This window comes from Hylemonella gracilis str. Niagara R, from assembly GCF_000600295.1.
GTDB lineage: Bacteria > Pseudomonadota > Gammaproteobacteria > Burkholderiales > Burkholderiaceae_C > Hylemonella > Hylemonella gracilis_A.
This window is the reverse complement of sequence record NZ_JEMG01000001.1, coordinates 3,244,597-3,300,007: the sequence shown is the minus strand read 5'-3', so window position 1 is coordinate 3,300,007 and position 55,411 is coordinate 3,244,597. Positions and strand designations below refer to the sequence as shown.

General features: G+C 65.6%; 57 protein-coding genes (1 of these 57 cut by a window edge). 44 read left to right on the top strand and 13 right to left on the bottom strand.

The genetic code is table 11. From position 1 onward, the window contains the following. Positions 1-44: 44 nt before the first annotated feature. Complete coding sequence (locus AZ34_RS15020; RefSeq protein ID WP_231495547.1) at positions 45-2,507, bottom strand: penicillin-binding protein 1A; 2,463 nt, start codon at positions 2,505-2,507, stop codon at positions 45-47. A 459-nt stretch (positions 2,508-2,966) separates the two neighbouring features. Between AZ34_RS15020 and pilM the strand changes: the two genes are divergently transcribed. From pilM to AZ34_RS14960, 12 genes are all read left to right on the top strand, one after another. Continuing rightward, on the top strand, positions 2,967-4,121 hold the full coding sequence (gene pilM / locus AZ34_RS17725) for a type IV pilus biogenesis protein PilM (RefSeq protein ID WP_197026567.1): 1,155 nt from the start codon (positions 2,967-2,969) through the stop codon (positions 4,119-4,121). Continuing rightward, positions 4,118-4,771, top strand: a complete 654-nt coding sequence (locus tag AZ34_RS15010; protein ID WP_035609513.1) for a PilN domain-containing protein — start codon at positions 4,118-4,120, stop codon at positions 4,769-4,771. Before pilM ends, AZ34_RS15010 begins: the two co-directional genes overlap by 4 nt. Next, positions 4,768-5,427, top strand: a complete 660-nt coding sequence (locus tag AZ34_RS17720; RefSeq protein ID WP_051509905.1) for a type 4a pilus biogenesis protein PilO — start codon at positions 4,768-4,770, stop codon at positions 5,425-5,427. The genes AZ34_RS15010 and AZ34_RS17720 overlap by 4 nt, the downstream gene beginning before the upstream one ends. A gap of 86 nt (positions 5,428-5,513) precedes the next feature. Beyond that, positions 5,514-6,008: a pilus assembly protein PilP gene (locus tag AZ34_RS17715; RefSeq protein ID WP_197026566.1), complete on the top strand. Its 495-nt coding sequence runs from the start codon at positions 5,514-5,516 to the stop codon at positions 6,006-6,008. 3 nt (positions 6,009-6,011) lie between these two features. Continuing rightward, positions 6,012-8,339, top strand: coding sequence for a type IV pilus secretin PilQ (locus AZ34_RS18800; protein ID WP_231495546.1), 2,328 nt, complete (start codon positions 6,012-6,014; stop codon positions 8,337-8,339). A 37-nt stretch (positions 8,340-8,376) separates the two neighbouring features. Further along, positions 8,377-8,952 carry a shikimate kinase gene (locus AZ34_RS14990; RefSeq protein WP_035609510.1) on the top strand — a complete coding sequence of 192 codons (576 nt, stop codon included), beginning with the start codon at positions 8,377-8,379 and terminating at the stop codon, positions 8,950-8,952. An 88-nt stretch (positions 8,953-9,040) separates the two neighbouring features. Beyond that, the gene (gene aroB / locus AZ34_RS14985) at positions 9,041-10,282 is read left to right on the top strand and encodes a 3-dehydroquinate synthase (protein WP_231495545.1); all 1,242 of its coding nucleotides are present in this window, start codon (positions 9,041-9,043) and stop codon (positions 10,280-10,282) included. A gap of 66 nt (positions 10,283-10,348) precedes the next feature. Then, positions 10,349-11,509, top strand: a complete 1,161-nt coding sequence (locus AZ34_RS14980) for a deoxyguanosinetriphosphate triphosphohydrolase (RefSeq protein WP_035609507.1) — start codon at positions 10,349-10,351, stop codon at positions 11,507-11,509. A 5-nt stretch (positions 11,510-11,514) separates the two neighbouring features. Next, on the top strand, positions 11,515-12,870 hold the full coding sequence (locus AZ34_RS14975; protein ID WP_051509901.1) for a CynX/NimT family MFS transporter: 1,356 nt from the start codon (positions 11,515-11,517) through the stop codon (positions 12,868-12,870). Then, the gene (locus AZ34_RS14970) at positions 12,867-13,442 is read left to right on the top strand and encodes a DUF1415 domain-containing protein (protein WP_035609504.1); all 576 of its coding nucleotides are present in this window, start codon (positions 12,867-12,869) and stop codon (positions 13,440-13,442) included. The genes AZ34_RS14975 and AZ34_RS14970 overlap by 4 nt, the downstream gene beginning before the upstream one ends. Before the next feature lie 2 nt (positions 13,443-13,444). Next, entirely contained in the window at positions 13,445-14,452 is a 1,008-nt protein-coding gene (locus AZ34_RS14965) for a class I SAM-dependent methyltransferase (protein ID WP_419670220.1), read from the top strand. Positions 14,453-14,491: 39 nt separating this feature from the next. Continuing rightward, entirely contained in the window at positions 14,492-15,190 is a 699-nt protein-coding gene (locus AZ34_RS14960; protein WP_035609501.1) for an REP-associated tyrosine transposase, read from the top strand. A gap of 492 nt (positions 15,191-15,682) precedes the next feature. Here AZ34_RS14960 and AZ34_RS18435 read toward each other — a convergent pair whose 3' ends face one another. The 5 genes from AZ34_RS18435 to AZ34_RS14940 all read right to left on the bottom strand — a co-directional run bounded on the left by AZ34_RS18435 (position 15,683) and on the right by AZ34_RS14940 (position 19,377). Further along, the gene (locus AZ34_RS18435; RefSeq protein WP_155831834.1) at positions 15,683-16,345 is read right to left on the bottom strand and encodes a hypothetical protein; all 663 of its coding nucleotides are present in this window, start codon (positions 16,343-16,345) and stop codon (positions 15,683-15,685) included. 236 nt (positions 16,346-16,581) lie between these two features. Further along, positions 16,582-17,142, bottom strand: a complete 561-nt coding sequence (locus AZ34_RS14955; RefSeq protein ID WP_035609499.1) for an NYN domain-containing protein — start codon at positions 17,140-17,142, stop codon at positions 16,582-16,584. Positions 17,143-17,452: 310 nt separating this feature from the next. Next, positions 17,453-18,184 (bottom strand): hypothetical protein, encoded by a 732-nt coding sequence (locus AZ34_RS14950; protein ID WP_231495544.1) that lies wholly within the window; start codon positions 18,182-18,184, stop codon positions 17,453-17,455. 186 nt (positions 18,185-18,370) lie between these two features. Next, the gene (locus AZ34_RS14945; RefSeq protein WP_035609497.1) at positions 18,371-18,856 is read right to left on the bottom strand and encodes a pyridoxamine 5'-phosphate oxidase family protein; all 486 of its coding nucleotides are present in this window, start codon (positions 18,854-18,856) and stop codon (positions 18,371-18,373) included. A gap of 74 nt (positions 18,857-18,930) precedes the next feature. Beyond that, a complete protein-coding gene (locus AZ34_RS14940) occupies positions 18,931-19,377 on the bottom strand; it encodes a GNAT family acetyltransferase (RefSeq protein WP_035609495.1) in 447 nt (148 codons plus the stop codon). A 124-nt stretch (positions 19,378-19,501) separates the two neighbouring features. On the opposite strand from AZ34_RS14940, the gene AZ34_RS14935 reads away from it, so the two are divergent. After that, positions 19,502-19,777, top strand: a complete 276-nt coding sequence (locus tag AZ34_RS14935; RefSeq protein ID WP_035609492.1) for a DUF2277 domain-containing protein — start codon at positions 19,502-19,504, stop codon at positions 19,775-19,777. Positions 19,778-19,858: 81 nt separating this feature from the next. Here AZ34_RS14935 and AZ34_RS14930 read toward each other — a convergent pair whose 3' ends face one another. The 5 genes from AZ34_RS14930 to AZ34_RS14910 all read right to left on the bottom strand — a co-directional run bounded on the left by AZ34_RS14930 (position 19,859) and on the right by AZ34_RS14910 (position 22,479). After that, positions 19,859-20,392 carry a DinB family protein gene (locus tag AZ34_RS14930; RefSeq protein ID WP_035609491.1) on the bottom strand — a complete coding sequence of 178 codons (534 nt, stop codon included), beginning with the start codon at positions 20,390-20,392 and terminating at the stop codon, positions 19,859-19,861. A 27-nt stretch (positions 20,393-20,419) separates the two neighbouring features. Then, on the bottom strand, positions 20,420-21,157 hold the full coding sequence (locus AZ34_RS14925; RefSeq protein WP_051509899.1) for an ArsR/SmtB family transcription factor: 738 nt from the start codon (positions 21,155-21,157) through the stop codon (positions 20,420-20,422). Between the two features lie 5 nt (positions 21,158-21,162). Further along, positions 21,163-21,507 carry an antibiotic biosynthesis monooxygenase family protein gene (locus AZ34_RS14920; RefSeq protein WP_035609490.1) on the bottom strand — a complete coding sequence of 115 codons (345 nt, stop codon included), beginning with the start codon at positions 21,505-21,507 and terminating at the stop codon, positions 21,163-21,165. Beyond that, positions 21,504-21,842: an NIPSNAP family protein gene (locus tag AZ34_RS14915; protein WP_035609489.1), complete on the bottom strand. Its 339-nt coding sequence runs from the start codon at positions 21,840-21,842 to the stop codon at positions 21,504-21,506. Before AZ34_RS14915 ends, AZ34_RS14920 begins: the two co-directional genes overlap by 4 nt. A 106-nt stretch (positions 21,843-21,948) precedes the next feature. After that, positions 21,949-22,479, bottom strand: a complete 531-nt coding sequence (locus AZ34_RS14910; protein ID WP_035609486.1) for an NUDIX domain-containing protein — start codon at positions 22,477-22,479, stop codon at positions 21,949-21,951. Positions 22,480-22,803: 324 nt separating this feature from the next. On the opposite strand from AZ34_RS14910, the gene AZ34_RS14905 reads away from it, so the two are divergent. From AZ34_RS14905 to AZ34_RS14810, 20 genes are all read left to right on the top strand, one after another. After that, positions 22,804-27,531: a glutamate synthase-related protein gene (locus tag AZ34_RS14905; protein ID WP_035611877.1), complete on the top strand. Its 4,728-nt coding sequence runs from the start codon at positions 22,804-22,806 to the stop codon at positions 27,529-27,531. Between the two features lie 9 nt (positions 27,532-27,540). After that, positions 27,541-29,019 carry a glutamate synthase subunit beta gene (locus AZ34_RS14900; protein WP_035609483.1) on the top strand — a complete coding sequence of 493 codons (1,479 nt, stop codon included), beginning with the start codon at positions 27,541-27,543 and terminating at the stop codon, positions 29,017-29,019. Positions 29,020-29,270: 251 nt separating this feature from the next. Continuing rightward, a complete protein-coding gene (locus AZ34_RS14895) occupies positions 29,271-30,101 on the top strand; it encodes an ABC transporter ATP-binding protein (protein ID WP_035609480.1) in 831 nt (276 codons plus the stop codon). Positions 30,102-30,162: 61 nt separating this feature from the next. Further along, positions 30,163-30,945: a lipid asymmetry maintenance ABC transporter permease subunit MlaE gene (gene mlaE / locus AZ34_RS14890; protein WP_035609477.1), complete on the top strand. Its 783-nt coding sequence runs from the start codon at positions 30,163-30,165 to the stop codon at positions 30,943-30,945. A gap of 11 nt (positions 30,946-30,956) precedes the next feature. Next, a complete protein-coding gene (mlaD, locus tag AZ34_RS14885; RefSeq protein WP_035609474.1) occupies positions 30,957-31,427 on the top strand; it encodes an outer membrane lipid asymmetry maintenance protein MlaD in 471 nt (156 codons plus the stop codon). A gap of 98 nt (positions 31,428-31,525) precedes the next feature. Beyond that, positions 31,526-32,458 carry a VacJ family lipoprotein gene (locus AZ34_RS14880; protein ID WP_081767349.1) on the top strand — a complete coding sequence of 311 codons (933 nt, stop codon included), beginning with the start codon at positions 31,526-31,528 and terminating at the stop codon, positions 32,456-32,458. A 96-nt stretch (positions 32,459-32,554) separates the two neighbouring features. Continuing rightward, positions 32,555-33,223: an MlaC/ttg2D family ABC transporter substrate-binding protein gene (locus AZ34_RS14875; RefSeq protein WP_035609471.1), complete on the top strand. Its 669-nt coding sequence runs from the start codon at positions 32,555-32,557 to the stop codon at positions 33,221-33,223. Positions 33,224-33,248: 25 nt separating this feature from the next. Beyond that, positions 33,249-33,533: an STAS domain-containing protein gene (locus AZ34_RS14870; RefSeq protein ID WP_419670219.1), complete on the top strand. Its 285-nt coding sequence runs from the start codon at positions 33,249-33,251 to the stop codon at positions 33,531-33,533. 116 nt (positions 33,534-33,649) lie between these two features. Then, the gene (locus AZ34_RS14865) at positions 33,650-34,618 is read left to right on the top strand and encodes an ABC transporter ATP-binding protein (protein ID WP_035609468.1); all 969 of its coding nucleotides are present in this window, start codon (positions 33,650-33,652) and stop codon (positions 34,616-34,618) included. Positions 34,619-34,704: 86 nt separating this feature from the next. Beyond that, positions 34,705-35,460 carry an ABC transporter permease gene (locus AZ34_RS14860; protein WP_035611870.1) on the top strand — a complete coding sequence of 252 codons (756 nt, stop codon included), beginning with the start codon at positions 34,705-34,707 and terminating at the stop codon, positions 35,458-35,460. A 28-nt stretch (positions 35,461-35,488) separates the two neighbouring features. Further along, entirely contained in the window at positions 35,489-35,731 is a 243-nt protein-coding gene (locus AZ34_RS14855; protein ID WP_035609465.1) for a BolA family protein, read from the top strand. 36 nt (positions 35,732-35,767) lie between these two features. Next, positions 35,768-37,033 (top strand): UDP-N-acetylglucosamine 1-carboxyvinyltransferase, encoded by a 1,266-nt coding sequence (gene murA, locus AZ34_RS14850; protein WP_035609463.1) that lies wholly within the window; start codon positions 35,768-35,770, stop codon positions 37,031-37,033. Between the two features lie 28 nt (positions 37,034-37,061). Then, positions 37,062-37,706 carry an ATP phosphoribosyltransferase gene (gene hisG / locus AZ34_RS14845; protein WP_035609461.1) on the top strand — a complete coding sequence of 215 codons (645 nt, stop codon included), beginning with the start codon at positions 37,062-37,064 and terminating at the stop codon, positions 37,704-37,706. After that, a complete protein-coding gene (hisD, locus tag AZ34_RS14840; RefSeq protein WP_035609459.1) occupies positions 37,703-39,067 on the top strand; it encodes a histidinol dehydrogenase in 1,365 nt (454 codons plus the stop codon). Before hisG ends, hisD begins: the two co-directional genes overlap by 4 nt. Before the next feature lie 173 nt (positions 39,068-39,240). Continuing rightward, positions 39,241-40,380: an HPP family protein gene (locus AZ34_RS14835; RefSeq protein WP_035609458.1), complete on the top strand. Its 1,140-nt coding sequence runs from the start codon at positions 39,241-39,243 to the stop codon at positions 40,378-40,380. Next, positions 40,377-41,522, top strand: a complete 1,146-nt coding sequence (hisC, locus tag AZ34_RS14830) for a histidinol-phosphate transaminase (RefSeq protein WP_035609456.1) — start codon at positions 40,377-40,379, stop codon at positions 41,520-41,522. Before AZ34_RS14835 ends, hisC begins: the two co-directional genes overlap by 4 nt. Positions 41,523-41,567: 45 nt before the next feature. Then, positions 41,568-42,188: an imidazoleglycerol-phosphate dehydratase HisB gene (gene hisB / locus AZ34_RS14825; RefSeq protein WP_035611868.1), complete on the top strand. Its 621-nt coding sequence runs from the start codon at positions 41,568-41,570 to the stop codon at positions 42,186-42,188. Beyond that, a complete protein-coding gene (hisH, locus tag AZ34_RS14820) occupies positions 42,185-42,865 on the top strand; it encodes an imidazole glycerol phosphate synthase subunit HisH (protein ID WP_035609453.1) in 681 nt (226 codons plus the stop codon). Before hisB ends, hisH begins: the two co-directional genes overlap by 4 nt. Positions 42,866-42,960: 95 nt before the next feature. Beyond that, positions 42,961-43,701: a 1-(5-phosphoribosyl)-5-[(5-phosphoribosylamino)methylideneamino]imidazole-4-carboxamide isomerase gene (hisA, locus tag AZ34_RS14815; RefSeq protein WP_035609451.1), complete on the top strand. Its 741-nt coding sequence runs from the start codon at positions 42,961-42,963 to the stop codon at positions 43,699-43,701. 5 nt (positions 43,702-43,706) lie between these two features. Continuing rightward, on the top strand, positions 43,707-44,585 hold the full coding sequence (locus AZ34_RS14810; protein WP_051510196.1) for a D-hexose-6-phosphate mutarotase: 879 nt from the start codon (positions 43,707-43,709) through the stop codon (positions 44,583-44,585). Positions 44,586-44,623: 38 nt separating this feature from the next. On the opposite strand, the gene AZ34_RS14805 is transcribed toward AZ34_RS14810, so the two are convergent. Beyond that, a complete protein-coding gene (locus tag AZ34_RS14805; RefSeq protein WP_035609449.1) occupies positions 44,624-46,465 on the bottom strand; it encodes an ABC transporter ATP-binding protein in 1,842 nt (613 codons plus the stop codon). Positions 46,466-46,497: 32 nt separating this feature from the next. Between AZ34_RS14805 and hisF the strand changes: the two genes are divergently transcribed. The 7 genes from hisF (at position 46,498) to tatC (ending at position 50,304) form a co-directional block, all read left to right on the top strand. Next, the gene (hisF, locus tag AZ34_RS14800) at positions 46,498-47,319 is read left to right on the top strand and encodes an imidazole glycerol phosphate synthase subunit HisF (RefSeq protein ID WP_035609446.1); all 822 of its coding nucleotides are present in this window, start codon (positions 46,498-46,500) and stop codon (positions 47,317-47,319) included. An 8-nt stretch (positions 47,320-47,327) separates the two neighbouring features. Further along, positions 47,328-47,741, top strand: a complete 414-nt coding sequence (hisI, locus tag AZ34_RS14795) for a phosphoribosyl-AMP cyclohydrolase (protein ID WP_035611864.1) — start codon at positions 47,328-47,330, stop codon at positions 47,739-47,741. After that, complete coding sequence (locus tag AZ34_RS14790; RefSeq protein ID WP_035609444.1) at positions 47,738-48,151, top strand: phosphoribosyl-ATP diphosphatase; 414 nt, start codon at positions 47,738-47,740, stop codon at positions 48,149-48,151. Before hisI ends, AZ34_RS14790 begins: the two co-directional genes overlap by 4 nt. A 27-nt stretch (positions 48,152-48,178) precedes the next feature. Further along, a complete protein-coding gene (locus tag AZ34_RS14785) occupies positions 48,179-48,538 on the top strand; it encodes a histidine triad nucleotide-binding protein (RefSeq protein ID WP_035609442.1) in 360 nt (119 codons plus the stop codon). 97 nt (positions 48,539-48,635) lie between these two features. After that, positions 48,636-48,872: a Sec-independent protein translocase subunit TatA gene (tatA, locus tag AZ34_RS14780; RefSeq protein ID WP_035609439.1), complete on the top strand. Its 237-nt coding sequence runs from the start codon at positions 48,636-48,638 to the stop codon at positions 48,870-48,872. A 46-nt stretch (positions 48,873-48,918) separates the two neighbouring features. Continuing rightward, positions 48,919-49,428: a Sec-independent protein translocase protein TatB gene (gene tatB / locus AZ34_RS14775; RefSeq protein ID WP_035609436.1), complete on the top strand. Its 510-nt coding sequence runs from the start codon at positions 48,919-48,921 to the stop codon at positions 49,426-49,428. An 81-nt stretch (positions 49,429-49,509) separates the two neighbouring features. Further along, complete coding sequence (gene tatC, locus AZ34_RS14770; RefSeq protein WP_035609433.1) at positions 49,510-50,304, top strand: twin-arginine translocase subunit TatC; 795 nt, start codon at positions 49,510-49,512, stop codon at positions 50,302-50,304. Positions 50,305-50,310: 6 nt separating this feature from the next. Here the strand turns inward: tatC and AZ34_RS14765 are convergent, their stop codons facing one another. Then, on the bottom strand, positions 50,311-51,465 hold the full coding sequence (locus AZ34_RS14765; RefSeq protein WP_035609430.1) for a S1C family serine protease: 1,155 nt from the start codon (positions 51,463-51,465) through the stop codon (positions 50,311-50,313). 95 nt (positions 51,466-51,560) lie between these two features. Here AZ34_RS14765 and AZ34_RS14760 point away from each other — a divergent pair, with 95 nt between their 5' ends. From AZ34_RS14760 to AZ34_RS14745, 4 genes are all read left to right on the top strand, one after another. Then, on the top strand, positions 51,561-52,331 hold the full coding sequence (locus tag AZ34_RS14760; protein WP_035611862.1) for a Nif3-like dinuclear metal center hexameric protein: 771 nt from the start codon (positions 51,561-51,563) through the stop codon (positions 52,329-52,331). Positions 52,332-52,448: 117 nt separating this feature from the next. Then, a complete protein-coding gene (pdxA, locus tag AZ34_RS14755; protein WP_035609428.1) occupies positions 52,449-53,510 on the top strand; it encodes a 4-hydroxythreonine-4-phosphate dehydrogenase PdxA in 1,062 nt (353 codons plus the stop codon). Between the two features lie 83 nt (positions 53,511-53,593). Next, on the top strand, positions 53,594-54,202 hold the full coding sequence (petA, locus tag AZ34_RS14750; protein WP_035609425.1) for a ubiquinol-cytochrome c reductase iron-sulfur subunit: 609 nt from the start codon (positions 53,594-53,596) through the stop codon (positions 54,200-54,202). Positions 54,203-54,222: 20 nt separating this feature from the next. Then, positions 54,223-55,411, top strand: the 5' portion of a protein-coding gene (locus AZ34_RS14745; RefSeq protein ID WP_419670230.1) for a cytochrome b. The gene runs 230 nt beyond the window's last position; 1,189 of the gene's 1,419 nt are visible here — the first part of the coding sequence; the start codon lies at positions 54,223-54,225; the stop codon falls past the right edge of the window.

The window sequence follows — 55,411 nt, the reverse complement described above, 5'->3', positions numbered from 1 at the left end:
TCTGGGCACCGTCACGGCACCCAGACGCTTCTGTTTTGCTCGTCTCAGTTGCGGCGGAACAGGTCGAGGATGCGCGAACGCTCCTCACCCTGCGACGCGCCTTGTGGCTCGTCTGGCGGGGGCGGGCTGTAGGGCAGGTTGGGCATGATGCCGCCGGGCAGGGTCATCATCATGCCGCCGTTGTCCTCGTCCATGCCCAGGGACTGCACGCCGCCGCCATCGGCATGCTCGGCGTACATCCAGTCGATGCCGGTCTGCACCACGCCTTCGGGCGGGATCACTTCCTGCACCGGCACGCCGCGCAGGGCGTATTCCATGTAGCTGATCCAGACCGGCAGGGACAGACCGCCACCAGTTTCCTTGTCACCCAGCTTGCGCGGGGTGTCGTAGCCGATCCAGGTGACCGCCGTCAACGTCGGGTGGTAGCCCGCGAACCACGCATCCATGGAATCGTTGGTGGTGCCGGTCTTGCCGTAGATGTCGGGGCGCTTGAGCTGGGCCTGGGCCCGCGCGGCCGTGCCGACGCGGGTCACCTCCTGCAGCAGCGTGGACATGATGAAGGCATTGCGCGGCTCCAGCGTGCGCATGCTTTCGTCCAGCACCACGGGCGGGGGTTCGACCAGCACTTTGCCGTTGGGGTCGGTGATCTTGGTGATCAGTTGGGGGTCGACCAGGTAGCCGCCATTGGCGAACGCCGAGTAGCCCACGGCCATCTGCATGGGGGTGACGGTGCCCGCGCCCAGGGCCATGGTCAGGTAGGCGGGGTGCCGGCGCGGCTCGAAACCGAAGCGCGCCATCCACTCCTGGGCGTAACGCGGTCCGATGGCGTCCAGCACGCGGATCGACACCATGTTCTTCGAGCGCGCCAGCGCGCGGCGCAGCGGCATCGGGCCTTCGAACACGCCATCGTAGTTTTTCGGTTCCCAGGGTTGGCCGCCGGTGGTTTCAGGCTCGAAGAACAGCGGTCCGTCGTTGACCACGGTGGCGGGCGTGAAGCCTTTCTCCAGCGCCGCCGAGTAGATGAAGGGCTTGAAGCTGGAGCCGGGTTGCCGCCAGGCCTGGGTGACGTGGTTGAACTTGTTCTTGTCGTAGTCGTAACCGCCGATCAGGGCATGGATGGCACCGTTGCGGGGGTCGAGCGAGACAAAAGCGCCTTCCACTTCCGGCTGCTGCAGGATTTCCCAGGTTGCGGCCTGGTTCTTGGCCGGGTCCTCGGGGTTCATCTGGCGGATGCGCACGATGGCACCGCGCCGGATCTTGATGGTCGGCGAAGCGCGGGAAGACAAACCTTCCGCGGCGTAGCGCAGGCCAGCGCCGGTGATTTCCAGGGTTTCGCCGTCCTGCTGCATCAGCGTGACTTTGCGCGGCTCGGCGTCGAGCACCACGGCGCTCAACAGGTCGCCGTTGTTCGGATGCTCCATCAACGCCTCGGCCACGGTTTCGGCGATGGCGTCAGCGTTGTCGGTGGTCTGCGCCGGCAGGGCGATGACTTTCTCAGGTCCCCGGTAAGGCTGGCGCCGTTCGTAGTCCATGATGCTGCGCCGCAGCGCGGCGTAGGCCACCTCCTGCTCGCCAGCGCGGATGGTGGTGTAGACGCGCAAGCCACGGGTGTAGGTTTCCTCGCCATACTGGGCGAAGATGATCTGACGCACCATTTCCGAGGCGTATTCGGCATGCCCCTGGCCGGGGCGCTCGCCCTGCGGGTTGAGGGTGCGCACCACGATTTCCTCGGCCCGGGCGACCGCGGCCTCCTCCTCCGTGATGAAGCCGTTGTCCAGCATGCGCGAGATGATGTAGAGCTGACGTGCCCGCGCGCGCTTGGGGTTGCTGATCGGGTTGTAGGCCGAGGGGGCCTTGGGCAGGCCGGCCAGCATGGCGGCCTCGGCGACCGAGATGTCCTTGAGCGGCTTGCCGAAGTAGGTTTCCGACGCGGCGGCGAAGCCGTAGGCGCGCTGACCCAGGTAAATCTGGTTCATGTAGATCTCGAGGATCTGGTCCTTGCTTAGCAGGTGCTCGAGCTTGTAGGTCAGCAGGATTTCGTAGATCTTGCGCGTGTAGGTCTTCTCGGACGAGAGGTAGACGTTGCGCGCCACCTGCATGGTGATGGTCGACGCACCCTGGCTGTTGACCCGTCGCAGGTTGGCCAGCACGGCGCGCGCCATGCCCACGTAGTCCACGCCCCCATGCTGGTAGAAGCGGGCGTCCTCGATGGCCAGCACGGCGTTCGTGAGCGCACGCGGGATTTTTTCAATCGGGACAAAACGGCGGCGCTCCTCGCCGAATTCGCCGAGCAGTTCGCCCTCGACCGAATAGATGCGCAGTGGCAGCTTGGGGCGGTACTCGGACAGATCGGACACGTCCGGCAGGTTGGGGAAGGCGAAGGCCATGGCCAGCGCCAGCAGCATCAGGCCGCTGAGCAAGCCGGCCGCGCCGATGCCAGCAGCCCACACCGCAATGCGCGCGAAGGGATGCAGGGTGGCCCAGCGTCGGGAGAGCGTCGATTTCATGTGGGCGAATTGTGCGCCCAGGCGGGAAGCGCGGGGCGGAGAGGAATGATCATCGGCTGACATGGGGCTCTTGTCTGGCCGGGCGGCCTCGGGTGGTGGGAATCTGGGGCAGGGCCATCAAGGCCGTCAGCACGCGCAGGCGGGTCCATGCCGGGTTGCGACTTGCGCCTGGGCGGTTCACCAAGGCGGCATGGCATTTCCGAAGAGCCGCCATTATAAAAATCATGTGGGCTGTGCGAGGCTTGGCCGTCCAGGGCCAAGGGTTGAGCGGGTCAGTGTTCGAGTCATAAAAATCGAAAGAATGTGAGTGCAAGCTTTTAAACGGAGGCTTGGTGAAGCTCACATTTCGGACATCACGTGCGAAACCCGCTGCTACGATCCAGACGCCTGCCCAGGAAAGCCGGATCGTCCCGCTTCCGAGGGCTTTGGCGATGGATTCGTCTCTTCGGAAGGATGCCCATGCCCTTGCTGTCACCGCGTCGCCCGTCACAAGCCCTGCTCGGCCTGGACCTGCAGCCTGACGCGGCCCGGCTGGTCGCCCTGGGGCGGACCAGCCGGGGACAGTTGGTGCTCGAACATTGCGCCTGCGAGCCGATGGCCCCAGCTTGCCTGGTCGACGGCCGGGTCGACAACTTCGATGCCCTCACTCAGACTGTGTCGCGCCTGCTGCGACGCTCCGGCGTGCGTGCCGTCCATGTGGCCATGGCCTTGCCAGAGGCAGCGGTGATCGTGCGGCGCATCACGCTGCCCCAGATGCTCGCGGCCGAAGAACTGCAGACCCGGGTGCGGTCGGAGGCCGAGCGGCTCATCCCCGTACCCTTGCAGGAGGTGTACCTGGACTACGCCGTGTTGGAACCCCGTGCGGCCTTGGCCGCTCAGGACGGGTCAGCGCATGCGCCGTGGCCTGTGCGGCGGGTGCAAGACGCGGACCCGATGGATCTGCTGCTCGTGGCCGCGCGACGCGAGCGCGTGCGTGAGCTGCAGGCCCTGGCCGAGGCGGTGGGCCTGAAACCGGTGGCGGTGGACGTGGCCGCGTTCGCGGCGCGCCGTGCCGTGCGACACCTGATGGCGCGTTCCATGTCTCGGCCTGCAGGGGCAGGGGCTGACGGGCTGGCGGACCCGCGCCCGCGCGCCGAGCCCATCGTGGCCCTGCTTGATCTCCGTGCGGACCGCGTTGACTGGCAGTTGCTGCGCGGCGACGAACTCATCCATGCGAACCAGCATCTGCGCCATGACCTGGGCGGTGTCAGCACGCAACACCACGCAGGCGCGGGCCTGGAATGGGCCCAAGCGCTTGCGCCGGCCCTGTCCCAGGCCAGCATGGCGGCGGGTCCCCTCGACGCCCTGTGGCTGATGGGCGCGGTGGACCATTGCGCGGACCTGGCCCAAGCCTTGTCGGATTTGCTGGCGTGTCCCTGTCGGGTCGCGAACCCTTTCGAGGGCATGGTGCACCGACGCCCGCCCGCCTGGCGCATCACGCGCGCGAGGCGCGCTTGGGACGCCCAGGGAGCCCAGGGAGCCCAGGGAGCCCAGGGCGTGACCGCGCCGCAAGAAAGCGCCGCTTCGGCTTATCTGCAGGCCTGCGGCCTGGCCTTGCGCGGGTTTCAACCATGACCCCCGCGATCAACCTGTTGCCTCGGCCGCGCGACCAGGGCCCGCGATCACGCGGCAGCTTCAGGCGCGCCGTGCTGGTGGCCCTGAGTGTGGGCGTGGTCGCGGCGGGCCTGCTGCATCTGCAGGGGCGCGAGCGCGTGGCCGCGCAACGCGCGCTCAACGCCATGCTGGCGCGCGAGGTCGGCCGGCTCGATGCCCAGCTCCAGGGCATGGCCGTGTTGCGGGCGGACATCGAGGCCTGGACCGAGCTGCAGGCCAGCCGTGTCCGCGCCGCGCGTCTGCTGCGCCTGATCCCTCAGGCACTGCCCGAAGGCCTTTACCTCAGAAGCCTGGCCCAGGAAGGTGAGCTGGTCACCTTGCGCGGCGTGGCGCGCTCCGAGCAAGACCTGTCGGGCTTGCTGCGCCATCTGGCCACGCCAGGCTCCGGCTTCCAGCAGCCCGAGTTGGTCGAATTCACCGGCGTGTGGATGACCGGGCCGGACACTGCGGATGCCGAGGCCGTACCTACTCAACAAGACGCCACGCGGGCGCGGACGACCTGGTTCACCGTGCGGACCCGCCTTGCGCCGCCCGCCGTGGCGCCGGCCCCCACGAACGCTGAGGCGGCGCCCATGCCAGGCGTGAGCCCTGATAGGAGGCGCGCACCATGAGCTTCCTACCTGCGTCCTGGTCCGCGCCCGACGCATGGCCTGCGCAGGCGCGCGGGGGCCTGTTGTTGCTGATCGCCGTCCTGGCCGCGCTGCTGCTCGGGCAGCTGAGCCTGCGCAGCGACATGCGCCTGCTGGACCAATTGCAAGCCCAGGCGCGGCAGGGGCGGGAGGACTATCGCAGCCGGCTCGCGCAGAGCCAGGCCATGGTGGCCTTGCGCCAGCAGCGGGTGGCCTTGCACGATGCCTTGTGGTCACATCCGCCCGGCGAGACCCCGCCCGTCGCCGCGCAGGCTTGGACGGAAGCCTTGCTGCGGGACATCCATCGGGCAGGCCGGGGGCGGCTGCGCTTCGAGCTTTTCAGGCCGGGCCAGCCCGTGACGCGCCCGCACCATGAGGAGTTGCCGTTCACGTTGCGCGCCCTCGGGACCTACCCGGACATCACCGCCTTTGTCACCGATCTGGCGACGCTGACCCCTGGGGTCGTGCTGGACCGTCTGATGCTGCTGCCCCGTGCCAGCAAGGGTGAGGCAGGAGACACCGGCGCAGAACCCGGCGGCCTGCTGGCGCTGGACCTGGTGGCCCGGGCCAGCAGGCCGCTCGCCGCGCCTCGGCAGACAGCGGCGGCTCCTGCCCCCACTAGCCCGGGCAAACCGTGATGCAGCACAAGACTCCCGTGCCAGGCAGCTCGTGGCTGCCGCGCAGGAGCGTGCGCGGGTGCTTGGGTGGCGGGCGGTTCCCAGCCATGCTCGCCCTGGCCCTGGTCTGTGCTGCGTGCGAACGGGCTGAGGAACCGGACTTGCGCGACTGGTTGGCCGAGCAGCGCCAGCCAGTGGATGCGGGCACCGCATCCCTCGCGGTGCCCGTCCCCCCATCTGCGGTGACGACGGCCTTGACCCCCCTGCCGCTCGAGCGGCCCCTGGGGGCGGACCCTTTCGACCCACGTCGTCTTGCAGGTCCATCGCCACGGCGCACCGAAACGGGTCCGGACCAGCCGCTGGAAGCACGGCCCTTGTCCGCCCTGCGCATGGTGGGCAGTCTGCGCCGGGGCGAAGAAGTCGTTGCGCTGGTGCAGGCGGATTTGCAGATCTACCAGGTACCGGTGGGCGCGCTGCTGGGCACGGGCCGTGCCCAGGTGCTGCGCATTTCGGAGGACGGCATCACCCTGCGCCTGGCCTCGCCTGGGTCCCAGGGTGAAGCTGGGGCCCGCACCCTGACATTGCCCCTGCAAGGGCGTTGAAGCATGAAACCTGTTGCGCTTGTGATCTTGCTCTTCCTCACCCGCTGGTCCGGCTGGTGCTGGGTCGCTTGGTGGTGCGCGAGCAGTCTGCCCATGGCGCACGCGACGGCACAGCAGGAGGCAGCGCAGGCAAGCTTGCCCGTGACAACCCAGGAAACCGGGCAGGCGCCGGAGCAGACGGTGCCGCACGACATGGCCCAGGGCGTGATCCAAGGGGTGGCACAGGAAACGGTGCAGCAGACCGAACGCTCAGAGCCCCCGGGCCGCCCGCGCATTGTGTCGGTGGCCGGATCGGTCGAGCAGGGCCTGGAAGTGCTGCGCATCGAATTGTCCGCCCCGCTGGCGGTGCCTCCCACGGGCTTGCTCAGCCACGCGCCGGCCCGCATCGCTTTTGACCTAGACGAGGTGGCGCCCGTGTTTGAACGTGCGACTGAGGCGATCCAGCAGGGCAATCTGCGTTCGGTTCAACTGCTGGCCATGGGGCAGCGCACGCGCATGCTGGTCCATCTGCGGCAGGCCACCGGCTACCGAACCGAATTGCAGCACCAGACCTTGCGCATCGTCCTCAGCCCCGTGCCGGGCGCGCAGGCAGCGCCTGGCACGGCCGTGCTGGGTGGGGCCTCGGGCGCATCCGAGGATGCCGGGGCTGCACACGACGTGGACGGCCCGGTCGCTCGGGCCGGAGCGCGGCCACCGCTGGAGCCGATCCAGGCCCTGGACGTGCGCCGTGGCGCGGACGGCTCGGGCCGGGTCATCGTGGCCCTGCCCAGCAGCGAGGTGGCCGCGGACATCCGCGCCAGCGGTGGCGCGCTCACGGTGGAGTTTCCGGGCACGCACCTGCCGCAGCGGCTGGGCGGGGAGCGGGATGTGAGCGCCCTGGGTACCCCACTGCGCTCCGTGAGCGCGCAGCAGGTCGGCGAGCGCGTGCGCCTGCGCATCGAGGCCGACGGTGCCTGGGAATACAGCGCCCACCAGAACGACAACCAGTTCGTGGTGGACCTCGTGCCCCGATCTGCCTCGCCCGACGAGCCGGTGGCACCGCCGCGCTACAGCGGGCAGAAGCTGACGCTCAACTTCCAGAACATCGATGTCCGCGCCCTGCTGCAGGTGATCGCCGATTTCAGCGGTTTCAACGTGGTCACCTCCGACAAAGTCAGCGGCAACGTCACCTTGCGCTTGCGCGACGTGCCCTGGGACCAGGCGCTGGACATCCTGCTGCAGACCAAGGGTCTGGACCAGCGCCGCCAGGGCAATGTGCTGTGGATCGCGCCCCGGCAGGAGATCGTGGCCCGCGAGCGGCAGGAAAACGAGGCACGCGCCGCGCAGGAAGGGCTGGAGCCCCTGCGCACGCGCAGCTTCCAGCTCAACTACGCCAAGGCCGCCGACGTGGCCCAGCAACTGGGCGGCGCAGGGGCCGTGGGCGGGGCTGGCGCAGTGGCGGCGGCGCGCCTGCTCGGGCCGCGCGGCAGCGCCATCGCCGAGGCGCGCACCAACCAGCTCTTCGTGACCGACATCACCACGCGGCTGGAGGCCGTGCAGGCCCTGATCACGAAGATCGACGTGCCGGTGCGGCAGGTGCTGATCGAGGCGCGCATCGTCGAAGCCTCGGACACCTTCAGCCGTTCCCTGGGTGCCCGCCTCGGGGGTGCGGGTGGCCGCGCTTCCCGGGGCGGCGCGGGCCTCGGTTTCGGCGGCAGCTACAGCGCCACCGCTGCCGGCGCCGGAGGTGGTTCCTTCGTCAACCTGCCTTCGCCCGGCCTGGGTGGCCAGTCGGCCGGGGTCTTCGCGGTCTCCATCTTTGGCGAGAACGCCGCGCGTTTCCTCAACCTCGAAATCTCCGCGCTCGAGGCGGACGGTAAGGGCAAGGTCGTCTCCAGTCCGCGTGTGGTCACGGCGGACAAGGTCAAGGCCCTGATCGAGCAGGGCACCGAGCTGCCCTACCAGGTCTCGACCTCCAGCGGCGCAACGTCGATTTCCTTCCGCAAGGCCAACTTGATGTTGGAGGTCACGCCGCAGATCACGCCCGAGGGCAATGTGATCCTGGAGGTGGACGTGAGCAAGGACTCGGTGGGCCAGGACACCCAGGCCGGCTTCGCCATCGACACCAAGCACGTCAAGACCCAGGTTCTGGTGGAGAATGGCGGCACGGTCGTCATCGGCGGCATTTACACGCAGGAAGAGCGCGAAACCGTGACCAAGATCCCCTTCCTTGGGGACTTGCCCGGCCTGGGGGCGTTGTTCCGCGCCCGGGAGATGCGCTCGGAAAAGCGGGAGATGCTGGTGTTCATCACCCCCCAGGCCTTGACGGACCCCATGCCCTCCACGCGTTGACCTCCGTTTCCCCTCGTCTGTCTTGAATCCGGCTTCTTTGTTCCTCAGCTTCGTCGGCATGCCCGGCTCGGGCAAATCCACCGTGGGGCGCCATCTGGCGCGCCGCCTGCATCTGCCGTTCCATGATTCCGACCATGTGATCGAGCAGCGCATCGGCTGCTCCATCCGTGAATTCTTCGAGCGTGAAGGCGAAGACCGCTTTCGCGACATGGAGGCCGAAACCATCGCCAGCCTCTGCGCGCAAGGCAGCGTGCCGGACGGACCGGGTGGAGTGCTCTCGACCGGCGGTGGCGCGGTGCTGCGCGCCGCCAATCGCCAGCAGTTGCGAGCACACAGCCGTGTCATCTACCTGCGCACCACGCCCGAGGAACTGATGCGCCGCCTCAAACGCGACACGCACCGGCCGCTGCTGCAAACCAGTGACCCGCTGCAGCGCCTGCGCGACCTCCATGCCCAGCGCGACCCTCTGTACCGCGAAACCGCGCATTTCGTGATCGAAACCGGTCGGCCCTCGGTGGGCAGCCTGGTCAACATGATCGTGATGCAACTGGAACTCGCTGCAGTGATCCCGGTGGAGGCGGCCCCGTCGCCCACCGCCGGCCCAGCCTCCTGAGTCGGCCCCGCCGTGGCGGGCGTTTCGGGTCTTCCGGGGCGCCGTGTTCACGCGCTGGGACGGGCCCGGCCCCACGTAAACTAGCGGGATGTCTTCCATCTCCCCATCGGCGCCCGTGTCGGCGTCTGCGTCCATCCGGCCTGTGTCCTACTCCGTTTCCGAAGCCGTGACCTCCGGCGCGGACAGGGCGGGGGCCGAGGACGCTGCCGACGTGACTTCGCCCCAGCAGGTGCGCATCGACCTGCGCGAGTCCGGCGGTGACCGCAGCTACCCCATCTTCATCGGCAGCGGCCTGCTGTCCTGGTCGGCCAGTTTCGCCGGCCTGCCCAAGGCCGCGCAGGCGCTGATCGTCAGCAACACGACTGTCGCGCCCTTGTACGCCGAGACCCTGAAGCAGGCCTTGTTGGCGCACCATGCCCAGGTGACGGTGCTGGAGCTGCCCGATGGCGAGCAGCACAAGGACTGGGCCACGCTCAACCTCATCTTCGATGCGCTGCTCAGCCACGGCGCGGACCGCAAGACCGTGCTCTACGCGCTCGGCGGCGGCGTGGTGGGCGACATGACCGGTTTCGCCGCCGCCTGCTACATGCGTGGCGTGCCCTTTGTGCAGGTGCCCACCACCCTGCTGGCGCAGGTCGATTCCTCGGTGGGTGGCAAGACCGCCATCAACCACCCGCAGGGCAAGAACATGATCGGCGCCTTCTACCAGCCGCGGCGTGTGGTGTGCGACCTGGATGTGCTCAAGACCCTGCCCCCGCGCGAACTCAGCGCGGGCCTGGCCGAGGTCATCAAGTACGGCCCCATCTTTGACATGGCCCTGCTGGACTGGCTGGAGCAGCACATCGATGCACTGCGCGCGCTCGACACCGCGGCCCTGGCCCATGCCGTGCGCCGCAGCTGCGAGATCAAGGCCGAGGTGGTGGGGCAGGACGAACGCGAAAGCGGCCTGCGCGCCATCCTCAACTTCGGCCACACCTTCGGTCACGCCATCGAGGCAGGCTTGGGCTACGGTGCCTGGCTGCACGGCGAAGCGGTCGGTTGCGGCATGGTGCTGGCTGCCACGCTGTCGCAACGCCTGGGCCTGGTGGACGCGGCCTTCGTGGCGCGCCTCAAGCGCTTGATCGAACGCGCGGGCCTGCCCGTCGTGGCCCCAGTGCTGGACCCGAACGACAACGCCGGGCGTTACCTGGACCTCATGCGCCTGGACAAAAAAGCCGAGGCCGGTGAAATCAAGTTCGTGCTCATCGAGCGGCCCGGACAGGCCGTGGTGCGCGGCGCGCCCGACGCGCTGGTGCGTGAAGTCATCGATGCCTGCGCGGCGGCGGCCTGAATGGCGGTCGCAGCGGCAGTCGCAGTAGGCATCGGAACGGCGGTTGGAACGGAAATCGGCAGAACCATGACGCAGACGCTCGCCGCGTGGGCCAGCGACCCCGCGCGCAGCCGGGGGCGGCGCCACCCGCAGGCCCCCGCGCCCACGCGCAACGAACACCAGCGCGACCGCGACCGCATCGTCCACTCCACGGCCTTTCGTCGCCTGGTCTACAAGACCCAGGTCTTCCTCAACCACGAGGGCGACCTGTTCCGCACGCGCATGACGCACTCGCTGGAAGTGGCGCAGCTCGGGCGTTCCATCGCCCGTGCCCTGGCCCTGAATGAAGACCTGGTGGAGGCCATCGCGCTCGCGCACGACCTCGGCCACACGCCCTTTGGCCACACCGGGCAGGACGCGCTCAACGAAGCCATGCGCGAGCACGGCGGTTTCGAGCACAACCTGCAAAGCCTGCGCGTGGTGGATGCGCTGGAAGAGCGTTACCCCGAGTTCGACGGCCTGAACCTGACCTTCGAGACCCGCGAAGGCATCCTCAAGCATTGCTCCCGCGCCAACGCCGAGGCGCTGGAAGCGGCCGAGCCCGGCGGCGTGGCGCGGCGTTTTCTGGACCGCACCCAGCCCAGCCTGGAGGCCCAGTTGTGCAACCTGGCCGACGAGATCGCCTACAACGCGCACGACATCGACGATGGCGTGCGCTCCGGCCTGATCACGCTGGAGCAGCTGCAAGCCGTGCCCTTGTTCGACACCCATCGGCTCGAGGTGCTGCGTGAGCATCCTGACCTCGACGCCCCGCGTGCGGGCCGGCGCCTGCTCTACGAAAGCATCCGCCGCATGCTCAGCGCCCAGGTCTACGACGTGATCGCCGCGACCCAGGCCCGCCTGGCCGACAGCCGCCCGGCCAGCGCCGACGAGGCGCGCCGCCTGCCGCCGCAAGTGGGCTTCAGCGCGGCCATGCGTGAGCAGTCCATCGCGCTCAAGCAGTTCCTGTTTCAGAACCTCTACCGCCACCCGCAAGTCACGCAGACCATGGATCTGGCGCGCCGGGTCATCCAGGAGCTGTTCGCCTGCTACTGCGCCGCGCCGCAGGAAATGCAGCAGGGCTACGCCGATAAAGCTGCGCAGGCCGAGAGCCCGCAGCGCGTGGTGGCCGACTACATCGCCGGCATGACCGACCGCTACGCCAGCCGCGAACATGGCCGCCTGACGGGGCGCACACTGTGGGAATGAAGCGTATGCCGAAGACAAACGCGGCTCAGACAACACAGACGGCCCATGCATCGACGGCGACCTGGGTCGTCATCGTCGCGGGCGTGGCCGCGGCCCTGCATGTGGGTAAGTTGCCGCCCGCCATCCCCGTGCTGCGCGAGGCGCTGGACCTGACCCTGGTGCAGGCGGGTTTCATGCTCGCCCTGGTGCAACTGGCCGGCATGCTGCTGGGCGTGGTGGCGGGTTTACTGGCCGACGGCATGGGCCTGCGCCGCAGCATGATCTTTGGCCTGTTGCTATTGGGCGCCAGCAGCGCGGCCGGTGGCCTGGCGCAGGACGCGACGGCCTTGCTGCTGCTGCGCGCGCTGGAAGGCTGCGGCGTGCTGATGGCGACCATGCCCGGGCCCGGCCTGATCCGGCGCATCGTGAGTCTGGAAGGCGGGGCGTTGGGTCCGTCCCCGGGCCGGCTGAACGCCGCGCTCAGCCTCTGGAGCATGTACATGCCGGCCGGCACGGCGCTGGCCCTGCTGGCCACGCCCTGGGTCATCGGCTTGGTCGGCTGGGCCGCCTGCTGGTGGGTCTTGGCGGCGCTGGCCTTGCTGGCCGCCGCGCTGGTGGCGCGCGCCTTGCCGCCGGACGCCCCGCGCACCGGTCTGCAGCAGGCCGATCAGACCGCTAAGTCCGTTCAGATCGCCAAGTCGGACCACTGGGCGGCGCGTCTGCGCCAGACCCTGGGCGCCCTCGGCCCCTGGCTGCTGGCCCTGACCTTCGGCGTCTATGCCGCGCAGTGGTTGGCGGTGGTCGGCTTCCTGCCCTCGGCCTACGCGCAGGCCGGTATCTCGGTGCAATGGGCCGGTCTGCTCACGGCGGGCGTGGCGCTGATCAACATCGTGGGCAATGTCGGTGCGGGCCGTCTGTTGCAAGCCCATGTGCCCGCGCGCTCCGTGCTGGGCACGGGCTTTGGCGTGATGGCCGTGTCGGCTTTCGTGGCGTTTGCCGATTGGCCGCACTGGCTGGGCCTGGAGTCGTCCACGGTGACTGGCCTGGCGCGCTACCTCGCGGTGCTGCTGTTCTCCGCCGTGGGTGGCGTCATCCCCGGCACGCTGTTCGCGCTCTCGGTGCGCTTGGCCCCGAGCGAACGCACGGTGGGCTCCACGGTGGGCTGGATGCAGCAGGGCTCGTCCGCAGGCCAGGTGCTGCTGCCGCCGCTGGCGGGCTGGCTGGCCCAGCGTGTGGGCGGCTGGCATTGGACCTGGGCGCTGACCGGTGCCTGCGCCCTGGCCGGGCTGGTGCTGACCTGGGGCATCGGCCGCCAACTGCGCCGACAAAAGAATCAACAAAGCGGGCTGCACACGCGCCAACCTCGGGAGCAAGGCGCATGAGGCTGCCCGCCGACGACCCTCGCCACGCCACGGTGCAGGCCGACCTGCGGCACTGGCTGGAACAGGCCGTGATCGGCCTCAACCTCTGCCCCTTCGCCAAGGGCGTGCACGTGAAGGGTCAGATCCACTGGGCCGTCAGCGACGCGCGCGACACCGACGCTTTGCGCGAGGACTTGCGTGCCGAACTGCTGGCCCTGGCCGAGAGCGACGCCGAGTTGCGCGACACCACGGTGCTGGCCGCGCCCTGGTGCCTGGCGGATTTTCTGGACTTCAACGATTTCCTCGACGAAGCCGACGCCGTGCTCGAAGAACTGGAACTGGACGGCACCTTGCAGATCGCCAACTTCCACCCGCACTACCAGTTCGCCGGTACCGTCGACGACGACGTGAGTAACAACAGCAACCGCGCGCCTTACCCGGTGCTGCACCTGCTGCGCGAGAGCAGCATTGACCGCGCCGTGGCCGCCTACCCGGAGGCCGAGATGATTTACGAACGCAACATCGAGGCGCTGGAGCGCCTGGGCGCGGCCGGCTGGGCCGCATTGAACATCCGCCGCAGCGTGGGGGAGTGAGCATGAACGCCGCCATGAAACCCCAGGCCCGCCACGCCAAGACGGACAAGGCCGCAAAAACAGGCAATGCTGCCAAGACGGCCCAAGCCTCCGTGGCCGATGACCTGGGCCTGCGCCCTGGCCAGTCCTTGGAACTGCTGCAGGAACTGCACATCCTCACCCGCGAAGGCCGCCTGAACCAGGACAGCCGCCGCAAGCTCAAGCAGGTGCTGCACCTGTTCCAGTTCATCGAAGCGCTGCTGAAGGAACTGCCGCCGGACGCCGCGCCCACCCTGGCCGATCACGGCGCGGGCAAGTCCTACCTGGGCTTCATCGTCTACGACCTGTTCTTCAAGGCGCTGAAAGACGGCCACATCTACGGCATCGAAACCCGCCCCGAGCTGGTGCAGAAATCGCGCGAGCTGGCCGAGCGCCTGGGCTTCGAGCGCATGCGCTTCCTGAACCTCAGCGTGGCCGAGTCCGAGCGTGCCACCGAACTGCCCGCGCGCATCGACGTGGTCACGGCCCTGCACGCCTGCGACACCGCCACCGACGACGCCATCGCCTTCGGCCTGGCCAAGCAGGCGCGTTTCATGGCCCTGGTGCCCTGCTGCCAGGCCGAGGTGGCGGGCGTGCTGCGCGGCGGCAAGGCCCTGGCCCTGGCGCGCACGCCGCTGGCCGAGCTGTGGCGCCACCCCCTGCACACGCGCGAGTTCGGCAGCCAGATCACCAATGTGCTGCGCTGCCTCTACCTGGAGGCCATGGGCTACCAGGTGACGGTGACCGAGCTGGTGGGCTGGGAGCACAGCATGAAGAACGAGCTGATCCTGGCGCGTTACACCGGCCAGAAGAAGCGCAGCGCCGCCGAGCGCCTGCGCGCCATGCTGGGCGAGTTCGGCCTGGAATCCCTGCTGCCCGTGCGCTACGCGCGCCTGGGCGCGGCTCACGGTCCGGCTCACGGCCCAGTTCAAGGTGCGGACCACGCCCCGGGCTCAGATTCGGGCTCAGGCCCTGGCCCGGCCTCCGCCTGAAGCGGCGCGCTCAACACTCCGCCAGCAAGGCCTACCACCATGGCACGCCTGCCCCGCCTCAGCGTCGCTGGTCAAGCGCACCACGTGGTGCAGCGGGGCAACGACGGCCAGGCCATCTTCCGCGACGAGGTGGACCGGCGGCAGATGCTGCAACTGCTGGAGACGCAGGCGCGTGAACACCGCGTCGCCCTGCACGCCTACGTGCTGATGGACAACCATGTCCACCTGCTGCTCACCCCCGCCACGGCCGAGGGCCTGCCCAAGATGATGCAGGCCGTGGGCCGCCGTTACGTGCGCTGGTTCAACGACCGCCACGGCCGCAGCGGCACGCTGTGGGAAGGGCGCTACCGTTCCACCGTGATCGAGGCCGAGCGCCACCTGCTGCCCTGCATGGCCTACATCGACCTCAACCCCGTGCGCGCCGGCCTCGTGGCCCAGGCCGCGGACTACCCTTGGTCCAGCCACACGCACCACATCGGCCAACGCGCCGACCGCCTCGTCACGCCCCACGCCCTCTACTGGGCCCTGGGCAACACCCCTTTCGCCCGCGAAGCCGCCTACACCCGCCTGGTTGCCGAGGGCCTGACACAACAACAGCAAGAGGCCCTGACCGATTCCGCCTTCAAAGGCTGGGCCCTGGGCGGCCCCGAGTTCATGGCCGCGCTGCAGAAGCAGACGGCAAGGCGCTTGAGCAAGGGGAAGGCGGGGAGGCCGGCGGGGCGGGTGACAGGGGAGTAGGTGTCTCTGTCCCTATGCCTGTGGGTGACGCCAAATTGACTGAGCCTATCCATGCCTGGGACCTGGGATGAGCGGCTTTTTTCGATTGACGTAAAGGGCGGTCAAGGTGAGTTCTGCCAGAAAAACAGCAAGCCCCAGAGACCAATGAATGACCACAAGAATGCCTGAGGGAAACAAGAGGAAAGTCCACAGCCACACAGCCAACCCTTGCTGGTGGAAGTACTGCTTGCAGTGTTTGCAACGCAGAGGTTTCAACACAGAGCAATTGACGACGGCCCAACGTGAATATCCATGGTCAAACCCGCAGCACGGGCATGGCTTCTTGATGAAAAGCATAGACAGTCCGACGTGAAGTGATTCGGGTAGGCAGAGAAATTGAACGTAGAACGGGGACTAGGGTTCTCGACCCATTGCAGCCTGTCGAACCCCAAGAATGCAGTCACTCAACGTTTGAGTCACGCGGAGCCATCAGGCGTAGGCTTGAATTTGGTGCTAGGCACCACCCGTGGATTTACGTGGAACCGCTCGATTGGAGGCCAAATCCAAGGCCTTTTCAATTTTTTCAATGGAATTAAAGTATCGTCCGTTCTCGTCACTTTCGCGGAGACTTTTTAAGAGAATTTCACAGTAACCTTTGACCTTATAGCGCTTGAATTCCTCTTTGTCAGTCCTCGGTAGACAAAAATCTATTAATGATTCGATACAACGCTGCGCGTTCAACTCATCATTTGCAGCGATGTATAAGGGTACTGCCGCCGCAAAATCTTCAACCGAACTAGGTGCATTCCCTCTTTCAAGGGAGCTAATTCCTTGAATGTGTAATGCCCGAGCTTCTGCGGCTGCTGCTGATTTCTTTAGGTCACCACTAAGTTCTTCGATGCGCCTTGCAAATTCCGAACGAGCATTCTTCATCTCATCCCTAACACTCTGTTCGATTGCCTCGCGAATCCTCCTTTTCTCTGTTTCGATTTCTGATTTCAGATCACGCGAGATCGAATCCTTTTCTGTGCGTAGAGAGCGGATTTGTACCCATCCGACAACCAGCGGAACAAGTACACCTATAAAGGCAATTACGCCAAACGTAACGATCAGGAGCTTGTTGAATGCCTGATCGTAGAAGCCGTTAACAGTATTCAAAAGTTGCAGTGAATCCATGATCTCACTTGTGGTTATTGACACGATGTATACCGAAAACTGTAGAAATTTTGAGTGCCTGCTATTGGTGTTCAGATTCGCTTTCCACGTCTGGCCAATTTCAGCTGGTTCCGACTTCTGTTTTCGCCCCTTTGCAGCAGGTCGGCAACATAGAAATCTGATCCATAACGTTGTAGCTTAGTCGCGAGCTGCAGCTTGCCGACGCAAGTCGGCTCGAGCGACTGGTTGGGCTCGCTTTACGGCGGTAACGCAACACCGCCTCCGATGCGCAGATATGGAAGGTACTTGTCCAGCACGCAGAATTCACTAGCCTCCTTCTTAATCGCTTCCGCCGCATTGCTCCAGAACCAAACTTCGACATGCCAGCCGCGCTTCTTTGCGCGAGAGATAACAGGAATGAAGTCGGCATCGCCACAGGCTAGAACTAGCTTTCCTGCAGGTGTTACTGTCAATACGCGCTCGACTACATCCATACCCATTTCCATATCCACACCCTTCTCTTTGTTTCGGATGTTCCGGTCAAAGAGCTTGACGTCGAAGCCTTCGTCGCGAATGCGCTGCCAGATCGTATCTTCCGGAGGCGGTCGAGAGCCGTAAAGAACTGGTACTTGGGCGAGTGGTCGGTTCCCCTTGCTCTTCACAACGAAGAGAAACTTGCCCCAATCGACCTCGTAAGCATCGTCCAACTCCCGGTCGAGCTTGTCTTTGCCGCGCCGCTTCATAGAGGCATGTCGTCGCGCTTCTATCAAGACGTTCGAGTTGTCAACGAACAGATGCAATTTCAATGAATCGTCCATTTGAAGCTCCCTTGGCGAAGGCTGTGAGCCCTAACTGGATGCAGATTGCAGAACCGGCTAGAAAAATGGCGACCGCGTGATGGACCGTTCTTCAGTCCCCCCCCTAATGTCTTGTCGCTATTGAAGAAATCTAAATCTACTTGGCCTTTTTGCAGGTGTAAGTAAAACTGACAAACCACGCAGTTGCCTAAATGCATTCTAGTAATGCCGGATAGTGAGGTGATACCCCAGAAAGGGTCATTGAACGACAGGTTTCAGGCCATTCCTTGAAATTCCGCTTCTGGCCGGTTTCTGCCTGAGAGCAAGGAACTCAATTGGCGCGTGGGACACCCTCTAGCCCAAGTCTTTCGAGGATCTGCTGGTTGTACCGCGCCCAGTCTCGTTCGGAATTCTCGATCACCATCTTGTTCAGCCGCAATCGGTCATAGAGCGCATCCGTCATGAGTCGGTAGTCCTGGTACAGCGCGATGAGGCCTTCGAGACCAGCGAGATTCCGGCGGACCGCGTACGGTCCCTTCAGTTTCCAGTCGACCTGATACTTCACCCAGTCCTCCCCGCGCTCTGCACAAACGATGCGCACGGCACGTTCAACATCCTGCTGCCGCAGGTAGACGACGAGCGGGTTCAATGGTTCGATGACTTGGGCCAAGCGTTCGCAGTACGCCGCAAGTTCATCGAAGCTTGCCTCCATCAGGAAGAGATGGGTCAGGTCGCCGTGGAAGAGTTGACCGTCCAGCACGGGCACGTATCCGCTACGTTGGGTCTCTTCAGCAAACGAACGCCACCTTGAAACGGCTCGATGCGCCAGCTGCTCAGCCGTGGAGTCGCGCCAGGGTTCAAACCAATGTTCGAGCTCATCGGTCGCCCGAACGGGGTGGGGGTCGGTGCGCTCGTGTATCGCAAGTGCCGGTCGGCCTGCATCTTCCAGCGCCTTTGCGACGATCCTCATGGTGGTGGACTTTCCGGAGCCCATGATGCCCTCGATGATGACCAGCCTATGGTTCTTGGAAGCCGCGTTTTCTGTCAATGCGCCGCAGTTCATTTGAATGTTGTATCCGATTCGGACAGCGGTCTCGGGCCTTCGCTCCTGACCGCCAAGTCTTGCCTGTTCCAAGCCCAGCCTATCGGGTAGTCGCGTTGAGGCAACTCCATCTAGTGTGATGCTCATCCTGGTGCCTCCCGAGTTGCAAACCAAGTGCCACGAGCTGATTGGAGGGCTGGGTAGTGTCTACAGCTCGCCCTGTTCTGATCGCTGCACGCCATAAGCAAGCAGCGCGGATTCAATCTGCTTTTCCTCGCTCGTTTCCGACGGGTACAGCCGGTAGCTGGGTGCCACGATGGGCTCCACCGCTGTCGCGCGCACCACGAACACACTGTGGATGGGAAAGCGCTCGCCAGCCATCGCGCGCAGGGGCGCGACCCAATGTGCGTACCCGTCTTCTGTGGGCTGGGCTTCCGTGCCGAGGCCGAGCACCTTGTAGCCCTTCTGGGCGAACACGTCGATGAAGCTGAGGCACACCTTGGCGTTGGCGCGGATGTTCTTCGCCGAGCCTGGCGAGGCGATGTTCGCCACGACGATGTGCTCGTCGTCCAGGACGGGGAAGATTTCCTTGGGCGTGACGTTGGGTTGACCGGATGCGTCGGCCGTGGCCAGCCAGCAGAGCACGCTGCGCTGCGCCATGGATCGGATGTCGGAGCCTAGGAGGGGGTTCATCGCAGCACGGGTGGTTTACCTCCAGTCTAGCTAGGCTGGCGGGACCGGCCCACAGCCACCTCACCATGTGCGTGTCAGATCGTGTGCTGCGCGGGCACGTTCTCGTGCAAGACCTTGCCCATGCTGATGCGCGGCTCGACCGTGTAACCCAGTGATCTGTAGAACGCAGCCGTCGCCTCATTGCTGGCGAGTAGCTGAAGATTGACCTTCATGCAGCCCAATGAAACAAGCGCCTGCTCGGCGTGGCGAACCAAACGGGTGCCCAAGCCAGAACGCCGGAACTCCGGATGAACGGCAATCGCGTAGAGCCAGCCTCGATGGCCGTCATAGCCCGCCATGGCTGTTCCAATCAAGGTCCCATTCTCTTCCGCCACGAAGAAGAGGCCATCGTTCGCGTTCACCTTCTTTGTGATGGCGAGTGAAGGCTCGTTGTGAGCGGTCTCGTATCCGAACACGATGCGCCACAGAGACACGACTTGCAGCCGGTCGGTGTGATCCTGATAGACGCGAAGGTTTGTCATGGATTCTTTCTTGCAGGGAAGTGACGCAGGCAAGGACTTCAAAATCAACGCATGTTTATCGTCCCACTGGTGCTTAACCGCCAGTCTAGCTAGACTGGCGCGACCGAACTACCGCCACCCCACCATGTGCCGCAACATCAAGACGCTCTTCAACTTCGAGCCTCCGGCGACCGAGCTGGAGATACGCGACGCCTCGCTGCAGTTCGTGCGCAAGCTCAGCGGCTTCTCGGTGCCTTCGCGGGTCAATGAGGCGGCCTTCAATCAGGCCGTGGAGGAGGTCGCGGCCACGGCGCGCAAGCTGATGGCCAGCCTGGTCACCCATGCGGAACCCCGCAACCGGGAGGTCGAAGCGCTCAAGGCCAAGGCGCGTTCGGCCCAGCGTTTTGGGTCGGAGGCGTAACCCAGTTCTTGAAGGCCCCGGCGGTCCTTTTGCCTTCGCCCTTGGCCACTGATCGGCGGCAAGCGCTGATCGGCGCCCGGGTCACACCTCGTTCGGAATCAGCGTGAACAAGTCCGTCACGCCGATGTCCACGCCCGCCTGGAACAACAGGGTGCTCGCCTGCCCGCGGTGGTGGGTCTGGTGGTTGAAGAAGTGCAGCAGCACGGCGCCGAAGTTGCGGGCATGGGGCTGGCCGGCGGTGTTGGCGTAACGCAGCGCCTCGGCCAACTGCGCGGGTGTGAGCTGCTGGGCGAATTGGAGGATCACCGCGTCGAGTCGTGTGCGGTAGTCCCGCAGCTCCGCGAACGAATTCGCCAGCGGCTGGCGCAGCGAGGTGGGCTTGGGAAAGTCCTGCATGGCCGTTTTCAAGTCACCCAGCGCCGGGTGTTGTGCGAAGCGCTGCAGCCAGATGGTGTCCGCCACGGCGAGGTGGTTCAGCGTTTCGTAGAGGGACCCGAAGAAGGCGCCACGGTCCTGCCGCAGTTGCTCATCGCTCAACTGGGCGGCGGCCTCGTAGAGCTTGGTGTTCATCCAGCGGTTGTAGTCCGCCATCAGGGCGCAGGAGGAGGGCGTCATGGTCAGGGCAGGGCGCGAGCAAAGGGACTAGGGCATTGTGAGGGCTGAATCTTCCAGCCGGGGCAGCAGTTCCTGCACCCCGGTGGGCGTCAGCTCGACCGCGCGCCCCGTGCCGCGCCGCAACCAGCCGCGTTCCAAAAAGTGCTGCAGCAATTCGTCGGCGAGTTGCCCGGCCAGGTGGTCACGGCGTTCGGACCAGTCCAGGCAGCGGTAGGCGTAACGGCGTTTGCGCGTCGGAGCGGAGGGGGTGTAGCCCAGTTCGGCCAGCCAGGCCCGGCCCGCCTCGCTGACATCGAAGCCCTCGGGGCTGGGGCTCAGGCCTTCGCGTTGCAGCAGGCTGCCGAACAGGCGCACGCCCAGGGCGCCGGCCAGGTGGCCGTAGCAGCAACGCGCCTGGCGCAGCCGTTCGCGCTCGGGGCGCGACCAGGCTTCTTCATGCGTGCCGCGCTCCGCCACCAGCGCCAGGGATTCGAGCGCGTGGGCCACGTCGGCGTCGGCCAGCCGGTAGTAGCGGTGCCGCCCGCGTTGTTCACAGGCGATGAACTGCGCTTCCAGCATCTTGGCCAGATGCCCGCTCGCCGTGGCGGGCGTCACCGAGGCGGCCCGCGCCAGCTCACCCGCGCTGGCGTAGTCGCCCGAGAGCAGGTAGGCCAGCATGCGCGAGCGCGCCGGGTCGGCCACGATCGCCGCTACCCGGGCCAGGCGCGGTTCGTGGGGCGAGGGTGCGGGCGGGGATGCGGGCGCGCGTGACGGTGACGGAGGCATGGCCTTCAGAGCAGGGCTTGTCGTGAATCGTTGGGTGCATTGTCGCGGTCGTGCAAGCCGTAGTCACGCAGCACGGCCGCCACGCGCAGCCGGTAGTGCGCGAACAGCTCGGCCCGGCCCGCCTGCTGCGCCGCGCGGTGTTCGGCCTGCTGGCGCCAGGCACGCACGGCGTCTTCATCGCGCCAGAAGCTGAGCGAGAGGTAACGGCCGGGGTGCGACAGGCTCTGGAAGCGCTCGACCGAGATGAAACCCTCAATGCCGTCCAGCAGCGGCCGCAGCTGCGCGGCCGTTTCGAAGTAGGCCGCTTCTGCGCCGGGTTTCGCTTCGAGTTCGAACAGCACGGCGATCACGGCCGCACCTGACGGGGCTGGTTGATGGTGCTGGTCACGTCGTCCAGCCAGGTGCGCTCCTCGCGCAGGATGAAGCGCTGGGTCTGCGCCATCTCGAAGTTGGCCCGGCCTTCCGCGTCCTGGCGCAGCACGGCGCGGTAGCGTTCATAGGCCGCCAGGTCGTCAAAGCCGATCAGGCCCCAGGCGACGTCGTTCGTGCCTTCGTGCGGCAGGAAGTAGCCCAGCAGATTGCCGCCGCAGCGCGGAATGATGCGGCCCCAGGCCTCGGCGTAGCGCTGGAAGGCCGCGCGCTGGAAGGGGTCGATTTGGTAACGGATGAAGCAGGTGAGGGACATGGTGCGGGGGCTCCTGAAGTAAGAGCGCTCATTCTGGGAGCCGCCGCACGGGGGATATTTCGGCCCATGCCGAAATGAAGAGGCCCAAATCCGCAGCCCCGTGCCCTCAAGGGGTTCGGGGTGCGATTTCCTGCGGGTCCAAGCCTTTGCTGCGCAGCCAATCGCGCAAGGCGTACCCGGTCGCGGACGGCCAGTAGCGGGCCTGCTCGAAACGCAGGTGCTTGTACTCGGCCAGTTCTTCGTTGAGCCGCACCGTGCCCTTGGCCGGCACGTGGTAGGCAATGATCAACTGGTTCATGCGCTCGAAGGTGTAGTGGCCGATGAAGGTCGCGCCCAGGGGTTTGAGGTTCAGTTCTTCCTCGACTTCGCGCTGCACCGCCTCGTGCGGCAGTTCGTGCTTTTCCAGAAAGCCGGTGACCAGGGCGAAGAAGCCCGGTGGCCAGGCCACGTTGCGGGCCAGCAACAAACGGCCTTCGTGCTCGACCACGGCGGCCACCACCGGGGTGGGGTTGTCCCACCAGACAAAGCCGCAGCCCTCGGCGTGGCAGACGCGGCGCGTGAAGCTGCCTTCCACCCGGTCGTGCAGTGGCGCTGCGCAGCGCGGGCAGAAGATGAACTCGGGCGTGGAGGGGCTCATGGCGAAGGCTGGGGGCTAGAAATTGGCTGGCAGCGCGGGTCGCGGGGATTGCTCGCTGAGGTGGTGGGCCAGTGGCGGGCCATCATCGCACGCGAGCGGGGCGGGCCTGGCGGCACGCAAGTTGCTGAAAAGCACGACGCCTGCACGGTCTGACCGGGTTCCGGCGAACCGTCTTTTCATATGTCCCCAATTAAATTCCGATTGAAAAACTCGGTCTTTAAATCGGAATCTGACCCCTATTGTTTTCTTGGAGGCCTACTGAATCTGCTCTATGCTCGGCCCCCTTGTCATGATTAGCAGGAGCAGGCCATGAAGGATGGCGCGATGTCCGCGGTTGCCGAGATTCAGCATCTCGAGGAAACCGGTTTGTATTCGGGTGCGAACGAGCACGACGCGTGCGGGGTGGGCTTTGTGGCCCACATCAAGGGCGTCAAGACCCATGACATCGTGCGCGGCGCGCTCAAGATCCTGGAAAACCTGGATCACCGTGGCGCCGTCGGTGCGGACAAGCTGATGGGCGATGGCGCGGGCATCCTGATCCAGTTGCCGGACGCGCTGTACCGCGAGGAAATGGCCAAGCAGGGCGTGGAACTGCCGCCGCCGGGTGAATACGGCGTGGGCATGATCTTCCTGCCCAAGGAACACGCTTCGCGCCTGGCCTGTGAACAAGAGCTGGAGCGCGCCATCCGCGCCGAAGGCCAGGTGCTGCTGGGCTGGCGCGACGTGCCGGTGGACCGCGAGATGCCCATGTCGCCCACGGTGCGCACCAAGGAACCCATCATGCGCCAGGTCTTCATTGGCCGGGGCGCCGACGTCATCGTGCAGGACGCGCTGGAACGCAAGCTCTACGTGATCCGCAAGACGGCCAGCGCCGCCATCCAGGCGCTGCAGCTCAAGCACAGCAAAGAGTATTACGTGCCCAGCATGTCCAGCCGCACGGTGGTCTACAAGGGCCTGCTGCTGGCGAACCAGGTGGGTGAATACTTCCTGGACCTGAAAGATCCGCGCTGCGTCTCGGCCCTGGGCCTGGTGCACCAGCGTTTCTCGACCAACACCTTCCCCGAATGGCCGTTGGCCCACCCCTACCGCTACGTCGCGCACAACGGCGAAATCAACACGGTCAAGGGCAACTACAACTGGATGAAGGCGCGCGAAGGCGTGATGTCCTCGCCCGTGCTGGGCAACGACCTGAAGAAGCTCTACCCGATCAGTTTCGCCAGCCAGTCCGACACGGCCACGTTCGACAACTGCCTCGAACTGCTGACCATGGCGGGCTACCCGCTGTCGCAGGCCGTGATGATGATGATTCCCGAGCCCTGGGAACAGCACGCCACCATGGACGAGCGGCGTAAGGCTTTCTACGAATACCACGCGGCCATGATGGAACCTTGGGACGGCCCGGCCTCCATCGTGTTCACCGACGGCCGCCAGATCGGCGCCACGCTGGACCGCAACGGCCTGCGTCCCTCGCGTTACTGCATCACCGAGGATGACCTGGTCATCATGGCCTCCGAATCCGGCGTGCTGCCGGTGCCGGAAAGCCAGATCGTGCGTAAGTGGCGTCTGCAGCCGGGGCGCATGTTCCTGATCGACCTGGAACAGGGCCGCATGATCGAGGACGAAGAGCTCAAGGCCAACCTCGCCCACAGCAAGCCCTACAAGCAGTGGATCGAGAACCTGCGCGTCAAGCTGGACGACGTGGAAAGCAGCGGCTCCGATGGCATTCCCGCCGCCGCCGCGAACGACTTGCTGGACCGCCAGCAGGCCTTCGGCATGACCCAGGAGGACATCAAGTTCCTGATGGCGCCGATGGCGACCAACGGCGAAGAGGGCATAGGCTCCATGGGCAATGACAGCCCGCTGGCCGTGCTGTCGGACAAGAACAAGCCGCTGTTCAACTACTTCAAGCAATTGTTTGCCCAGGTGACCAACCCGCCGATCGACCCGATCCGCGAGGCCATCGTCATGTCCCTGGTCAGCTTCATCGGCCCCAAGCCCAACCTGCTGGACATCAACCAGGTCAATCCGCCGATGCGGCTGGAAGTGAGCCAGCCCATCCTGGACTTCGCGGACATGGCCAAGCTGCGCCGCATCGAGACCGCGACCCAGGGCAAGTTCCGCACCGCCACGCTGGACATCACCTACCCCCTGACCTGGGGCCATGAGGGCGTGGAAGCCAAGCTGGCCTCGTTGTGCGCCGAGGCGGTGGACGCCATCAAGGGCGGCAAGAACATCCTGATCATCAGCGACCGCACCAGCAGCAGCCGTCAGGTGGCCATCCCCGCGCTGCTGGCGCTGTCGGCTATCCACCAGCACCTGGTGCGTGAGGGCCTGCGCACCAGCGCGGGCCTGGTGGTGGAGACGGGCGCGGCGCGCGAGGTGCACCACTTCGCCGTGCTGGCTGGGTACGGCGCCGAGGCCGTGCACCCCTACCTGGCGATGGAAACCATCGCCGCCATGCACAAGGAATTGCCGGGCGACCTGAGCGCCGACAAGGCGATCTACAACTACGTCAAGGCCATCGGCAAGGGCCTGTCCAAGATCATGTCCAAGATGGGCGTGAGCACCTACATGAGCTACTGCGGCGCGCAGCTGTTCGAGGCCATTGGCATCAACAGCGCGACCGTCGCCAAGTACTTCACCGGCACGCCCAGCCGGGTGGAAGGCATCGGTGTGTTCGAGATGGCCGAGGAAGCCATCCGCATGCACAAGGCGGCTTACAGCAATGACCCGGTGCTGGCCACCATGCTGGACGCGGGCGGCGAATACGCCTGGCGCACGCGCGGCGAGGAGCACATGTGGACGCCGGACGCCATTGCCAAGCTGCAGCACAGCACGCGCGCCAACAACTTCTCGACCTACAAGGAATACGCGCAGCTCATCAACGACCAGAGCAAGCGCCACATGACGCTGCGTGGCCTGTTCGAGTTCAAGATCGACCCGGCGAAGGCGATTCCCGTGGAGGAGGTCGAGCCCGCGAGTGAGATCGTCAAGCGTTTCGCCACGGGCGCCATGTCGCTCGGCTCCATCAGCACCGAGGCGCACGCGACGCTGGCCGTCGCCATGAACCGCATTGGCGGCAAGAGCAACACGGGCGAGGGCGGCGAAGACCCGGCGCGTTACCGCAATGAGCTCAAGGGCATCCCGATCAAGAAGGGTGAAACCCTCAAGAGCGTGATCGGCGAAAGCCGCGTGGAAGTGGACCTGCCGCTGCAAGACGGCGACAGCCTGCGTTCCAAGATCAAGCAGGTCGCGTCAGGCCGTTTCGGCGTCACCGCAGAGTACCTGGCCTCGGCCGACCAGATCCAGATCAAGATGGCGCAGGGCGCCAAGCCCGGCGAGGGTGGCCAGCTGCCCGGCGGCAAGGTGACGGAATACATCGGCTTCCTGCGCCACAGCGTGCCGGGCGTGGGCCTCATCAGCCCGCCGCCGCACCACGATATTTATTCGATCGAGGACTTGGCCCAGCTGATCCACGATCTGAAGAACGTGGCGCCGCACGCCAGCATCAGCACCAAGCTGGTCTCCGAGATTGGCGTGGGCACCATTGCTGCGGGCGTGGCCAAGTGCAAGAGCGACCATGTGGTGATCGCAGGCCATGATGGCGGCACGGGCGCCTCGCCCTGGTCGTCCATCAAGCACGCCGGTTCGCCCTGGGAAATCGGTCTGGCCGAGACCCAGCAGACCCTGGTGCTCAACCGCCTGCGCGGCCGCATCCGCGTGCAGGCCGACGGCCAGATGAAGACCGGCCGCGACGTGGCCATTGGCGCGTTGCTGGGCGCGGACGAATTCGGCTTTGCGACCGCGCCCCTGGTGGTCGAAGGCTGCATCATGATGCGCAAGTGCCACCTCAACACCTGCCCGGTCGGCGTGGCCACGCAAGACCCGGTGCTGCGCAAGAAGTTCAGTGGCAAGCCCGAGCATGTGGTGAACTACTTCTTCTTCGTCGCCGAGGAAGTGCGCCAGATCATGGCGCAGCTGGGCATCCGCAAGTTCGACGACATGGTGGGCCGCGCCGACCTGCTGGACATGAAGCAGGGCATCGCGCACTGGAAGGCCAAGGGCCTGGACTTCAGCCGCCTGTTCGCGCTGCCGTCCGCGCCCGCCGACGTGCCGCGCCGCCATGTCGAAGAGCAGGAGCATGGCCTGGAGAAGAGCCTGGACAACGTGCTGATCGAGAAATCGCGCGCGGCCATCGACAAGGGCCAGAAGGTGCAGTTCATCGAGGCGGCGCGCAACGTCAACCGCACCGTGGGCGCCATGCTGTCCGGCGCGGTGACCAAGGTGCACCCGCAGGGCCTGCCCGACAACACCATCCACATCCAGCTGGAAGGCACGGGCGGTCAATCCTTCGGCGCCTTCCTGGCCAAGGGCATCACGCTCTACCTGATCGGCGAGGCCAATGACTACACGGGTAAGGGCCTGTCGGGTGGCCGTGTGGTGGTGCGCCCCAGCATCGACTTCCGCGGCGACGCCACGCGCAACACCATCGTGGGCAACACCGTGCTCTACGGTGCGACCACGGGCGAGGCCTTCTTCAGCGGCGTCGCGGGCGAACGCTTCGCGGTGCGTCTGTCGGGCGCGACCACGGTGGTCGAGGGCGTGGGCGACCACGGCTGCGAGTACATGACGGGTGGCACGGTGGCAGTGCTGGGCAAGACCGGCCGCAACTTTGCCGCCGGCATGAGCGGTGGCGTGGCCTACGTCTATGACGAGGACGGCAAGTTCGCCGAGCGCTGCAACACGTCCATGGTCTCGCTGGAGAAGGTCGTGCCGACCGCCGAGCAAGCGGGCGAGGCCGTGAACTGGCACCGTGGGCTCAGCGACGAGGCGCAGTTGAAGAAGCTGCTGGAGGACCACAACCGCTGGACGGGCAGCAAGCGCGCACGCGAGCTGCTGGACCACTGGAAGGACGCACGCGGCAAGTTCGTCAAGGTCTTCCCGAACGAGTACAAGCGCGCTCTGGCGGAGCGCAAGCCCGCTGCTGCCGAGGCGCCAGCAACAACGGCCGCCAAGCCCGCGACCAAGAAGGATGTGGCTCCGGCCAAGTAAGGAAAGAAGATGGGAAAAGTCACTGGCTTCATGGAGTACGAACGCCTCGAGGAGGGCTACGAGCCCGTCGCGAAGCGCGTCAAGAACTACAAGGAATTCGTGATCGGCCTGAGCGAGCCGCAGGCGAAGCAGCAGGGCGCGCGTTGCATGGACTGCGGCACGCCTTTCTGCAACAGCGGCTGCCCGGTCAACAACATCATTCCGGACTTCAACGACCTCGTTTATCAGGGCGACTGGAAGAATGCGATCGAGGTGCTGCACAGCACCAACAATTTCCCGGATTTCACGGGCCGTGTCTGCCCCGCGCCCTGCGAGGCGGCCTGCACGCTGAACATCAATGACGACGCGGTGGGCATCAAGTCCATCGAGCACGCCATCATCGACCGCGCCTGGGCCGAGGGCTGGATCAAGCCCCAGCCCGCCGCCGTGAAGACGGGCAAGAAGGTCGCCATCGTGGGTTCCGGCCCGGCCGGTCTGGCTGCCGCGCAACAACTGGCCCGCGCTGGCCACGCCGTGACCGTGTTCGAGAAAAACGACACGGCCGGCGGTCTGCTGCGCTTTGGCATTCCGGACTTCAAGTTCGACAAGTCGCACATCGACCGTCGTGTCAAGCAGATGGAAGCCGAGGGCGTGGTGTTCAAGACCAACACGCTGGTGGGTGAACTGCCCAAGGGCAGCAAGGTCACGAACTGGGCCAAGGACACGGTCACGCCCGAGCAGCTCAAGAGCGAGTTCGACGCCGTGCTGCTGGCGGGCGGCGCTGAGCAGAGCCGCGACCTGCCGGTGCCGGGTCGTGACCTGGACGGCATCCACTTCGCCATGGAATTCCTGCCCATGCAGAACCGCGTCAACGCGGGCGGCAAGGTCAAGGACCAGATCATGGCCACCGGCAAGCACGTCATCGTGATCGGCGGCGGTGACACCGGCTCCGACTGCGTGGGCACCAGCAACCGCCATGGCGCGGCCAGCGTGACCCAGTTCGAAGTCATGCCCCAACCGCCCGAGCAGGAAAACAAGCCCCTGGTCTGGCCTTACTGGCCGCTGAAGCTGCGCACCAGTTCCAGCCACGAGGAAGGCTGCGTGCGCGAGTTCGCGGTGTCGACCAAGGAGTTCATTGGCGGCGAAGGCAAGGACAAGGGGCGCATCGTCGCTCTGAAGACCGTGCACGTGGAGTTCAAGGACGGCAAGTTCGTCGAGGTCCCGGGTACCGAAAAGGAATACAAGGCCGACCTCGTGCTGCTGGCGATGGGCTTTGTCAGCCCGGTCGCCAGCATCCTTGAATCCTTTGGCGTCGAGAAAGACCCGCGTGGCAACGTCAAGGCGGGTGTGGAAGCCCAGGGTGGCTATCGCACCAGCGTGGACAAGGTGTTCGCGGCCGGTGACATGCGCCGGGGCCAGTCCCTGGTGGTCTGGGCGATCCGGGAAGGCCGCCAGGCCGCCCGTGCGGTCGACGAATTCCTGATGGGCTCCAGCACCCTGCCGCGCTAGGCGGCCTGCCCGGTCGCCCATGGGCGGTTCCATGAAATGCCGGGCGACCGCCCGGCGTTGCGTGAAGGCCGCCAGGCCGCCCGTGCGGTCGACGAGTTCCTGATGGGCTCCAGCACCCTGCCGCGCTAGGCGGCTCGCCCGGTCGCCCATGGGTATACCGGGCTTTCCCCTGGGAGCGAGGGGGTGCAACCATGCTTTATGATCCGCCGGCTTGGGCAAGCGTGCCGCTCCCGGGCTAACGAATTCATTACATGGCTGTATCAACACAACAGGGGTCTCAAGCTTCCGCCTTGGTCGAATTACGTGATGTCGTGTTCGGCTATGGCGAGCGCGCCATCTTGAACGGCGTCAGTTTGGTCGTTCCACGTGGCAAGGTCACCGCCATCATGGGGGCTTCGGGCGGTGGCAAGACCACCGTGCTGCGCCTGATCGGCGGGCAGGTCCGGGCCCAGCAGGGTCAGGTTCTGTTCGATGGGCAGGACGTGGGTCAGATGGACCACGCTCGCATTTACGAGGCGCGCCGTCGCATGGGCATGCTGTTCCAGTTCGGCGCGCTGTTCGCCGATCTGAGCGTGTTCGAAAACGTGGCCTTTCCGCTGCGCGAGCACACCAAGCTGAACGAGGACCTGCTGCGCGGCGTCGTGCTGATGAAACTCAACGCCGTCGGCTTGCGCGGCGCGCGTGACCTGATGCCCAGCGAAATCTCGGGTGGCATGGCGCGACGCGTGGCGCTGGCGCGCGCGATCGCGCTGGACCCGGAACTCATCATGTACGACGAGCCGTTCGCCGGCCTGGATCCGATTTCCCTGGGCACGGCGGCGCAGTTGATCCGCCGACTGAACGACAGCCTGGGCGTGACCAGCATTGTCGTCTCGCACGATCTGGAGGAAACCTTCCAGATCGCCGACCATGTGGTGATCCTGGCCAACGGGGGCATCGCGGTGCAGGGCACGCCCGAGGAGGTGCAGCGTTCCACCGATCCGTTGGTGCGGCAGTTCGTCCATGCCTTGCCGGACGGTCCCGTGCGTTTCCACTATCCCGGTCCGACCATCGACGAAGACTTTGGTGGGGCGCGTTCATGAGCGCGGCGCGGGGCAATTCCAAGCGGGTTCGCATCGCGGCGCGCGGCACGGAGGTGATTCAATGAGTTGGTGGCGTCCTTCCGACGTGGGGTATGCGGTGCGTCGCAAGCTGGGCGACATTGGCCGCGCGACGCGACTGTTCTTTCGCTTCTGGCAACTGGCGCGGCCGACCTTCCGGCGTTTCCGCCTCGTGAGCGAGCAGATCCACCTGCTGGGCAACCATTCGCTGGCCATCATCGTGGTATCGGGCCTGTTCGTGGGCTTCGTGCTGGGTCTGCAGGGGTATTACATCCTGGTGGATTTCGGCTCGGAGCAGGCGCTGGGCCAGATGGTCACGCTGTCGCTGGTGCGAGAACTGGGGCCGGTGGTCGCTGCGCTGCTCTTCGCGGGGCGGGCGGGCACCTCGTTGACGGCCGAGATCGGCCTGCTCAAGGCCGGTGAGCAGTTGAGTGCCATGGCCATGATGGCGGTCGATCCGGTTCAGCGTATCCTCGCGCCGCGTTTCTGGGCCGGCGTCATCGCGCTGCCCCTGCTGACCGCTGTCTTCAGCGCGGTGGGCGTGATCGGCGGCTGGGTGGTCGGTGTGATCATGATCGGTGTCGACCCAGGCGCTTTCTGGGGTCAGATGCAGTCCAGCGTGAGTGTCTGGAGCGATGTTGGCAATGGCGTCATCAAGAGCATCGTGTTTGGTTTCACGGTCTCGTTCACGGCGCTGTTTCAGGGGTATGAGGCGCAGCCCACGCCCGAAGGCGTGTCGCGCGCGACCACGCGCACGGTGGTGATGGCCTCGTTGGCGGTGTTGGGGTTGGATTTTGTCCTGACCGCCTTGATGTTCACGATTTAGGAGAGTGCGTGATGGAACGCTCGAAGAATGATGTGTGGGTCGGTCTGTTCGTGCTGATCGGGCTGGCGGCCTTGGTGTTTCTGGCCCTGCAGGCGGCCAATCTGCTGCACCTGAGTTTTCAGTCCAGCTACCGCGTGGAGGCCTTGTTCGACAACGTCGGTGGCCTCAAACCCCGGGCGGCTGTGAAGAGCGGTGGCGTGGTGGTGGGGCGCGTGGCGGGCATCAGCTTTGACGACAAGAGCTTCCAGGCCCGCGTGCGCATCGACATGGAAGACCGCTACAAGTTTCCGAAGGACAGCTCGCTCAAGATCCTGACCAGCGGTCTGCTCGGTGACCAGTACATCGGCATCGAGGCTGGCGCCGACGACAAGAACCTGGTCGAGGGTGACCTGGTGGCCAACACCCAGTCTGCCATCGTGCTGGAAAACCTGATCGGCCAGTTCCTTTACAACCAGGCGAGTGACGCACCGGCCAAAAAATGATTGAGGGTGCCACGCACGCCGCTGCGGACCCGGTGCCGCAGTCACATGGCCGTGCAGAACAGACGGGCCCACGCTCAGCTTGGGCCTCAGGCTTGGCCATGCGGGTTCTCGGGGGCCTGTTGCTGGTGACGGGGCTGGCTGGCTGCGCGCACAGCCCGGCCTCTTCCACCCAGGAGCCGCCGCCCCAGGTCCGCGCGAACCCTGATCCGCTGGAGTCTTGGAACCGTGGTGTGCATGGTTTCAACGATGCGTTGGACCGTGCCATCCTCAAGCCAACGGCCACAGCCTACCAGGACTATGTCCCCTCGTTGGTGCGCAAGGGCGTAGGCAATTTTTTCAGCAATCTGGAAGAGGCCTGGACCACGGTCAACAGTGCCTTCCAGCTGAAGGGTCGGGCGGCAGGCGAGAGCTTCACCCGCTTGTGGGTCAACACCTTCTTTGGTTTGGGCGGCATCCTGGACGTCGCAACCGAGATGCGCATACCGCGCCATAACGAAGATTTTGGCCAGACCCTGGGCTACTGGGGAGTGGGGCCGGGGCCGTACCTTGTGCTCCCCCTGCTAGGACCATCCACCTTGCGTGACACGGCGGCCCTGCCCATCGATATGGCGGCCGATCCACTGAGTCAGCAGCAAGATGTGCGGCTGCGCAACTCACTGTTCGTGCTTGATCAGTTGGACACGCGCGCCGGGCTGCTCAAGCAGGAAGCCCTGATGGAGGGTGCAACCTTCGATCGCTACGTGCTGATACGCGATGCCTACCTGCAGTACCGCCGGCATCTGGTCTATGACGGCGACCCTCCCGACGAGCCCATGCCCGAGGACGACTATGGGTACGAGGAGTACGAGCCCGTCGAGGGTGCGGGTGAAACCGAGCCCGGGTCTGCCGAGGCAGGGGATGCCTCCGCCGAGAAGCCTGCATCCCCCACACAACCCCAGGTTGAGCGCGATACGCGGGTGCCCGGTAGAATTCCCGGCACGCCGACGGTGCCCCTGGATCTGGGGCTGCCGGGTATCAAGATCATCAAATAGCCTATTCACAAAGCAAAGAGCCACCCACAAGCAGCGCGCTTGGCTTTGTCAGGCCGTCCCTCGCGGACGGCGCGTGCGGGCAAGGAGTTTCTTCCCATGCAAGGTTCTGTCTCCCATCGTCTTTCCCTGCGCCGCGCCTTGGCCGGCGGCTTGCTGGCCCTGCTGGCCTGGATGCCAGCCGCCCAGGCACAACCAACACCCGCCGATGAGATGGTGTTGAGCATGTCGAACGAGGTGCTCAACACCATTCAGGCCGATCCGGCGCTGATGGCGGGCGACATGCCGCGTCTGATGAACCTGGTCGACGCGAAGATCATGCCCCTGATCAATTTCCCCCGCATGACAGCGTCTGCGGTGGGGCCGGGCTGGCGTCAGGCCACGCCCGAGCAGCGTCAGCGCCTTCAGGACGAGTTCAAGATCCTGCTGGTGCGCACCTATGCCGGCGCCCTGGCGCAGGTACAGGGCATGAAGGTCAGCACCAAGCCCATGCGTGCCCCCACGGATGCCAAGGATGTGGTCGTTCGCACCGAGCTGCGCGGTCCCGCTGCCGCCGAACCCTTACAGCTTGATTACCGGCTGGAACAGGCGCCGAACTCTCCCAAAGGCTGGCGCATCTATAACGTCAACGTGATGGGCGTCTGGTTGGTCGAAACTTACCGCAGCCAGTTCGCACAAGAAGTCAATGCGCGCGGCATCGATGGGCTCATCGCCACCCTGACCGAGCGCAACAAGGCCACGGCCCAGGCCGCGGCTGCCAAGAACTGATCCCACTCAGCAGAAAGGCGTCCTCATGCCGACCCCGCCCTTGCTTGTGCTGCCCGACGATCTGACGCACCTCCAAGCCAATGCCTGCCTGCCCATGCTGGTGCAGGCCATTCCCTCGCAGACCGGGCCCGCGGCACAAGTCGATGCAAGTGCCCTGGAGCGCTTCGATTCCTCGACGCTGGCGGTCTTGCTTGAATTCCGCCGAGCCTGCTTGGCTCAGGGCAAGGGGCTGGAACTGCTGCACTTGAATCCTCGTCTGATCGAGTTGGCTCGCCTCTACGGCGTGGATGGCTTGCTGGCCATCCACTGAACACCCCATCCGCCCTGCTCGGCGGACATGTTGGCGCGTACCGCCGGTGAGGTGGCGAGGGGCACTTCAGGCTGGCCAGCCGAGTTTCACCCCGCTCGCTAAAATAGCCGGCTCTCATGCCAGCAGCCAACTCCCTCCCCGCCATCTCCTTCCAGTCCATCACCAAGCGCTACCCTTTGCCGAAGGGCGCGGCGCGCGGGGGGCAGACAGGAGCCGACACAACGACCTTTGCCGCCCTGGACGAAGTCAGCTTCGACATCGGACAAGGTGAATTCTTCGGTCTGCTCGGCCCCAATGGCGCTGGCAAGACCACCCTCATCAGCATCCTCGCGGGCCTGACCCGGGCCAGCAGCGGGCGCGTCACTGTGCTGGGTCATGATGTTCAGACCGACTACGCAGCGGCCCGCAGCCTCTTGGGCGTCGTTCCGCAAGAGCTGGTTTTTGATCCCTTTTTCAATGTGCGCGAGGCGCTGCGTTTCCAGTCCGGTTACTTCGGTGTCAAGAACAACGAGGCCTGGATCGACGAGCTGCTGGAAGGCCTGGGTCTGGCCGACAAGGCCACCGCCAACATGCGCCAGCTCTCTGGCGGCATGAAGCGTCGTGTACTCGTGGCGCAGGCCTTGGTGCACAAGCCGCCGGTCATCGTGCTCGACGAGCCGACCGCGGGTGTGGACGTGGAACTGCGCCAGACCCTCTGGCAATTCGTGCTGCGCCTGAACCGCGAAGGCCACGCCGTGCTGCTGACCACGCATTACCTGGAAGAGGCCGAGGCACTGTGCAGCCGCATCGCCATGCTCAAGCAGGGCAGGGTGGTGGCGTTGGAGCGCACGAGCGAGTTGCTCAAGTCCGCGTCCAGCCATGTGCTGCGCCTGAAAATTGAAGGTGAGTTGCCGCCCGAGCTGGCCGCCCGCGCGCGGGTGACGGGCCGCAGCGTGCAGTTTCCCGCGCAAGACGCGCGCGCGATCGAAGACTACTTGGCCGCCGTGCGTGCCGCGGGCGTGCGGGTGGACGAGGTGGAAATCACCAAGGCCGACCTGGAAGATGTGTTCATCCAGGTCATGGGCGAACAAAGGGAGGCTGCATGAGCGCCGTTGAACCATTGCAAGGCACCCAGGTCGCTCTGGAGCCCGGCGCGGATGCGCAGTCCCGGGCCAGCAGGGCAGGGGGGGCTTTGCAAGGCTGGCAGACCCTCTTCTACAAGGAAGTGCTGCGTTTCTGGAAGGTCAGCTTCCAGACCATTGCCGCGCCCGTGCTCACGGCCCTGCTCTATCTGCTGATTTTCGGCCATGTGCTGGAGGATCACGTCAAGGTTTACGAGCGCATCAGCTACACAGCCTTCCTGATCCCCGGCCTGGTGATGATGAGCGTGCTACAGAACGCCTTTGCCAACAGCTCGTCCAGCCTGATCCAGAGCAAGATCACGGGCAACCTGATCTTCCTGCTGCTCACGCCGCTCTCGCACTGGGCCTGGTTCGTGGCCTATGTCGGCTCCTCGGTGCTGCGTGGCCTGGTGGTGGGGGCGGGCGTGCTGCTGGTCACCGTCTGGTTCGCCGACCTGACCCTGGTGGCGCCACTCTGGGTGCTGGTGTTCGCGGTGCTGGGCGCCGCCCTGCTGGGTGCCATGGGCCTGATCGCGGGGCTCTGGGCCGAGAAATTCGACCAGCTCGCGGCCTTCCAGAATTTCCTGATCATGCCCATGACCTTTCTCTCGGGCGTGTTCTATTCACTGCACACCTTGCCCGCCTTCTGGCAGGGCCTGAGCCACGTCAACCCCTTCTTCTACATGATCGATGGCTTCCGCTATGGCTTCTTCGGCGTGAGTGATGTCTCGCCCTGGCTGAGCCTGGGCGTGGTCGGAGTGGCCTTGCTGGCCGTCGGCTCCCTGGCCGTGCACCTGCTGCGCATCGGCTACAAGATCCGCCATTGATCCCGAACCCATCGCGTCCCCAACCGACATGCAAGCACACGACCTGCAAGCACTCATACAAGCCGGCCTGCCCTGCGAGCACATCACGGTGGAAGGTGATGGTCGGCATTGGAGCGCCGTCATTGTCTCGTCCGAGTTCGAGGGCAAGCGCCTGATCCAACGTCACCAGCGCGTCTACGCCACGTTGGGTCAACGCATGCACACCGATGAAGTGCACGCGCTCTCGATGAAAACCTACACGCCCGCTGAGTGGCGGGCGGCATCCCAATAATCGTCTGCCGTCAGGCGGCGTCATCAAAAAAACATCATGGACAAACTACGGATACGCGGCGGTCGGGAGTTGCAAGGCGAGGTGTCGATCGCCGGTGCCAAGAACGCAGCCCTGCCGGAATTGTGCGCGGCGCTGCTGAGCCAGCAAGCCGTGACCTTGAGCAATGTCCCGCGCTTGCAGGACGTGTCCACCATGCTCAAGCTCATCCGCAACATGGGTGTCCAAGTCACGCAGGGTGAGGATGGCGTCGTGGCGCTGGACGCCTCCACGCTGAACCAGCCCGAAGCACCGTATGAGCTGGTGAAGACCATGCGCGCTTCCGTCCTGGCCCTCGGCCCCTTGCTGGCGCGGTTTGGTCAGGCACGCGTGTCCTTGCCGGGTGGCTGCGCCATCGGTTCGCGCCCGGTGGATCAGCACATCAAGGGACTGCAAGCCATGGGTGCGGACATCGTGGTTGAGCACGGCTACATCATCGCCAAGCTGCCGGCCGGACAGAAGCGTCTGAAAGGCGCGCGCATCACCACGGACATGGTCACGGTCACGGGCACCGAGAATCTGCTGATGGCCGCCACCTTGGCAGAAGGCGAAACCATTCTGGAGAACGCCGCTCAAGAACCGGAAATTCCGGACCTGGCCGAGCTGTTGATCAAGATGGGCGCCAAGATCGAAGGCCATGGCAGCAGCCGCATTCGTATCCAGGGTGTTGATGCCTTGCATGGTGCTCAGCATGCGGTGGTCGCGGATCGAATTGAGGCGGGCACGTTTTTATGCGCGGTAGCAGCTGCCGGTGGAGACGTGTTTTTGCGGCATGCGCGAGGCGACCATCTCGATGCGGTGATCGAGAAGCTGGCCGCTGCGGGCGCGCGGATCACCGTGCAGGAAGGCGGCGTGCGCATCCAGTCACAAGGCCGTCTGAAAGCCCAGAGCTTCCGCACCACCGAATACCCGGGGTTCCCGACCGACATGCAGGCCCAGTTCATGGCGCTGAATTGCGTGGCCCAAGGTACTTCCACGGTGACGGAGACCATCTTCGAGAATCGCTACATGCACGTCAACGAACTGCTGCGTCTGGGAGCGAAGATCCAGATCGATGGCCGACTGGCCATGATCGAGGGCGTGCCGCAGCTTTCGGGCGCCGCCGTCATGGCCACCGACCTGCGCGCCTCCGCCGGCTTGGTCATCGCGGGCCTGGTGGCCGAAGGTGAAACCGTCGTGGATCGCATCTACCACCTGGACCGTGGCTACGACCGCATGGAAGCCAAGCTGGCGGCGCTGGGCGCCGACATTGAGCGCGTCAAGTGAACGCGCGTGTTGTGAACGAGGTCCTCGCATGATCACCCTCGCGCTCTCCAAAGGCCGCATCTTCGACGAGACCCTGCCCCTGCTGCGCAGCGCGGGCATCGAGGTGCTGGACGATCCGGAGAAGACCCGCAAGCTCATCCTTGCCACCAACCGGCCCGAGGTGCGTGTGGTGCTGGTGCGCGCCACCGACGTGCCCACCTATGTGCAGTACGGCGGCGCCGACCTGGGCATCACCGGACTGGACACCCTGATCGAGCACGGCAACGAGGGCCTGTACCAGCCGCTGGACCTGCGCATCGCCCAGTGTCGCGTGAGCGTGGCCGTGCGCGAGGGCTACGACTATGCCGCCGCGGTGCGACAAGGCGCGCGCCTGCGCGTGGCCACCAAGTACGTGACCATCGCACGCGACTTCTTCGCCGCCAAGGGCGTGCATGTGGACCTGATCAAGCTCTACGGCAGCATGGAGCTGGCGCCGCTCACGGGCCTGGCCGATGCCATCGTGGACCTGGTGTCCACCGGCAACACGCTCAAGGCCAACAACTTGGTGGAGGTCGAACGCATCATGGACATCTCGGCCCGCCTGGTCGTGAACCAGGCCGCGCTCAAGCTCAAGCGCGAGCCCCTGCGCCACATCGTCGACGCCTTCGGGCGCGCCCTGGAGACCACGGCATGAGTTTCACGGCCGAGCCCCTGCGCCTGTCCACCACGCAGGCTGATTTCGAACAACGCTTCCAGCAGCGCCTGCACTGGGCGGCGGACACCGACGCGGCCATCGAGCAGCGCGTGGCCGACATCGTGACCGATGTGCAGCGACGCGGGGATGCGGCGGTACTGGAGTACACCGCACGCTTCGATGGCGTGCAGGCGCGGCAGGTGGCCGATCTGGAACTCACGCAGGCCGATTTCAAGACCGCCTTCGATGGCCTGCCCGAGGCGCAGCGTGTCGCCCTGCAAGCCGCCGCCGACCGCGTGCGCCGATACCACGAGGCACAGAAGAAGGCCAGCGGTGAAAGCTGGAGCTACCGCGATGCCGACGGCACCTTGCTCGGCCAGAAGGTCACGCCGCTGGACCGCGCTGGCATCTACGTGCCCGGTGGCAAGGCCGCTTATCCATCCAGCCTGATCATGAACGCCGTGCCTGCCCATGTGGCAGGTGTCGGCGAAATCATCATGGTCGTGCCCACGCCGGTGCGGGGCAGTGTCGCCACGGGCGGCAGCGGCGCCTCCACCGCCGCGCGTGGTGAACGCAATGAGCTGGTGCTCGCGGCCGCTTATGTGGCGGGTGTCACGCGTGCCTTCACCATCGGCGGCGCGCAAGCCGTGGCCGCGCTGGCCTACGGCACGGCCACGATCCCGAAAGTGGACAAGATCACTGGCCCCGGCAATGCCTACGTGGCCAGCGCCAAGCGCCGTGTCTTCGGCACGGTCGGCATCGACATGATCGCCGGCCCCAGTGAAATCCTGGTGCTGGCCGACGGCAGCACACCCGCCGATTGGGTGGCCATGGACCTGTTCAGCCAGGCTGAACACGATGAACTGGCGCAAAGCATTCTGCTCTGTCCCGATGCTGCCTACATCGACGCCGTGCAGCGCGAGATCGACCGCCTGCTGAACGAGATGCCGCGCGCCGAGATCATCGCCAAGAGCCTCACCGGACGCGGCGCGCTGATCCACACGCGCGACATGGAAGAAGCCTGCGCCATCAGCAACCGCATCGCGCCCGAGCACCTGGAAGTCAGCAGCCGCGATCCGCACCGCTGGGAGCCGCTGCTCAAACATGCCGGCGCCATCTTCCTCGGCGCCTATACCAGCGAGTCGCTCGGCGACTACTGCGCCGGCCCCAACCACGTGCTGCCCACCAGCGGCACGGCGAGGTTCTCCTCACCGCTGGGCGTGTACGACTTTCAGAAGCGCAGCAGCCTGATCGAAGTCAGCGAAGCTGGTGCTCAGGGGCTGGGCCGGATCGCTGCCGAACTGGCCTATGGCGAGGGCCTGCAGGCGCATGCGCGGGCGGCGGAGATGCGGCTGCGTTGAACAAAAAGCACAGGCCTTGCAAGCGGCGTCTTGGACGCTGCCAGTGCCAGTTGAGTCGCTGAGCGACTGCCTCGGTCAGCCAGTTGACCGACGTCAATTCTGCGCAATTCGCACCACAAGCGTGGAACTTGCAGCCCTAGAATGCCCCGCTTTGGTGCTTTTGGAGCATTTCCGTGCGTTTCCCTGTGTCATGGCTGGCCGGCTTCAAGCCGGCGCAGCCCCGGGTCAGCCCCCGTGAAATCGGACTCGGCGTGCTGGGCGCGGCCCTGGGTCTGCTGGGCTCGGCGGCCTTGAGCCATCTCATCTTGGGGGAGATCAATCCCTGGTTCATCGCGCCCATGGGGGCTTCTACCGTGCTGCTGTTCGCCGCCCCGGCCAGCCCCCTTGCCCAACCCTGGCCCATGCTGGCGGGTAATCTGGTGTCGGCCGTGGTCGGCGTGGCCTGCATGCATGGTTTCGGACATGGCGTGCTGGCGGTGGGTCTGGCGGGTGCGGGCGCCATCACGGCCATGTTTGCCTTGCGCTGTCTGCACCCGCCCGGCGGCGCGGTGGCGCTGACGGCGGTGCTGGGCGGACCGGCCATCGCCGAGCTGGGCTGGCGTTACGTGCTCTGGCCGGCAGGCTTGAACTCTCTGCTGCTGCTCGCTCTGGCCTTGCTCTACAGCGCCTTGGTGCGCCGCCCATACCCGAATCGGCCTGCGCCGCATCCACATGGCACGACGGACCCGCTGCCCAGCGCGCGCCTGGGCTTCAACCGCGCCGAGCTGGATGCCGCGTTGGCCAGCCAGGGGCATCAGCTGGACATCAGCCCGGACGGCCTGGAGCAGGTGCTGGTGCGCGCACAGTTGCAGGCCAGTCGCCGTCAGTTTGGCGACCTGTTGTGCGAGGACATCATGTCGCGCGACGTGATCGCCGCTGGTCCGCGTGACCGCGTGGACGCAGCCTGGGCCCAGTTGATCACGCACAAGATCAAGGCCCTGCCCGTGGTGCGCGACGACGGCACGCTGGCGGGCATCGTGTCCCTGCACGACTTCTTCCTGGCCCAGAGCGCGCCGGACCCACGTCAACTGCCGGTGATGAACACGGCCCGGCATGTGCAGGACATCATGACGCGGCGCGTGCGGGTGGCTCGGCCCGCGCAGCCGCTGGTGGAGCTGGTCGAGCTGTTTTCCGACGGCGGCTTGCACCATCTGCCCGTGGTGGACGGAGCGCTGCGCGTGGTCGGTATGATCACCCAGTCCGACGTGGTGGCCGCGCTGTTCAAGGCGAGCCCCCGTCCTCTTGCCCCGGCCCCCTCCCATCCTGCTCCATGAACGCGCCTGACCTCTCCCGTTCGCGCCCACCCGTCTTTTCCCGCATCCGCAGTGACGTGCAGGGCATGCATGCCTACGCGGTGCAGGACAGCACGGGCATGGTCAAGCTGGATGCGATGGAGAACCCTTACAGCCTGTCGCCTGAACTACAGGCCGAACTGGGCCGTCGCCTCGGGGCCGTGGCGGTGAACCGTTACCCTGGCGCGCGCATCGAGGATCTGAAGCGGGCATTGGCGGACCACATCGGTTTGCCCGAGGGTCAGGCGCTGATGCTGGGCAACGGTTCCGATGAACTGATTTCAATGGTCGCCATGGCCTGCGACCTGCCGGGCGCCGCCATCCTGGCGCCCGCGCCGGGCTTCGTGATGTACGCCATGAGCGCGCAACTGCAGGGCCTGGCCTTCCACAGTGTCAACCTGACGCCCGATTTCCAGTTGGACGAAGCCACCATGCTGGAGACCATTCGTCGGCACAGACCGGCCATCACCTACCTGGCCTATCCGAACAATCCCACGGGCACGCTGTGGGACGACGGTGCCATGGAACGCATCATCGCCGCCGCCGGCGCGCAGGGCGGTCTGGTCGTGATCGACGAGGCCTACCAGCCTTTCGCGGCCCGGACCTGGCTGGACAAAATGCGCGCCGAACCCGGCAAACACACCCATGTGTTGCTGATGCGCACGCTCTCCAAGTTCGGCCTGGCTGGTGTGCGTCTGGGCTACATGGTCGGGCCGGCGGCCTTGCTGGCCGAGTTCGACAAGGTGCGTCCGCCGTACAACGTGAGCGTGCTCAATGCCGAGTGCGCGCTGTTCGCGCTCGAGCATGCCGAGGTGTTCGCGGCCCAGGCAAGCGAGATCAAGGCGCAGCGCACCATGCTGGTTGACGCGCTGCGTGCGTTGGGCTACACCGTCTGGGACAGCGAGGCCAACATGATCCTGGTGCGTGTCCCGCAAGGCGCGGGCACCGGCTCAGGGGATGCCGTGCAGGCGGCAGCCCAGGTATTCGCTGGCCTGAAGGCGCGCAAGATCCTGGTCAAGAACGTCTCGGCCATGCACCCGCTGCTGGCCGGTTGTCTGCGCCTGACTGTGGGCACACCGCAGGAAAACGCCCAGATGCTGGCCGCTCTGCGAGAATCGCTCTGATTTCATCCTGATCTTTCAGTTTCTCCCGACTCTGTCCTCATGCCCATGAGCCGCACCGCCGACGCGCAGACCAGCAGCCCCCGTATCGCGGTGGTTGAGCGCAACACCAAGGAAACCCGCATCACCGTCAAGCTGAACCTGGACGGCACGGGTGAATCGCGCCTGTCCACGGGCATCGGCTTCTTCGACCACATGCTGGACCAGGTGGCGCGCCATGGCCTGATCGACCTGGACATCCAGGCCCAGGGCGATCTGCACATCGACGGGCACCACACCATCGAGGACGTGGGCATCACCCTCGGTCAGGCCGTGGCCCAGGCGGTGGGTGACAAGAAGGGTTTGCGCCGTTACGGTCATTCCTATGTGCCGCTGGACGAGGCCTTGAGTCGCGTGGTGGTCGATTTCTCGGGCCGTCCGGGCCTGGACCTGCATGTGCCCTTCACCAGCGGCATGATCGGCACCATGGACACGCAACTGGTCTCCGAGTTCTTCCACGGTTTCGTGAATCACGCCTTCGTCACCCTGCACATCGACAACCTGCGCGGCGTGAATGCGCATCATCAGTGCGAGACCGTGTTCAAGGCCTTCGGCCGTGCCCTGCGCATGGCGCTGGAAATCGACCCGCGCGCGGCGGGCGTGATCCCCTCCACCAAGGGGACTCTGTGAGCGTGCAGACCGTCGCCGTCGTCGATTACGGCATGGGCAATCTGCGTTCGGTGTCCCAGGCCGTGCAGGCCGCAGCCGCAGGCACGGGCTGGCAGGTGGTCGTCACCTCGCGGCCCGAGGTAGTGCGCGCGGCCCAGCGCGTGGTGTTGCCGGGCCAGGGCGCCATGCGGGACTGCATGCGCGAGCTGCGCGAGGCGAATGGTGGTGCCTTGCAAACCGCCGTGCTCGAAGCCGCCGCGAGCAAGCCTTTGTTTGGCGTCTGCGTGGGCATGCAGATGCTGCTGGACCACAGCGAAGAGCAAGACACGCCAGGCCTCGGCCTCATTTCTGGCCGCTGCCGACGTTTTCGCCTGGACGGTCGAACTCAGCCCGATGGCAGCCGCTACAAGGTGCCCCAGATGGGGTGGAACCAGGTCTGGCGCAAGCCGTCTGCGGCAGAGGGCGCCAAAGAACATCCCGTATGGGCGGGTGTGCCCGACGGCAGTTATTACTACTTCGTGCACAGCTACTACGCGCAACCGTCGGATGCGCGCCACAGCGCGGGCGAAACCGATTACGGCGAGCGCTTCACGGCGGCCCTGGCACGCGATAATATTTTCGCGACCCAGTTCCATCCCGAGAAGAGCGCGGCGCATGGCCTGGCGCTGTACCGGAACTTCCTGGCCTGGAAGCCGTGACCGGCGGGCCCTGATTTCTAAGCCTGTTTTCCCTTGGTCTTCGTGCTTCCCGGCACCACCGCACCTGCATCCCCTCCTGCATCTGCTGCTGCGTCATGCTCCTCATCCCCGCGATTGATTTGAAAGACGGTCACTGTGTACGCCTCAAACAGGGCGACATGGACCAATCCACCACCTTCGGTGAAGACCCGGTCCAGATGGCCCGCAAGTGGGTGACGGCCGGCGCGCGCCGCTTGCACCTGGTCGACCTGAACGGCGCCTTTGCCGGCAGCCCCAAGAACGAGCAGGCCATCCGCGGCATCCTCAAGGAAGTGGGCAGCGAGGTGGACGTGCAGCTGGGCGGTGGTATCCGCGACCTGGACACCATCGAGCGCTACCTGGATGCCGGTCTGCGCTACGTCATCATCGGCACGGCGGCGGTGAAGAACCCTGGCTTCCTGCAGGACGCTTGCACGGCCTTCGGCGGTCACATCATCGTGGGCCTGGATGCCAAGGACGGCAAGGTGGCGACGGATGGCTGGAGCAAGCTGACCCGGCACGAGGTTGTGGACCTGGGCCGCAAGTTCCAGGACTATGGTGTCGAATCCATCATCTACACCGACATCGGGCGCGATGGCATGCTGACCGGCATCAACATCGATGCCACGGTGCGCTTGGCCCAGGCGTTGACCATCCCCGTCATCGCTTCTGGCGGCCTGAAGGGCCTGTCCGACATCGAGCAGCTCTGCGCGGTCGAGGACGAAGGGGTCGAGGGTGTGATCTGCGGCCGCGCCATCTACAGCGGTGACCTCGATTTCGAGGCCGCCCAGCGGCGTGCCGACGAACTGAACGGTTGATCGTGATGGCCGACACTCAGGCCCCGCGCGGCGCGGTGGCGTGGACCGAAGAGTCCTTTCATGGCCTGCCTTCACTGCTGCTGCGTCTTGCCGGTGGTGACAGCCTGCGCGTGCTGCTGCATGGTGCACATGTGGTGTCCTGGGTGGTGGGCGGAACAGAGCGCCTCTACCTGAGCCCCAAGGCCGTGCTGGACGGGCAGGGCGCCATCCGCGGCGGTGTGCCGGTGTGCTTCCCCCAGTTCAATATGCGGGGCCCGCTGCCCAAGCATGGTTTCGTGCGCAACCTGCCTTGGCAAGTCGAGGGGCCAGCCCGCGCCTTGGATGACGGCCTGAGCCTGACCCTGATGCTCAAGGACGGTGCCGCGACCCGCGCCTACTGGCCCCAGGCCTTCGAGGCACGGCTCACGATAGGGCTGCGCCCCAGTGATCTGCAGCTAACGCTGGACCTGCACAACACGGACACACAGCCGCTGAGTTTCAGCGGCGCCCTGCACACCTACTACGCGGTGGACGACATCGCCCGCACCCGGCTCGAAGGCCTGGGTGGACAGGCTGAGTGGGACTCGGTGCGGGACGTGCACGGTCAGGGTGCCGAAGTGTTGCGCTTCACCGAGGAATTCGACCGTGTCTACCAGGCCGCGCCCCAGGCCCTGACGCTACGGGACGCTGCTGTGCGCCTCACCATTGCGCAAAGCCCGAGCTGGGGCCACACCGTGGTCTGGAATCCCGGCGCGGGCAAGGCTATCCCGGACTTGACGGAAGACGCCTACCAGCACTTTCTCTGCGTCGAGGCAGCCCAGGTGCTGGCGCCTGTCACGGTGCCGCCGGGTGGGACTTGGCGGGGCTGGCAGCGGTCCACCGTGGCGCGTGACGTGGCGAGGTAAGAGCACTTGGGTGAGGGCGGCGCAACAGCCGACCATCCTCACTCGTCGTCGTCCGCGATGAACCCGTCCACCTGCCGTGCCCACAGCCGGGCATAGGCGCCGCCTTGGGCCAGCAGCGCCTCGTGCGAGCCTTCCTCGCGGATCTGGCCGCCCTCCATGTACAGGATGCGGTCCATGCGGCTGACCGTGGACAAGCGATGGGCGATGGCGATCACCGTGCGGCCTTCGAAGAGGTTCCACAGGGCATCACGGATGGCGTGTTCGGTCTCGGAGTCCAGCGCGCTGGTGGCTTCGTCCAGCAGCAGGATGCGCGCCTGCTTCAGGAAGGCACGGGCGATGGCCACCCGCTGGCGTTCACCGCCGGACAGCAGCACGCCGCGTTCGCCTACCACGGCTTCGTAACCACCGGGGCGGCGGCGGATGAAGGTGTCGCAATGGGCTTGGCGTGCGGCCTGCAGTACCTCGTCCCAGGGGGCTTCGGGCCGGGCGTAGCGGATGTTGTCACCGATCGAGCGGTGAAACAGGCCGGGGTCTTGAGGCACTTCGGCGATGGCACGGTTCAGCGAGGCGAGGCTGACCTGGGCGATGTCCTGGCCATCGATCAGGATGCGGCCAGCCTGCAGCTCGTACTGGCGTCGCAGAAGGCGAATCAGCGTGCTTTTGCCTGAACCCGAGGGGCCGACCAGGCCGACTTTCTCGCCAGGCCGGATGGCCAGGTTCAGCCCTGTGAAGACCGGGGTGCCGTCGCCGTGCCGGAAGCCCACCCCTTCGAAGGTGATGCTGCCCTTGGGCACGCGCAGATCCGGAGCGCCGGGCAAATCGGCGATCGCGTGCGGCACGTTCAGTGTCTCCAGCGAGGCATCGACGATGCCCAGGTTCTCGAACAGGTCGGTGAAGCGGGCGCAGAGGTTCCAGACGTTGTTGCTCAGGATGGCGGCCAGCGAAAAAATCATCACCATCTCGCCAACCGTCATCGTGCCCGCCATGACCTGTGCGATGGCCAGTGCGATGAAGCTGATCTGGAAGGCCAGCAGGGCGTTGAACATCAGCAGCCACATCAAGATCAGGAAACGGCGCAGTCGGCGTGACGCATCGGCTTCCTGCAGCACGGCATCGGCCTGGCGCAGACACTCATGCGCCCCACGGGCGAAACCACGCACGATCTCTGAGTTGCCGAGAATGTCCACCATCACGCCGGTGGAACGCGAGACTTCCTCTGACAGAGCACGCGACAAACCCAGGCAGCGCCGCGCCAGCACGACGGACAGCGCCAGGTAGGCCACCGTCCAGCCCAGCAGCACCCATAGAAAAATTGAGGCCTGCGGCGCCACGATGGCCACGCCCACGGCGATGGCGACAATGAGCCGCGTGATTTCATTGAACAGGATGCCGAGCAGGTTGGCCGCGGCCTGCCCCGCCTGCTTGACCTTCTGCGCCAGCCGACCCGCGAAGTTATCCTGGAAGTAGGCGGGCGCGTGCTCCATCAGGTAAGAGAAAAGGCAGGTCTGCACCTCCATGCGCAGCGCAGGCGTGGTGTGCAGGTCCACCCATTCCCGCAGCCGGTTGAAGCCGGCGGAAATGACCCAGGCACCTGCAACCAGCGCGAAAGGCAGCCAGATGTCGGAGGGCCAGGAGGCATCCAGGCCGGGTTGGAAGCGGGCGAGGGCTTCGACCAGGTCGCGCAGGAACAGCGGCTCCAGGGCCATCAGTCCGATGCCCGCGACGCTGGTGATGGTCAGGGCCAGCACGCGCCAGCGAAACCGCGTCCACAGCAGCGTGAACAAAAAGGCCAGTGCATGCCGGGGAATGGTGCCGCCGTTGAAATGGCGGTAGTGCAGGAAATGGGTTGAGGGGATGTTCGAGACTTCTTTGCTGGTCATGTGTGCAATGGCGCCCGCCTACAATCCTCGGCATGTTAGCCAAACGCATCATTCCCTGCCTGGACGTGACGGGCGGACGCGTCGTCAAGGGCGTGAACTTCGTCGAGCTGCGCGACGCGGGCGACCCGGTGGAGATCGCCGCGCGCTACAACGAGCAGGGCGCGGACGAGCTCACCTTCCTGGACATCACCGCCACCAGCGACGGGCGCGACCTCATCTTGCACATGATCGAGGCCGTGGCCTCGCAGGTCTTCATCCCGCTCACCGTTGGGGGGGGCGTGCGCACGGTGGAAGACGTGCGTCGCCTGCTCAACGCAGGGGCGGACAAGACCAGCTTCAATTCGGCCGCGATCGCCAACCCGCAGGTCATCCGCGACGCCTCTGAGAAGTACGGCGCGCAGTGCATCGTGGTGGCCATCGACGCCAAGCGCCGCTCCGAGTCGGATGCCAAGCGCCTGGTGGACGGGCGTGAAATCGGCCCCGGCTGGGACGTTTACAGCCACGGCGGGCGCAAGAACACCGGACTGGATGCCCTGGCCTGGGCACGCCAGATGGCCGAATACGGCGCGGGCGAGATCCTGCTGACCAGCATGGATCGCGACGGCACCAAGAGCGGTTTCGACCTGGCGCTCACGCGCGCCATCAGCGACGCGGTCAGCGTGCCGGTCATCGCCTCGGGTGGCGTGGGCACGCTGGACCACCTGGTTGAGGGCGTGAAGCAAGGCGGGGCCGATGCCGTGCTGGCCGCCAGCATCTTCCACTACGGCACCTACACCATCGCCCAGGCCAAGGCGGCCATGGCGGCGGCCGGTATCCCTGTGCGCATCGAGGCGACTCAGGAGCTGCCCGCATGAGCGCGCCCATGACCCCCTTGACCCCGGATTCGACCTGGCTGGAGGAGGTGAACTGGGATGCCCAGGGCCTGGTGCCGGTGATCGCGCAGGAACAGGGCAGCAACGACGTGCTGATGTTCGCCTGGATGAACCGCGAGGCCTTGTTGAAAACCGCTGAACTGGGTCGTGCCGTCTATTACAGCCGCTCGCGTGGCAAGCTGTGGTTCAAGGGCGAGGAGTCCGGTCATGTGCAGACCGTGCACGAAATCCGCCTGGACTGCGACAACGACGTGGTCTTGCTGAAAGTCACCCAGGCTGGCCACACGCCGGGCATCGCCTGCCATACCGGCCGCCACAGCTGCTTCTTCCAGCGTTACGAGAGTGGGGCCTGGCGGACGGTGGAGCCCGTGCTCAAGGACCCTGAAACAATCTACAAATCATGAGCAGCAACGATTCCCTGGCGCGCCTCGCGGCCCTCATAGAAAGCCGCAAGCCCGCCAACGGCGGAGATCCGGAAAAAAGCTACGTCGCGCGCCTGCTGCACAAGGGGCCAGATGCCTTTTTGAAGAAGGTGGGTGAGGAAGCCACCGAAGTCGTGATGGCCGCCAAGGACGCCGACCATGCACTGGCCCTGGGCGTCTTGGCAGCCGACGCTGCCCGGCAGAAGGTGCTCTACGAAATGGCCGACCTCTGGTTCCACAGCCTGATCGCCCTGGCCCACTACGGCCTGACGCCTGCCGACGTGATCACCGAGCTGGAGCGCCGCGAAGGTACCAGCGGCCTCGAGGAAAAAGCCCTGCGCAAGGCGCAGGCGCGCAGCGCGACGGAAACCGCCGACAAGCAGCAACCCTGATTTTCCAGACCACCCACAGGAGACGGCATGAGCCACGACCCGAACTGCATTTTCTGCAAGATCGCTGCAGGGCAGATTCCATCGAAGAAGGTCTACGAGGACGAGGACATTCTCGCCTTCCACGACATCAACCCCTGGGCGCCGGTGCATTTCCTGCTTATCCCGAAGCTGCACATCGCGTCGATGGCCCAGGTCGGGCCGGAGCATGCGGCGTTGATGGGCAGGATGATGACCCTCGCGCCCAAGCTGGCGCTGGAACAGGGATGCCGTCCCTATCCGGAAGGTGGCTTTCGCATCATGGTCAACACGGGCGGTGATGGTGGGCAGGAAGTGCACCACCTGCACCTGCACGTCATCGGCGGTCCGCGTCCCTGGCTCAAAGGCTGAAGCTAAGAGGGAATTGCCGGGCGGTCGAATTACCTGGGCTTGACAAACAAGCCCTAGAATCTGCGCCCTGATTCCGGGATTTTTAGGAGTAAGAGATATGGGTTCCTTTTCCATCTGGCACTGGCTGATCGTGCTGCTGATCGTGGTCATGGTGTTTGGCACCAAGAAGCTGAAGAATCTGGGTAGTGACCTGGGCAGCGCCGTCAAGGGTTTCAAGGACGGCATGAAGGACGGTTCCAGTGAGGACAAGCCGGTCGCGCCGCCCCAGCAGGTCACGAGCGCTGCCGCCGCTGAAAAGACCACCATCGACGTCGAAGCCAAGCACAAGTCGTGATGCGCCCCTCGCGCAGCCCGCGTCCTGAGACGGTGGTGTCCCTGCCATGATCGACCTCGGTCTGTCCAAGCTGGCGCTGATCGGCGCCGTGGCCTTGATCGTCATCGGGCCCGAGAAGCTGCCGCGCGTGGCCCGCACCATCGGCACCTTGCTAGGCAAGGCGCAGCGTTACGTGTCCGATGTGAAGGCGGAAGTCAACCGCTCGATGGAGTTGGACGAGCTGCGCAAGATGAAGACCTCGGTCGAGGGCGCGGCCCGCGATGTGGAGAACTCCATCCAGAGCGCCTCGTCCGGCATCGAGCAGGAATGGTCGACCACCGCCGCGGAACTGGAATCCAGTTTCGAATCGTCGAGCGGGGTGATGCCTGAACTGGTCAACTACCCCGAATACAAACACCCAGGCAAGAACTGGCGCCTCAAGCGTGGCAGTGTGCCGGCCTGGTACAAGGCCCGTCAGGGCCTGCGCACCAAGGCGCTGTCGGGCGCCGCTCGGGTGGCGCGGCACCGCCCGCCGGGGTTCTCCGGCGCCGCGAGGCGGCCGCGCCAACTGGGTTGAGTAAGTTTTTCTTGTTGTTCTTCATCCCCCTAAACAAGCGCGTTCCTCCCGCATCGGGCCCGGGAACGCAGCGCTGAACCCATGGCTGATTCCGACGACAAAAAAGACGATGAACTGGCGGGCACCGAGCAGCCCTTCGTCCAGCACCTGGTGGAGCTGCGCGACAGGCTGCTCAAAAGCGTGATCGCCATGGGCATCGCCGTCGCGGCGCTGGCCCTGTATCCCGGCCCGGGCTCCTTGTACGACCTGCTGGCCGCGCCGCTGGTGGCGCATCTGCCGCAAGGCGCGACGCTGATCGCCACCTCGGTCATCTCGCCTTTCATGGTGCCGCTCAAGATCCTGCTGATGGCGGCTTTTCTGCTGGCCTTGCCCGTGTTGCTCTACCAGCTCTGGGCCTTCGTCGCGCCGGGGCTGTACAGCCACGAGAAGAAGCTGGTGCTGCCCCTGGTGATCAGCAGCACGGTGCTGTTCCTGATGGGCGTGGCCTTCTGTTATTTCTTCGTGTTTGGCAAGGTCTTTGCCTTCATCCAGAGTTTCGCGCCCAAGACCATCACGGCCGCGCCGGACATCGAGGCCTACCTGAGCTTCGTGCTCACGATGTTCCTGGCCTTCGGTCTGGCCTTCGAGGTGCCGATCGCGGTGATCGTGCTGGCGCGGCTGGGTATTGTCAGCATCGAGAAGCTGCAGGCCTTCCGAGGCTATTTCATCGTCCTGGCCTTCGTGATCGCCGCCATCGTGACCCCGCCCGACGTGATTTCACAGCTCGCGTTGGCCATCCCCATGTGCGTGCTCTACGAGGTGGGCATCATCGCCGCCCGCGTGTTCATCCGACACACCAAGGCACCGGAAGAAACGCCGGACGCCCAGGCGAAATAAGCCGGCTTACTCCTGCAAGCGGCGCGGCGTGGGGCGCACGCCGGGGGTGATGTTGATTTCCAGCGACTGATCCTGCCGTTGGACGGCGAAGGGCGCGGCCTGGCCGGGTTTGAGCGCGGCCACCCGCGTCAGCAGTTCAGACACATTGCGCACGGGCTGTCCGCCCACGCGGGTGATGACATCGCCGGGGCGGATGCCAGCCTGCGCCGCCGGGCCGTTCTGCAGCACGCCAGTGATGATGACGCCCTCGGTGGCCTTGACGCCGAAGGTCTCGGCCAGCTCGGCCGTCAGGTCGTTGGGTTCCACGCCGATCCAGCCCCGCGTGACCTGCCCGTCCCGGACGATGCTTTCCAGCACCTGCTGGGCCGTGGCCACGGGGATGGCGAAGCCGATGCCCATATTGCCGCCCGAGCGTGAATAGATGGCCGTGTTGATGCCCAACAGGTTGCCGTTGGCGTCCACCAGCGCGCCGCCCGAATTGCCCGGGTTGATGGCCGCGTCGGTCTGGATGAAGTTCTCGAAGGTGTTGATGCCGAGCTGGTTGCGGCCCAGCGCGCTGACGATGCCGCTGGTCACGGTCTGGCCCACGCCGAAGGGGTTGCCGATGGCCAGCACCGGATCGCCCACTTCCAGGGAATCCGAGTTGCCGAGCACGATGACGGGAAGCTTGTCCAACTCGATCTTGAGCACGGCCAGATCGCTGTCCGGGTCTGAGCCGATCACGCGCGCGCGGGTATGTCGGCCGTCATTGAGAATCACGTCGATCTCGTCGGCACCCTCGATCACATGATTGTTGGTCAGGATGTAGCCACTTTCGCTGACGATCACGCCGCTGCCCAGGCCGACCTGGGGCTCGTTCTCCGGATCACCGAAGAAGAAGCGGAACCAGGGGTCGTTGTTCAGCGCGCCGCCAGGCTGGCCGCGCTTGGGTGCCTTGCTGGTGTTGATGCTGACCACGGCGGCCGATGCCTTCTGTGCCGCCAGTCGGAAGCTGCCCGGTGGCCCGCCGGCCGAGCGGTCCATCGGGGCCTGGAACAGGGCCACGGTGGGGGCGGCCTGGCCGGAGGACAGCAGCCACCCCGGCTTGAGCGTGGCGACGATGAACCAGATCGCCAGCAGGATGGTGACGGTTTGCGAGAACAGCAGCCAATAGCGTTTCATGGCTGCAAATTGTAGGCGCGCCGCGTCGCCATGCCTGCCCGCATCGGGATGCCCTGCCATCCCGTTGCCGCGATTGGATGAAGGACAATGCGCGCATGACTTCCCGCGAGACCTTGCTCCAGAGTTTCGACGCGCTGCTGCAGCCCGAGCGTTTCAAGGATTACGGCCCCAACGGTCTGCAAGTCGAGGGCAAACCCCTGATCCGCAAGATCGTTTCCGGCGTGACGGCCAGCCGCGCGCTGATCGAGGCCGCCATCGCCGCGCAGGCCGACGCCATTTTTGTGCACCACGGCCTGTTCTGGCGCGGCCAGGATGGCCGCGTCACGGGCTGGATGAAGGAGCGGCTGCGCTTGCTGCTCGCGCACGACATCAACCTCTACGCTTACCACCTGCCGCTGGACGCGCATCCGGAGCTGGGCAACAACGCCCAACTGGGCGTGCGCCTGGGTCTGCGTGGACATGCGGCGTTTGGCGAGGGTCTGCTGGGCTGGTTGGGCGAGCGTGCGGATGGCGGCGTGTACGCCGACGCGCGGGCACTGGCCGACCATGTGGCACTGTGCCTGGGCCCGGTCTCGGGCCGGGGTGTGACGCTGGTGGACGGTGGTCGGCGCCCGCTGCGCCAGATCGCCTGGTGCACCGGGGGCGCCCAGGGCTATTTCGAGGCCGCGATCGCGGCCGGCGCCGACGCTTACATCACCGGCGAGATCTCGGAACCCCAGGCCCACTACGCGCGCGAATGCGGCGTGGCCTATCTGGCTTGCGGTCACCACGCCACCGAGCGCTACGGCGCGCCCGCCGTGGCCGCCCATGTGGCGCCGCCGCTGGGCTTGGCGCACGAGTTCATCGACATCGACAACCCTGCCTGACATGAGGTCCCCCACGGTCGCCCACCACGTGTGGCTCCCTGCCCCCCGAGGGGAGGGCGTTGCGCCCGTCCGTGCGAAACGCGGGCTTGGCCGCGCAGGCGGCCCGGCGGCGAAACCATGAAGCCTTACGCCATCACCCTGGGCGATGCCGCGGGCATCGGGCCGGAAATCATCCTGAAGGCGGCCTGGGAGGCACCGGAGCTGCTGCGCGGTTGTTTCGTCGCGGGCGACCCCGAGGTGCTGCACCGCGCGGCGGGCTGGCTGCGGGACAAAGTGAACGCGCCTGCCGAGCACCGGCCCACCCTGGTGCAGATCACGCATCCGGCGCAAGCGCTGACGCTGCCTGCCCACCATTTGCCTGTGCTGCCAGTCGCGGCCTTGCAGGGCGGCTTGGCTGCCGTGCCGCCCGGCCAGATCAGCGCGGCGGCTGGCCGTCTGGCAGGCGAATGCGTGGTCTGGGCCGCCCGCGCGGCCCTGCGCGGCGAGATCGCCGGCTTGGTCACGGCGCCCCTGCACAAGGAAGCCTTGGCCGCCGCCGGCCCGCCTTGGGACGCCTACCCCGGCCACACCGAATTGCTGCAGGCCGAGGCCGCCGCGCACCAAGGCGTACCCGTCGCCAGCATGCCGGTGCGCATGATGTTGGCCAACGAGGAATTGCGCACGGTGCTGGTCAGTATCCATGTGTCTTTGCGCGAGGCCATCGAAGCCGTCACCACGGACAATGTGCTGCAAACGCTGCGCATCACCGATGCCGCCCTGCGGCCCGTGCTGGGCCGTGCGCCGCGCATCGGCGTGGCCGGCCTGAACCCGCACGCGGGCGAGGGCGGGCGCTTCGGACGCGAGGAAATCGAGCTCATCACCCCGGCGCTGGACCTCGCGCGGCGCGAGGGCATCGACGCGCGCGGCCCCTACGCACCAGACACCGTGTTCATGCGCGCGCGCCAGGCTCCGGGTCATCCGGGCGAGTTCGACGTGGTGGTCGCCATGTACCACGACCAGGGCCTGATTCCGGTGAAATACCTGGGCGTGGAGCAGGGCGTGAACGTGACCTTGGGCCTTCCGCTGGTGCGCACCAGTCCAGATCACGGCACGGCGTTCGACATCGCCGGCCAGGGGGTGGCCGATGCATCCAGCCTGATCGAGGCGGTGAGGGTCGCCAAGCGTCTGGCGGCGCATTGAGTCGGCTAGAATCCCCCCGCTGTAAGTCCGGCCATCATGGGCCGGCACGATTTCAACCCCGGTAGATTTGATTGAGGAACTCCATGAGCGACACGCTTGCCGATCAGAGTCAGATGGACCCGAGCAAACGGACGTGGCTGATCGCCACGGGCGCTGCGGGTGCCGTGGGGGGCGTGGCCACGCTCGTCCCGTTCGTCAGCACCTTCCAGCCGTCCGAGCGTGCCAAGGCTGCCGGTGCGGCGGTCGAGGTGGACATCGCCGCGCTGAAACCGGGTGAGAAGGTCACGGTCGAATGGCGCGGCAAGCCGGTGTGGATCATGAAGCGCACGCCCGAGCAACTGGCGACGCTGGAAAAGGACGAAGACCAGCTCGCCGATCCCAACTCCGATCGCAAGGCCTACCCGACCCCGGAGTACGCCAAGAACCGCCATCGTTCCATCAAGCCGGAAGTGTTCGTGGGCGTGGGCATCTGCTCCCACCTGGGCTGCTCGCCGACCGACAAGTTCACGCCTGGCGCTCAGCCCTCGCTGCCCGACAACTGGCCCGGTGGTTTCCTGTGCCCCTGCCACGGCTCCACCTTTGACATGGCGGGCCGTGTGTTCAAGAACAAGCCGGCGCCCGACAACCTGGAAGTGCCGCCGCACATGTACCTGTCCGACAGCAAGCTGCTGATCGGCGAAGACAAGGCCTGAAGGTCATACGGAAGAAGAACATCATGGCTGAATTCAAGGAACTCCCCGCCGACGCGCCCGCAGGCGCCAAGGTGCTGAACTGGTTCGAGAACCGGTTCCCGACCGCCTTCGACGCCTACCGCGTCCACATGTCGGAGTACTACGCCCCGAAGAACTTCAACTTCTGGTATTTCTTCGGCTCGCTGGCCATGCTGGTGCTGGTGATCCAGATCGTCACCGGCATCTTCCTGGTGATGCACTACAAGCCGGACGCGGCCTTGGCCTTCGCCTCGGTGGAATACATCATGCGCGACGTGCCCTGGGGTTGGCTGGTGCGCTACATGCACAGCACGGGCGCCTCGGCTTTCTTCGTCGTGGTCTACCTGCACATGTTCCGCGGCCTGCTCTACGGCAGCTATCGCAAACCGCGCGAGCTGGTCTGGGTCTTCGGTTGCGCGATCTTCCTGGTGCTGATGGCCGAGGCCTTCATGGGTTACCTGCTGCCCTGGGGCCAGATGTCCTACTGGGGCGCTCAGGTCATCGTGAACCTGTTTTCCGCGATTCCCTTCATCGGTCCGGACCTGGCCCTGCTGATCCGTGGCGACTACGTGGTGGGTGATGCGACGCTGAACCGCTTCTTCAGCTTCCACGTGATCGCCGTGCCCCTGGTGCTGCTGGGCCTGATCGTGGCGCACTTGCTGGCGCTGCACGACGTGGGCTCCAACAACCCCGATGGCGTCGAGATCAAGAAGGGCCCCAAGGGCAACCGCTGGTCCAAGGACGCGCCGGCCGACGGCATTCCCTTCCACCCGTACTACACGGTGCACGACATCATGGGCGTGAGCGTGTTCCTGATGGTCTTCACCGCCGTTGTGTTCTTCGCGCCCGAGTTCGGCGGCTACTTCCTGGAGTACAACAACTTCATCCCGGCCGACCCGCTCAAGACTCCGGCCCACATCGCCCCGGTCTGGTACTTCACGCCCTTCTATTCGATGCTGCGCGCCATCACCACTGAGATGATGTACGCGCTGGTGCTGATCGTGGCGCTGGCCGCCGTGTTGGCCATCGTCAAGGGTGGCCTGGGCGGCAAGGGCAAGGCGGCCGTGGCCGTGGGGGCCCTGGTTGGGATCGCCCTGATGCTGGGCATTGACGCCAAGTTCTGGGGCGTGGTGGTGATGGGCGGTTCGGTGATCATCCTGTTCTTCCTGCCCTGGCTGGACCACAGCCCGG

Coding starts and splice junctions, on each gene's coding strand:
- AZ34_RS15020 (WP_231495547.1), bottom strand. CDS start 2,507: ATGAAATCGACGCTCTCCCGACGCTGGGCCACCCTGCATCCCTTCGCG.
- pilM (WP_197026567.1), top strand. CDS start 2,967: ATGCCCTTGCTGTCACCGCGTCGCCCGTCACAAGCCCTGCTCGGCCTG.
- AZ34_RS15010 (WP_035609513.1), top strand. CDS start 4,118: ATGACCCCCGCGATCAACCTGTTGCCTCGGCCGCGCGACCAGGGCCCG.
- AZ34_RS17720 (WP_051509905.1), top strand. CDS start 4,768: ATGAGCTTCCTACCTGCGTCCTGGTCCGCGCCCGACGCATGGCCTGCG.
- AZ34_RS17715 (WP_197026566.1), top strand. CDS start 5,514: ATGCTCGCCCTGGCCCTGGTCTGTGCTGCGTGCGAACGGGCTGAGGAA.
- AZ34_RS18800 (WP_231495546.1), top strand. CDS start 6,012: ATGAAACCTGTTGCGCTTGTGATCTTGCTCTTCCTCACCCGCTGGTCC.
- aroB (WP_231495545.1), top strand. CDS start 9,041: ATGTCTTCCATCTCCCCATCGGCGCCCGTGTCGGCGTCTGCGTCCATC.
- AZ34_RS14980 (WP_035609507.1), top strand. CDS start 10,349: ATGACGCAGACGCTCGCCGCGTGGGCCAGCGACCCCGCGCGCAGCCGG.
- AZ34_RS14975 (WP_051509901.1), top strand. CDS start 11,515: ATGCCGAAGACAAACGCGGCTCAGACAACACAGACGGCCCATGCATCG.
- AZ34_RS14970 (WP_035609504.1), top strand. CDS start 12,867: ATGAGGCTGCCCGCCGACGACCCTCGCCACGCCACGGTGCAGGCCGAC.
- AZ34_RS14965 (WP_419670220.1), top strand. CDS start 13,445: ATGAACGCCGCCATGAAACCCCAGGCCCGCCACGCCAAGACGGACAAG.
- AZ34_RS14960 (WP_035609501.1), top strand. CDS start 14,492: ATGGCACGCCTGCCCCGCCTCAGCGTCGCTGGTCAAGCGCACCACGTG.
- AZ34_RS18435 (WP_155831834.1), bottom strand. CDS start 16,345: ATGGATTCACTGCAACTTTTGAATACTGTTAACGGCTTCTACGATCAG.
- AZ34_RS14955 (WP_035609499.1), bottom strand. CDS start 17,142: ATGGACGATTCATTGAAATTGCATCTGTTCGTTGACAACTCGAACGTC.
- AZ34_RS14950 (WP_231495544.1), bottom strand. CDS start 18,184: ATGAACTGCGGCGCATTGACAGAAAACGCGGCTTCCAAGAACCATAGG.
- AZ34_RS14945 (WP_035609497.1), bottom strand. CDS start 18,856: ATGAACCCCCTCCTAGGCTCCGACATCCGATCCATGGCGCAGCGCAGC.
- AZ34_RS14940 (WP_035609495.1), bottom strand. CDS start 19,377: ATGACAAACCTTCGCGTCTATCAGGATCACACCGACCGGCTGCAAGTC.
- AZ34_RS14935 (WP_035609492.1), top strand. CDS start 19,502: ATGTGCCGCAACATCAAGACGCTCTTCAACTTCGAGCCTCCGGCGACC.
- AZ34_RS14930 (WP_035609491.1), bottom strand. CDS start 20,392: ATGACGCCCTCCTCCTGCGCCCTGATGGCGGACTACAACCGCTGGATG.
- AZ34_RS14925 (WP_051509899.1), bottom strand. CDS start 21,157: ATGCCTCCGTCACCGTCACGCGCGCCCGCATCCCCGCCCGCACCCTCG.
- AZ34_RS14915 (WP_035609489.1), bottom strand. CDS start 21,842: ATGTCCCTCACCTGCTTCATCCGTTACCAAATCGACCCCTTCCAGCGC.
- AZ34_RS14910 (WP_035609486.1), bottom strand. CDS start 22,479: ATGAGCCCCTCCACGCCCGAGTTCATCTTCTGCCCGCGCTGCGCAGCG.
- AZ34_RS14905 (WP_035611877.1), top strand. CDS start 22,804: ATGTCCGCGGTTGCCGAGATTCAGCATCTCGAGGAAACCGGTTTGTAT.
- AZ34_RS14900 (WP_035609483.1), top strand. CDS start 27,541: ATGGGAAAAGTCACTGGCTTCATGGAGTACGAACGCCTCGAGGAGGGC.
- AZ34_RS14895 (WP_035609480.1), top strand. CDS start 29,271: ATGGCTGTATCAACACAACAGGGGTCTCAAGCTTCCGCCTTGGTCGAA.
- mlaE (WP_035609477.1), top strand. CDS start 30,163: ATGAGTTGGTGGCGTCCTTCCGACGTGGGGTATGCGGTGCGTCGCAAG.
- mlaD (WP_035609474.1), top strand. CDS start 30,957: ATGGAACGCTCGAAGAATGATGTGTGGGTCGGTCTGTTCGTGCTGATC.
- AZ34_RS14880 (WP_081767349.1), top strand. CDS start 31,526: ATGCGGGTTCTCGGGGGCCTGTTGCTGGTGACGGGGCTGGCTGGCTGC.
- AZ34_RS14875 (WP_035609471.1), top strand. CDS start 32,555: ATGCAAGGTTCTGTCTCCCATCGTCTTTCCCTGCGCCGCGCCTTGGCC.
- AZ34_RS14870 (WP_419670219.1), top strand. CDS start 33,249: ATGCCGACCCCGCCCTTGCTTGTGCTGCCCGACGATCTGACGCACCTC.
- AZ34_RS14865 (WP_035609468.1), top strand. CDS start 33,650: ATGCCAGCAGCCAACTCCCTCCCCGCCATCTCCTTCCAGTCCATCACC.
- AZ34_RS14855 (WP_035609465.1), top strand. CDS start 35,489: ATGCAAGCACACGACCTGCAAGCACTCATACAAGCCGGCCTGCCCTGC.
- murA (WP_035609463.1), top strand. CDS start 35,768: ATGGACAAACTACGGATACGCGGCGGTCGGGAGTTGCAAGGCGAGGTG.
- hisG (WP_035609461.1), top strand. CDS start 37,062: ATGATCACCCTCGCGCTCTCCAAAGGCCGCATCTTCGACGAGACCCTG.
- hisD (WP_035609459.1), top strand. CDS start 37,703: ATGAGTTTCACGGCCGAGCCCCTGCGCCTGTCCACCACGCAGGCTGAT.
- hisC (WP_035609456.1), top strand. CDS start 40,377: ATGAACGCGCCTGACCTCTCCCGTTCGCGCCCACCCGTCTTTTCCCGC.
- hisB (WP_035611868.1), top strand. CDS start 41,568: ATGAGCCGCACCGCCGACGCGCAGACCAGCAGCCCCCGTATCGCGGTG.
- hisA (WP_035609451.1), top strand. CDS start 42,961: ATGCTCCTCATCCCCGCGATTGATTTGAAAGACGGTCACTGTGTACGC.
- AZ34_RS14810 (WP_051510196.1), top strand. CDS start 43,707: ATGGCCGACACTCAGGCCCCGCGCGGCGCGGTGGCGTGGACCGAAGAG.
- AZ34_RS14805 (WP_035609449.1), bottom strand. CDS start 46,465: ATGACCAGCAAAGAAGTCTCGAACATCCCCTCAACCCATTTCCTGCAC.
- hisF (WP_035609446.1), top strand. CDS start 46,498: ATGTTAGCCAAACGCATCATTCCCTGCCTGGACGTGACGGGCGGACGC.
- hisI (WP_035611864.1), top strand. CDS start 47,328: ATGACCCCCTTGACCCCGGATTCGACCTGGCTGGAGGAGGTGAACTGG.
- AZ34_RS14790 (WP_035609444.1), top strand. CDS start 47,738: ATGAGCAGCAACGATTCCCTGGCGCGCCTCGCGGCCCTCATAGAAAGC.
- AZ34_RS14785 (WP_035609442.1), top strand. CDS start 48,179: ATGAGCCACGACCCGAACTGCATTTTCTGCAAGATCGCTGCAGGGCAG.
- tatA (WP_035609439.1), top strand. CDS start 48,636: ATGGGTTCCTTTTCCATCTGGCACTGGCTGATCGTGCTGCTGATCGTG.
- tatB (WP_035609436.1), top strand. CDS start 48,919: ATGATCGACCTCGGTCTGTCCAAGCTGGCGCTGATCGGCGCCGTGGCC.
- tatC (WP_035609433.1), top strand. CDS start 49,510: ATGGCTGATTCCGACGACAAAAAAGACGATGAACTGGCGGGCACCGAG.
- AZ34_RS14765 (WP_035609430.1), bottom strand. CDS start 51,465: ATGAAACGCTATTGGCTGCTGTTCTCGCAAACCGTCACCATCCTGCTG.
- AZ34_RS14760 (WP_035611862.1), top strand. CDS start 51,561: ATGACTTCCCGCGAGACCTTGCTCCAGAGTTTCGACGCGCTGCTGCAG.
- pdxA (WP_035609428.1), top strand. CDS start 52,449: ATGAAGCCTTACGCCATCACCCTGGGCGATGCCGCGGGCATCGGGCCG.
- petA (WP_035609425.1), top strand. CDS start 53,594: ATGAGCGACACGCTTGCCGATCAGAGTCAGATGGACCCGAGCAAACGG.